Annotated in this window: 51 protein-coding genes, 4 tRNA genes, 1 other RNA gene and 4 pseudogenes (1 of these 60 cut by a window edge); 29 read left to right on the top strand and 31 right to left on the bottom strand. The window is 73.0% G+C overall.

Features of this window, described 5'->3' with window-relative positions; translation table 11 throughout:
* From ACFRAC_RS07830 to ACFRAC_RS07810, 5 genes and pseudogenes are all read left to right on the top strand, one after another.
* Positions 1–731: pseudogene (locus ACFRAC_RS07830) on the top strand (bifunctional MaoC family dehydratase N-terminal/OB-fold nucleic acid binding domain-containing protein) (its annotated part extends 157 nt beyond the left edge of the window); the annotation flags it as partial.
* On the top strand, positions 711–1,169 hold the full coding sequence (locus ACFRAC_RS07825) for a MaoC/PaaZ C-terminal domain-containing protein (RefSeq protein ID WP_382922694.1): 459 nt from the start codon (positions 711–713) through the stop codon (positions 1,167–1,169). The pseudogene ACFRAC_RS07830 and the gene ACFRAC_RS07825, both read left to right, overlap by 21 nt.
* Positions 1,166–2,332, top strand: coding sequence for a lipid-transfer protein (locus ACFRAC_RS07820; RefSeq protein ID WP_382922225.1), 1,167 nt, complete (start codon positions 1,166–1,168; stop codon positions 2,330–2,332). The genes ACFRAC_RS07825 and ACFRAC_RS07820 overlap by 4 nt, the downstream gene beginning before the upstream one ends.
* Before the next feature lie 157 nt (positions 2,333–2,489).
* The gene (locus tag ACFRAC_RS07815) at positions 2,490–3,050 is read left to right on the top strand and encodes a SigE family RNA polymerase sigma factor (RefSeq protein WP_382922223.1); all 561 of its coding nucleotides are present in this window, start codon (positions 2,490–2,492) and stop codon (positions 3,048–3,050) included.
* A gap of 188 nt (positions 3,051–3,238) precedes the next feature.
* Positions 3,239–4,882 (top strand): long-chain fatty acid--CoA ligase, encoded by a 1,644-nt coding sequence (locus ACFRAC_RS07810; RefSeq protein WP_382922691.1) that lies wholly within the window; start codon positions 3,239–3,241, stop codon positions 4,880–4,882.
* A gap of 201 nt (positions 4,883–5,083) precedes the next feature.
* Here the strand turns inward: ACFRAC_RS07810 and ACFRAC_RS07805 are convergent, their stop codons facing one another.
* Together ACFRAC_RS07805 and ACFRAC_RS07800 are read right to left on the bottom strand one after the other, a co-directional pair.
* Positions 5,084–9,136 carry a PAS domain-containing protein gene (locus tag ACFRAC_RS07805; protein ID WP_382922221.1) on the bottom strand — a complete coding sequence of 1,351 codons (4,053 nt, stop codon included), beginning with the start codon at positions 9,134–9,136 and terminating at the stop codon, positions 5,084–5,086.
* A gap of 281 nt (positions 9,137–9,417) precedes the next feature.
* Positions 9,418–9,891 carry an SSI family serine proteinase inhibitor gene (locus ACFRAC_RS07800; RefSeq protein WP_382922220.1) on the bottom strand — a complete coding sequence of 158 codons (474 nt, stop codon included), beginning with the start codon at positions 9,889–9,891 and terminating at the stop codon, positions 9,418–9,420.
* A 167-nt stretch (positions 9,892–10,058) separates the two neighbouring features.
* Here ACFRAC_RS07800 and ACFRAC_RS07795 point away from each other — a divergent pair.
* Together ACFRAC_RS07795 and ACFRAC_RS07790 are read left to right on the top strand one after the other, a co-directional pair.
* Positions 10,059–10,149 (top strand) — tRNA-Ser (locus ACFRAC_RS07795).
* A 207-nt stretch (positions 10,150–10,356) separates the two neighbouring features.
* Positions 10,357–10,429: transfer RNA gene (locus tag ACFRAC_RS07790), tRNA-Arg, on the top strand.
* Positions 10,430–10,492: 63 nt separating this feature from the next.
* Here the strand turns inward: ACFRAC_RS07790 and xerC are convergent.
* A pseudogene (gene xerC / locus ACFRAC_RS07785) lies at positions 10,493–11,119 on the bottom strand (tyrosine recombinase XerC); the annotation flags it as partial.
* A 110-nt stretch (positions 11,120–11,229) separates the two neighbouring features.
* Between xerC and lepB the strand changes: the two are divergent.
* From lepB to ACFRAC_RS07770, 3 genes and pseudogenes are all read left to right on the top strand, one after another.
* Positions 11,230–11,937: pseudogene (gene lepB / locus ACFRAC_RS07780) on the top strand (signal peptidase I); the annotation flags it as partial.
* 308 nt (positions 11,938–12,245) lie between these two features.
* Positions 12,246–12,752 (top strand): SMI1/KNR4 family protein, encoded by a 507-nt coding sequence (locus tag ACFRAC_RS07775; protein WP_382922218.1) that lies wholly within the window; start codon positions 12,246–12,248, stop codon positions 12,750–12,752.
* Positions 12,753–13,218: 466 nt separating this feature from the next.
* Positions 13,219–13,887: a Type 1 glutamine amidotransferase-like domain-containing protein gene (locus ACFRAC_RS07770; protein ID WP_361347995.1), complete on the top strand. Its 669-nt coding sequence runs from the start codon at positions 13,219–13,221 to the stop codon at positions 13,885–13,887.
* A gap of 74 nt (positions 13,888–13,961) precedes the next feature.
* Here the strand turns inward: ACFRAC_RS07770 and ACFRAC_RS07765 are convergent, their stop codons facing one another.
* The gene (locus ACFRAC_RS07765) at positions 13,962–15,173 is read right to left on the bottom strand and encodes an MFS transporter (RefSeq protein ID WP_382922215.1); all 1,212 of its coding nucleotides are present in this window, start codon (positions 15,171–15,173) and stop codon (positions 13,962–13,964) included.
* Positions 15,174–15,264: 91 nt separating this feature from the next.
* Here ACFRAC_RS07765 and ACFRAC_RS07760 point away from each other — a divergent pair, with 91 nt between their 5' ends.
* Positions 15,265–16,026: a DeoR/GlpR family DNA-binding transcription regulator gene (locus tag ACFRAC_RS07760; RefSeq protein ID WP_382922213.1), complete on the top strand. Its 762-nt coding sequence runs from the start codon at positions 15,265–15,267 to the stop codon at positions 16,024–16,026.
* A gap of 39 nt (positions 16,027–16,065) precedes the next feature.
* Here ACFRAC_RS07760 and ACFRAC_RS07755 read toward each other — a convergent pair whose 3' ends face one another.
* On the bottom strand, positions 16,066–16,578 hold the full coding sequence (locus tag ACFRAC_RS07755) for a hypothetical protein (RefSeq protein WP_382922211.1): 513 nt from the start codon (positions 16,576–16,578) through the stop codon (positions 16,066–16,068).
* A gap of 101 nt (positions 16,579–16,679) precedes the next feature.
* Complete coding sequence (locus ACFRAC_RS07750) at positions 16,680–17,162, bottom strand: MarR family transcriptional regulator (protein ID WP_382922209.1); 483 nt, start codon at positions 17,160–17,162, stop codon at positions 16,680–16,682.
* A 139-nt stretch (positions 17,163–17,301) separates the two neighbouring features.
* Here ACFRAC_RS07750 and ACFRAC_RS07745 point away from each other — a divergent pair, with 139 nt between their 5' ends.
* From ACFRAC_RS07745 to ACFRAC_RS07725, 5 genes and pseudogenes are all read left to right on the top strand, one after another.
* Positions 17,302–17,673 carry an HGxxPAAW family protein gene (locus ACFRAC_RS07745; protein ID WP_382922207.1) on the top strand — a complete coding sequence of 124 codons (372 nt, stop codon included), beginning with the start codon at positions 17,302–17,304 and terminating at the stop codon, positions 17,671–17,673.
* 61 nt (positions 17,674–17,734) lie between these two features.
* The gene (locus ACFRAC_RS07740; protein ID WP_382922205.1) at positions 17,735–18,613 is read left to right on the top strand and encodes a DUF2797 domain-containing protein; all 879 of its coding nucleotides are present in this window, start codon (positions 17,735–17,737) and stop codon (positions 18,611–18,613) included.
* A gap of 281 nt (positions 18,614–18,894) precedes the next feature.
* Positions 18,895–19,635, top strand: a complete 741-nt coding sequence (locus tag ACFRAC_RS07735) for a response regulator transcription factor (protein WP_382922203.1) — start codon at positions 18,895–18,897, stop codon at positions 19,633–19,635.
* Positions 19,632–20,606: pseudogene (locus tag ACFRAC_RS07730) on the top strand (histidine kinase dimerization/phospho-acceptor domain-containing protein); the annotation flags it as partial. The gene ACFRAC_RS07735 and the pseudogene ACFRAC_RS07730, both read left to right, overlap by 4 nt.
* Positions 20,606–20,788 (top strand): hypothetical protein, encoded by a 183-nt coding sequence (locus ACFRAC_RS07725; protein ID WP_382922201.1) that lies wholly within the window; start codon positions 20,606–20,608, stop codon positions 20,786–20,788. The pseudogene ACFRAC_RS07730 and the gene ACFRAC_RS07725, both read left to right, overlap by 1 nt.
* A 3-nt stretch (positions 20,789–20,791) precedes the next feature.
* On the opposite strand, the gene ACFRAC_RS07720 is transcribed toward ACFRAC_RS07725, so the two are convergent.
* The 4 genes from ACFRAC_RS07720 to ACFRAC_RS07705 form a co-directional block, all read right to left on the bottom strand.
* The gene (locus tag ACFRAC_RS07720; RefSeq protein ID WP_361928463.1) at positions 20,792–21,262 is read right to left on the bottom strand and encodes a PPOX class F420-dependent oxidoreductase; all 471 of its coding nucleotides are present in this window, start codon (positions 21,260–21,262) and stop codon (positions 20,792–20,794) included.
* Positions 21,263–21,310: 48 nt separating this feature from the next.
* Positions 21,311–22,135, bottom strand: a complete 825-nt coding sequence (locus ACFRAC_RS07715; protein WP_382922199.1) for a YceI family protein — start codon at positions 22,133–22,135, stop codon at positions 21,311–21,313.
* A gap of 93 nt (positions 22,136–22,228) precedes the next feature.
* Positions 22,229–24,736: an MFS transporter gene (locus tag ACFRAC_RS07710; RefSeq protein WP_382922197.1), complete on the bottom strand. Its 2,508-nt coding sequence runs from the start codon at positions 24,734–24,736 to the stop codon at positions 22,229–22,231.
* Between the two features lie 13 nt (positions 24,737–24,749).
* Complete coding sequence (locus tag ACFRAC_RS07705) at positions 24,750–25,199, bottom strand: MarR family winged helix-turn-helix transcriptional regulator (protein ID WP_382922195.1); 450 nt, start codon at positions 25,197–25,199, stop codon at positions 24,750–24,752.
* 205 nt (positions 25,200–25,404) lie between these two features.
* Between ACFRAC_RS07705 and ACFRAC_RS07700 the strand changes: the two genes are divergently transcribed.
* Entirely contained in the window at positions 25,405–25,599 is a 195-nt protein-coding gene (locus ACFRAC_RS07700) for a hypothetical protein (protein WP_382922193.1), read from the top strand.
* 61 nt (positions 25,600–25,660) lie between these two features.
* On the opposite strand, the gene ACFRAC_RS07695 is transcribed toward ACFRAC_RS07700, so the two are convergent.
* From ACFRAC_RS07695 to ACFRAC_RS07655, 9 genes are all read right to left on the bottom strand, one after another.
* Complete coding sequence (locus ACFRAC_RS07695) at positions 25,661–26,395, bottom strand: hypothetical protein (RefSeq protein ID WP_382922191.1); 735 nt, start codon at positions 26,393–26,395, stop codon at positions 25,661–25,663.
* 38 nt (positions 26,396–26,433) lie between these two features.
* Positions 26,434–27,339, bottom strand: a complete 906-nt coding sequence (locus tag ACFRAC_RS07690) for an RNA polymerase sigma factor SigF (protein WP_062665734.1) — start codon at positions 27,337–27,339, stop codon at positions 26,434–26,436.
* A 268-nt stretch (positions 27,340–27,607) separates the two neighbouring features.
* Entirely contained in the window at positions 27,608–28,459 is an 852-nt protein-coding gene (locus tag ACFRAC_RS07685) for an RNA polymerase sigma factor SigF (RefSeq protein ID WP_361348033.1), read from the bottom strand.
* Between the two features lie 164 nt (positions 28,460–28,623).
* Entirely contained in the window at positions 28,624–28,917 is a 294-nt protein-coding gene (locus ACFRAC_RS07680; protein ID WP_382922189.1) for a Dabb family protein, read from the bottom strand.
* Positions 28,914–29,093 carry a hypothetical protein gene (locus ACFRAC_RS07675; protein ID WP_055625257.1) on the bottom strand — a complete coding sequence of 60 codons (180 nt, stop codon included), beginning with the start codon at positions 29,091–29,093 and terminating at the stop codon, positions 28,914–28,916. The genes ACFRAC_RS07680 and ACFRAC_RS07675 overlap by 4 nt, the downstream gene beginning before the upstream one ends.
* Before the next feature lie 144 nt (positions 29,094–29,237).
* A tRNA-Ser gene (locus tag ACFRAC_RS07670) sits at positions 29,238–29,322 on the bottom strand.
* A 55-nt stretch (positions 29,323–29,377) separates the two neighbouring features.
* The gene (tadA, locus tag ACFRAC_RS07665) at positions 29,378–29,809 is read right to left on the bottom strand and encodes a tRNA adenosine(34) deaminase TadA (protein WP_382922186.1); all 432 of its coding nucleotides are present in this window, start codon (positions 29,807–29,809) and stop codon (positions 29,378–29,380) included.
* Positions 29,810–29,847: 38 nt separating this feature from the next.
* Positions 29,848–30,375, bottom strand: coding sequence for a hypothetical protein (locus ACFRAC_RS07660; protein ID WP_382922184.1), 528 nt, complete (start codon positions 30,373–30,375; stop codon positions 29,848–29,850).
* Positions 30,376–30,687: 312 nt separating this feature from the next.
* Entirely contained in the window at positions 30,688–30,882 is a 195-nt protein-coding gene (locus ACFRAC_RS07655) for a hypothetical protein (RefSeq protein WP_382922182.1), read from the bottom strand.
* Positions 30,883–31,021: 139 nt separating this feature from the next.
* Between ACFRAC_RS07655 and upp the strand changes: the two genes are divergently transcribed.
* Positions 31,022–31,657: a uracil phosphoribosyltransferase gene (upp, locus tag ACFRAC_RS07650; protein WP_382922180.1), complete on the top strand. Its 636-nt coding sequence runs from the start codon at positions 31,022–31,024 to the stop codon at positions 31,655–31,657.
* A 15-nt stretch (positions 31,658–31,672) separates the two neighbouring features.
* Here the strand turns inward: upp and ACFRAC_RS07645 are convergent, their stop codons facing one another.
* Together ACFRAC_RS07645 and ACFRAC_RS07640 are read right to left on the bottom strand one after the other, a co-directional pair.
* The gene (locus ACFRAC_RS07645) at positions 31,673–32,320 is read right to left on the bottom strand and encodes a LytR C-terminal domain-containing protein (RefSeq protein WP_382922177.1); all 648 of its coding nucleotides are present in this window, start codon (positions 32,318–32,320) and stop codon (positions 31,673–31,675) included.
* A 111-nt stretch (positions 32,321–32,431) separates the two neighbouring features.
* Positions 32,432–32,728: a type II toxin-antitoxin system VapB family antitoxin gene (locus ACFRAC_RS07640; protein ID WP_030420160.1), complete on the bottom strand. Its 297-nt coding sequence runs from the start codon at positions 32,726–32,728 to the stop codon at positions 32,432–32,434.
* Between the two features lie 114 nt (positions 32,729–32,842).
* Between ACFRAC_RS07640 and ACFRAC_RS07635 the strand changes: the two genes are divergently transcribed.
* Positions 32,843–34,543 carry a helicase HerA-like domain-containing protein gene (locus ACFRAC_RS07635; RefSeq protein WP_382922175.1) on the top strand — a complete coding sequence of 567 codons (1,701 nt, stop codon included), beginning with the start codon at positions 32,843–32,845 and terminating at the stop codon, positions 34,541–34,543.
* Positions 34,544–34,574: 31 nt separating this feature from the next.
* On the opposite strand, the gene ACFRAC_RS07630 is transcribed toward ACFRAC_RS07635, so the two are convergent.
* From ACFRAC_RS07630 to ACFRAC_RS07615, 4 genes are all read right to left on the bottom strand, one after another.
* Positions 34,575–34,700, bottom strand: a complete 126-nt coding sequence (locus ACFRAC_RS07630; RefSeq protein WP_382922173.1) for a hypothetical protein — start codon at positions 34,698–34,700, stop codon at positions 34,575–34,577.
* A gap of 47 nt (positions 34,701–34,747) precedes the next feature.
* Entirely contained in the window at positions 34,748–35,080 is a 333-nt protein-coding gene (locus ACFRAC_RS07625) for a hypothetical protein (protein ID WP_382922171.1), read from the bottom strand.
* A 75-nt stretch (positions 35,081–35,155) separates the two neighbouring features.
* Positions 35,156–35,749 (bottom strand): HhH-GPD-type base excision DNA repair protein, encoded by a 594-nt coding sequence (locus ACFRAC_RS07620; RefSeq protein ID WP_382922169.1) that lies wholly within the window; start codon positions 35,747–35,749, stop codon positions 35,156–35,158.
* 55 nt (positions 35,750–35,804) lie between these two features.
* Positions 35,805–36,524, bottom strand: a complete 720-nt coding sequence (locus ACFRAC_RS07615) for a siderophore-interacting protein (RefSeq protein ID WP_382922167.1) — start codon at positions 36,522–36,524, stop codon at positions 35,805–35,807.
* Between the two features lie 77 nt (positions 36,525–36,601).
* Here ACFRAC_RS07615 and ACFRAC_RS07610 point away from each other — a divergent pair, with 77 nt between their 5' ends.
* The 8 genes from ACFRAC_RS07610 (at position 36,602) to ACFRAC_RS07575 (ending at position 47,447) form a co-directional block, all read left to right on the top strand.
* Positions 36,602–38,710: a penicillin acylase family protein gene (locus tag ACFRAC_RS07610; protein WP_382922165.1), complete on the top strand. Its 2,109-nt coding sequence runs from the start codon at positions 36,602–36,604 to the stop codon at positions 38,708–38,710.
* Entirely contained in the window at positions 38,703–39,320 is a 618-nt protein-coding gene (locus tag ACFRAC_RS07605) for a GNAT family N-acetyltransferase (protein ID WP_382922163.1), read from the top strand. The genes ACFRAC_RS07610 and ACFRAC_RS07605 overlap by 8 nt, the downstream gene beginning before the upstream one ends.
* A complete protein-coding gene (locus ACFRAC_RS07600; protein ID WP_382922161.1) occupies positions 39,317–39,790 on the top strand; it encodes a cupin domain-containing protein in 474 nt (157 codons plus the stop codon). The genes ACFRAC_RS07605 and ACFRAC_RS07600 overlap by 4 nt, the downstream gene beginning before the upstream one ends.
* The gene (locus ACFRAC_RS07595) at positions 39,787–40,545 is read left to right on the top strand and encodes an SDR family NAD(P)-dependent oxidoreductase (RefSeq protein WP_382922159.1); all 759 of its coding nucleotides are present in this window, start codon (positions 39,787–39,789) and stop codon (positions 40,543–40,545) included. The genes ACFRAC_RS07600 and ACFRAC_RS07595 overlap by 4 nt, the downstream gene beginning before the upstream one ends.
* A gap of 63 nt (positions 40,546–40,608) precedes the next feature.
* A complete protein-coding gene (locus tag ACFRAC_RS07590) occupies positions 40,609–42,462 on the top strand; it encodes a copper resistance CopC/CopD family protein (protein ID WP_382922157.1) in 1,854 nt (617 codons plus the stop codon).
* An 80-nt stretch (positions 42,463–42,542) separates the two neighbouring features.
* Positions 42,543–43,355, top strand: coding sequence for an Fpg/Nei family DNA glycosylase (locus tag ACFRAC_RS07585; protein WP_382922155.1), 813 nt, complete (start codon positions 42,543–42,545; stop codon positions 43,353–43,355).
* An 86-nt stretch (positions 43,356–43,441) separates the two neighbouring features.
* Positions 43,442–45,922 carry a SpoIIE family protein phosphatase gene (locus ACFRAC_RS07580; protein ID WP_382922153.1) on the top strand — a complete coding sequence of 827 codons (2,481 nt, stop codon included), beginning with the start codon at positions 43,442–43,444 and terminating at the stop codon, positions 45,920–45,922.
* A 235-nt stretch (positions 45,923–46,157) separates the two neighbouring features.
* Positions 46,158–47,447 carry a phosphatase PAP2 family protein gene (locus tag ACFRAC_RS07575; RefSeq protein ID WP_382922689.1) on the top strand — a complete coding sequence of 430 codons (1,290 nt, stop codon included), beginning with the start codon at positions 46,158–46,160 and terminating at the stop codon, positions 47,445–47,447.
* 124 nt (positions 47,448–47,571) lie between these two features.
* On the opposite strand, the gene ACFRAC_RS07570 is transcribed toward ACFRAC_RS07575, so the two are convergent.
* From ACFRAC_RS07570 to ACFRAC_RS07545, 6 genes are all read right to left on the bottom strand, one after another.
* A complete protein-coding gene (locus tag ACFRAC_RS07570; protein ID WP_382922151.1) occupies positions 47,572–48,147 on the bottom strand; it encodes a DUF6529 family protein in 576 nt (191 codons plus the stop codon).
* A gap of 196 nt (positions 48,148–48,343) precedes the next feature.
* Complete coding sequence (locus ACFRAC_RS07565; RefSeq protein ID WP_382922149.1) at positions 48,344–50,689, bottom strand: helicase C-terminal domain-containing protein; 2,346 nt, start codon at positions 50,687–50,689, stop codon at positions 48,344–48,346.
* A gap of 254 nt (positions 50,690–50,943) precedes the next feature.
* Entirely contained in the window at positions 50,944–51,369 is a 426-nt protein-coding gene (locus ACFRAC_RS07560; protein WP_382922147.1) for a hypothetical protein, read from the bottom strand.
* A complete protein-coding gene (locus ACFRAC_RS07555; protein ID WP_382922145.1) occupies positions 51,366–51,644 on the bottom strand; it encodes a CopG family transcriptional regulator in 279 nt (92 codons plus the stop codon). Before ACFRAC_RS07555 ends, ACFRAC_RS07560 begins: the two co-directional genes overlap by 4 nt.
* A 200-nt stretch (positions 51,645–51,844) precedes the next feature.
* Positions 51,845–52,738 carry a phosphorothioated DNA-binding restriction endonuclease gene (locus tag ACFRAC_RS07550; protein ID WP_382922687.1) on the bottom strand — a complete coding sequence of 298 codons (894 nt, stop codon included), beginning with the start codon at positions 52,736–52,738 and terminating at the stop codon, positions 51,845–51,847.
* A gap of 334 nt (positions 52,739–53,072) precedes the next feature.
* Positions 53,073–53,160, bottom strand: a tRNA-Ser gene (locus ACFRAC_RS07545).
* A 73-nt stretch (positions 53,161–53,233) separates the two neighbouring features.
* Between ACFRAC_RS07545 and ffs the strand changes: the two genes are divergently transcribed.
* Both ffs and ACFRAC_RS07535 read left to right on the top strand, forming a co-directional pair.
* An RNA gene (gene ffs, locus ACFRAC_RS07540) (signal recognition particle sRNA small type) lies at positions 53,234–53,328 on the top strand.
* 51 nt (positions 53,329–53,379) lie between these two features.
* Positions 53,380–54,736: DNA polymerase III subunit gamma and tau (locus tag ACFRAC_RS07535; RefSeq protein WP_382922143.1), on the top strand; the 1,357-nt coding region annotated here is incomplete at its 3' end.

Here is a 54,736-nt window from a genome sequence, read left to right as displayed (position 1 = left end):
CCCCGCCCACCATGCTCCAGGTGTGGACCATGGGCGGCCTCTCCGGCCACGGCGGCCGTGCGCACGCCTACGACGAACTGCTCGCCCTGCTCGACGAGTCGGGCTGCACCTCGGTCGTCGCCACCGACTGCGAGCAGGAGTACCTGCGCCCCCTGCGGCCCGGCGACGAGATCACCTACGACTCGGTGATCGAGTCCGTGTCGGAGCGCAAGACGACCCGGCTCGGCACCGGGTACTTCGTGACGACCCGCACGGACGTCCGCGCCGGCGGCGCCCTCGCCGGCACCCACCGCTTCCGCATCCTCAAGTACGCGCCCGCGCCGTCCGGGGGCGGGACGGGACGAGGCACCCGTCCACGGCCCGTCGTCAACCGCGACAACGCCGGGTTCTGGGAGGGCGTACGCCGGCACACCCTGCTCATCCAGCGCTGCACCGGCTGCGGCATCCTGCGCCACCCCTGGCTGCCCGGCTGCAACGCCTGCGGCTGCCTGGACTGGGACACCGTCGAGGCGTCCGGCGAGGGCACGGTCCACTCGTACGTCGTGGTGCACCACCCGCCCTTCCCCGCCTTCGACCCTCCCTACGCGGTCGGGCTCATCGAGCTGGCCGAGGGCGTGCGGATGATCGGCGGCGTCGTGGGCGTGCCGTACGACAAGGTACGCATCGGGCTTCCCGTACGGCTCGGATTCCGCACGTACGAGCAGGAGTTGGTGCTGCCGGTCTGGCGGGCGCGGGGAAGCGTCCCGGCGCCCGCGGAACCCGAGGAACCCGCGGACGCGCCGGAGAACGCCCTGCCACCGCTGGAGATCCCGGTCACCCGCACGCTGATCGTCGCCGGTGCCCTCGCCTCGCGGGACTACCAGGACGTCCACCACGATCCCGAGCTGGCCCGCCGCCGCGGCTCGCCCGACATCTTCATGAACATCCTGACGACCAACGGCCTGGTCGGCCGCTACGTCACCGACCACTTCGGCCCCACGGCGGTGCTGCGCGGGGTCGCCATCCGGCTCGGCGCGCCCAGCCACCCCGGCGACACCCTGGTGCTGACGGGCACGGTCGAGTCCGTCGACGGCGACACGGCGACCGTCCGCGTGGTCGGTACGAACGGCGCCGGCCGGCATGTGACCGGCGCGGTGACGGTCACCGTCCCCGGGGAGGACCCGGCATGAGCGTGCGCGGAAGGGACCTGCTGTCCGGGCGGGCGGCCGTCGCCGGGATCGGGGCCACCGAGTTCTCCAAGGACTCGGGGCGCAGCGAGCTCCGGCTCGCCGTGGAGGCCGTACGGACCGCCCTCGACGACGCGGGCCTGACGCCGGGGGACGTCGACGGGCTGGTGACGTTCACGATGGACACCAGCCCGGAGATCACGGTGGCCCAGGCGTGCGGGATGGGCGAGTTGTCCTTCTTCTCCCGCGTCCACTACGGCGGCGGCGCGGCCTGCGCCACCGTCCAGCAGGCGGCGCTCGCGGTGGCGACGGGGGTCGCGGAGGTGGTCGTCTGCTACCGGGCGTTCAACGAGCGGTCGGGACGGCGCTTCGGCGCGGGAGTCCAGCACCGCGAACCGACGGCGGAGGGCGCGGCCCTCGGCTGGGCGCTGCCCTTCGGGCTGCTCACCCCGGCGTCCTGGGTGGCGATGGCCGCCCAGCGCTATCTGCACCGGTACGGGCTGACACCGGAGGCGTTCGGGCATGTCGCCGTGGCCGGCCGCCGGTACGCGGCCACCAATCCGGCCGCCCACTTCCACGGCCGGCCCCTCACCCTCGCCGACCACGCGGCCTCGCGCTGGATCGTCGAACCGCTGCGCCTGCTGGACTGCTGCCAGGAGACGGACGGCGGCCAGGCCCTCGTCGTCACATCCGTGGAGCGCGCCCGGGACCTGCCGCACCCGCCGGCCGTCGTCGCGGCGGCCGCCCAGGGGGCCGGCCGGGGGCAGGAGCAGATGACGAGCTTCTACCGGGACAACCTCGGCGGCCTGCCCGAGGCGGGCGTCGTGGCGCGCCGGCTGTGGCGGACGTCCGGGCTCCGCCCGGGGGACGTCGACGTGGGCATCCTCTACGACCACTTCACGCCCTTCGTGCTGACGCAGCTGGAGGAGTTCGGCTTCTGCGGCCGGGGGGAGGCCCCGGACTTCGTCGCGGAGGAGCACCTGCCCCTCAACACCCACGGGGGCCAGCTCGGCGAGGCGTACCTGCACGGGATGAACGGCATCGCGGAAGGCGTACGGCAGGTGCGGGGCACCTCGGTGAACCAGGTGCCGGGGGCGTCGCGGGTGCTTGTGACGGCCGGGACGGGGGTGCCGACCTCGGGGCTCGTCCTCACGGCCGACGGGTGACCGGCGGGGTGGCCATGGGGGACATCCCGCAGTGGAGGGCGGGCGTCCGTCCACCTTCAGGAGGTGGAGCAGGCCCCACCCCTACAACCTGAGGCGGACGCCGCTTCGGCACCTGCGGCCGATCCGCCGGAGCGGGGTCCGCTCATAGCGTGGAGCCATGACCCCACCCGTCTGCACCAGCGCCTCGGACGCCGCGACGCGGTCCCTGCCGAACGCGACGTACCCCTCCTTCTCGTCGTACGTACGGGCCCGCCAGCCGGTGCTGCTGCGTACCGCCCGCTCGCTCACCGCGAACCCGAGCGACGCCGAGGACCTGCTGCAGACGGCGCTGACCAAGACGTACGTGGCCTGGGAGCGCATCGAGGACCACCGGGCGCTCGACGGCTATGTGCGCCGGGCGCTGCTGAACACGCGCACCTCGCAGTGGCGCAAGCGCAAGGTCGACGAGTTCGCCTGCGACGAGCTGCCCGAGCCGGAGCCCCGGCCCGGCCACAACGACGACCCGGCGGAGCGGCAGGCGCTGCGCGACGCCATGTGGCGCGCGATCATGCGGCTCCCGGCCCGGCAGCGGGCGATGGTCGTCCTGCGGTACTACGAGGACCTCAGCGAGGTCCAGACGGCGGAGGTGCTCGGGGTCTCGGTCGGCACGGTGAAGTCGGCGGTGTCGCGGGCGCTCGGCAAGCTGCGCGAGGACCCGGAGCTGGTGCCGGTCCGGTGACCGTCCGAAGGCCCCGGCACCGCTGAGGCCCTCCCCCTCGCCCGTAGCCGCAGAGCCCCGTGAACGCAACGTGACATGATCGATCACCCGGTCCTAGTGACATACCGCGCGGTATGCGCGCAGAATCTCCGCAACCCTTACCACCGCGTAGGCAATGTCGCCCCCGGGAGGACGCCGTGCTGAGCACCATGCAGGACGTACCGCTGCTGATCTCGAGGATCCTGGCCCACGGGTCGACGATCCACGGCACATCACAGGTCATCAGCTGGACAGGCGAGGCCGAACCGCACCGCCGCTCCTTCGCCGAGGTCGGAGCCCGCGCCGCCCAGTTGGCGCACGCCCTCCGCGACGACCTGGGCGTGACCGACGACGAGCGGGTCGCGACCCTCATGTGGAACAACGCCGAGCACGTCGAGGCGTACTTCGCGATCCCCTCCATGGGCGCGGTCCTGCACACCCTGAACCTGCGCCTGCCGGCCGAGCAGCTGGCCTGGATCGTCAACCACGCGGCCGACCGGGTGATCATCGCCAACGGTTCGCTCCTCCCCCTGCTCGCCCCGCTGCTGCCGCACCTGAAGACGGTCAAGCACGTCGTGGTGTCGGGCCCCGGCGACCGTTCCGCCCTCGCGGACGCCTCCGTCCAGGTGCACGACTACGAGGAGCTGATCGCCGGCAAGCCGACGGCGTACGACTGGCCCGAGCTGGACGAGACCCAGGCCGCCGCCATGTGCTACACCTCCGGCACCACGGGCGACCCCAAGGGCGTCGTCTACTCGCACCGCTCGATCTACCTGCACTCCATGCAGGTCAACATGACCCAGTCGATGGGGCTGACCGACCAGGACACCTCGCTGGTCGTGGTCCCCCAGTTCCACGTCAACGCCTGGGGCCTGCCGCACGCCACCTTCATGACGGGCGTCAACATGCTGATGCCGGACCGCTTCCTGCAGCCCGTGCCCCTCGCCGAGATGATCGAGCGGGTGAAGCCGACGCACGCGGCGGCCGTACCCACCATCTGGCAGGGCCTGCTCGCCGAGCTGACGGCAGAGCCCCGGGACGTCTCCTCCCTGACCCAGGTCACCATCGGCGGCTCGGCCTGCCCGCCCTCGCTCATGGAGGCGTTCGACAAGCTGGGCATGCGGGTCTGCCACGCCTGGGGCATGACGGAGACCTCGCCGCTCGGCACGGTCGCCCGTCCCCCGGCCCACGCCGTCGGCACCGACGAGGAGCTCGCCTACCGGCTCACCCAGGGCCGCTTCCCGGCGGGCGTCGAGGCCCGGCTCACCGGCCCCGGCGGCGAGCGCCTTCCCTGGGACGGCGAGTCGGCGGGCGAGCTGGAGGTGCGCGGCCCGTGGATCGCGGGCGCCTACTACAACGGCCCGGACGCTGAGCCGCTGCGCCCCGCCGACAAGTTCAGCGAGGACGGCTGGCTGAAGACCGGCGACGTCGGCACCATCTCCCCCGACGGCTTCCTCACCCTCACCGACCGCGCCAAGGACGTCATCAAGTCCGGCGGCGAGTGGATCTCCTCGGTCGACCTGGAGAACGCGCTGATGTCCCACCCGGACGTCGCCGAGGCCGCCGTGGTCGCCGTCCCCGACGACAAGTGGGGCGAGCGCCCGCTGGCCACGGTCGTCCTCAAGGAGGGCGCCACCGCCGACTTCACCACCCTGCGCGCCTTCCTCGCCGAGGAGGGCCGGATCGCCAAGTGGCAGCTCCCGGAGCGCTGGACGGTCATCGCGGCGGTGCCGAAGACGAGCGTGGGCAAGTTCGACAAGAAGGTGCTGCGCCGGCAGTACGCGGAGGGCGGCCTGGACGTCACCCAGCTCTGACGGGGCGTCCTGGCGGGGGACCGCCGTCGGCCGGCCGCGAGTGGGTGGTAGCCGGTCGCGCGGTTCCCCGCGTCCCATTGGCCGGCACGGATGTCGTCCGGCTCTGCTGGGGCACCTCTGTGGCGGGGGACTGCCGTGGGCCGGCCGCGGGTGGGTGCCGGCCGGTCGCGCGGTTCCCCGCGCCCCTTTCGGGGCGCCGCGTCAGTTGGTGCCGATCCGGGACAGCAGGTCCACGATCCGATCCTGGACCTCGGGGCTCGTGGACCGCTCCGCCAGGAACAGCACCGTCTCGCCCGACGCCAGACCCGGCAGGTCGGCCTGGTCGACGGCGGCCGTGTAGACGACCAGCGGCGTGCGGTTGAGCTGCCCGTTGGCGCGCAGCCAGTCCACGATCCCGGCCCGGCGCCGGTGCACCTGCAGCAGGTCCATCACGACCAGGTTCGGCCGGAAGTCCCCGGCCAGCGCCACCGCGTCGGCGTCGCTCGCCGCACGGGCCACCTGCATGCCCCGCCGCTCCAGCGTCGCCGTCAGCGCCAGCGCGATCTCCGCGTGCTCCTCGATCAGCAGCACCCGCGGCGGATGCTGCTCGCTGTCCCGGGGCGCCAGCGCCTTGAGCAGGACGGCGGGGTCGGCGCCGTACGCGGCCTCCCGCGACGCCTGCCCGAGCCCCGCGGTCACCATCACCGGCACGGACGCGGCGACCGCCGCCTGCCGCAGCGACTGGAGCGCGGTCCGGGTGATCGGGCCGGTCAGCGGGTCGACGAACAGCGCGGCCGGGAACGCCGCGATCTGCGCGTCCACCTCCTCGCGCGAGTGCACCACCACCGGCCGGTAGCCGCGGTCGCTCAGCGCCTGCTGGGTCGTCACGTCCGGCGCGGGCCACACCAGCAGCCGCCGCGGGTTGTCCAGCGGCTCCGGGGGCAGCTCGTCGTCCATGGGCTGCGGGCGCGGGGGATCGGCGACCTCGACGGCGCCGCCCGGCCCGTCCAGCGGCTCGGGCCCCTCGGCGGCGTTCTCGTCCGGGGCGCCTATGGCGTACGACCGGCCGGCCGCCTCCGCCACCGGCGCGAGCCGTGTCTGCCCGGCCCCCGACGGCGCGGAGGGCTGCGGCTGAGGCGCGGCGGGCGCCGCCTGCTCGGCCTGCGGATGCGGGCGCGCGGGCTGCTCGGCGGCCGCACCGCCCCGGGTGGCGGGGTCGGGCGGCGTACCCAGCTTGCGGCGCCGACCGCCGTTCGTCTGGTGCGGCGGCGGCGTGGCCGGCGAGGGCTGCTGGACCTGCGCCGCCTGCCGGGTGAACGGCACTCCCTGCCCCAGCGTGCGCACGCTGATCGCGCGCCCCTGGGTCGAGTTGGGGTCGACGGGGGCGCCGGGCGCCTCGGCGGGCAACGGCTGCGCGGCCCGCTGCTGCCGCCCGGCCGCCGTCTCCGGCGGCAGCGGCGTCCCGGGCGCGGGGGTGCCCTGCGGCACCTGTGGCTGCGCGGGGCCCGGAGCGGCCTGCGGCGGGACGCCCTGCGCGGAGGTGGCGTGCGCCGGAGTGCCGTGCGCAGGGGTGCCCTGGCCCGGGGGCGCCTCGGCCGGGAGCGGACCGCCGGGAACGGCGGCGGGGGGCACGGGCTGGGCGGGGACCGCCTGGGCGGCCGGGGCGGTGACGGGCGCGGGGGCGGCGGCCGGGACGGGCCGCGCCTGCGGCACGCCCTGCTGCGCCGGAACGGGGGCGGCCACCGGAACCCCCGGTGCGGCCCCCTCCGGCGGGCGGGCCACGGCACGCCGGCGCCGTCCGGTCGGCGCGGTCGTGGGGTGCGGCTGCGGCGGGGTGTGGTCCTCGGCCGGGTCGTGCGCGACGGCGTCGTGCCGGCCCTCGTCGGCGGCGGCGTCCGGTACGGCGGCCTGCGCGGCGGCGACCGGTTGCGCACCGGTGCCGGGCGCGCGGTCCGCGTCGGCCGGCGGCAGCGCGAACACCTGGCGGGGTCCGGCCTCCTGGGCCTGCGCGGCGGCGGCCCGTTCGGCCGCGGCGGCCAGCGCCCGCCGGCGCCGCCCGGTCGGCTGAGAGGTGTCACCGGCCGCGGAGGCGTCCGGCCCCGCGGGCTGCTGGGCAGGGTCACCGGCCGCCGGAAGCGCGGGCGCGGGGGCCAGCGCCTGCGGCTGCCCGCCGTCGGGCCGGGCGCGGCGTCCGCCGGACGCCGGCACGCCCTGCGGCGGCACGGTCCCGCCCAGGTTGTTCCCGGCGGCGGCGGTGCCCGCGGCCTGCTCGCCGGCCATGACGACGGCGCCCTCGGAGACCCCGTCCGCGCCGGCCTCGGCCGGGCGTCCACGGCGCCGTCCGGTACCGCCGGAGACCTCGGGCGCGTTCGCCGCCGCGGCGGCCTGGGGCAGCGCGGGCGCGGCGGCCCGCCTGCGCCGCCGGCCGGTCGGCGCGGCATCTTCCACGCCGCCGGCGGCCTCGGCCTCGGCGCCGGGGGCGTCGCTCTCCAGGAAGGCGTCGACGGAGGGCCGCCGGGCCCGGCGCCGACCGCCGCCACCCGTCTGCCCGGTGTCGTCGGAGCCGGCCGTTTCCTCGGCGGGGACCTCCGCGGGAGCGGCGGGGACGGCTCCCGCACCGCCCCCGATCGGCACCTCGAGGACGAACGCGCTGCCGCTCATCCCCGGCACCTCGTGCGTCTGCAGGACACCGCCGTGCGCGCGGACGATCCCGCGCACGATCGGCTCGTGCACCGGGTCTCCCCCGGTGTACGGCCCGCGCACCTCGATGCGTACGACCTCGCCGCGCTGCGCCGCCGCGACGACGACCGTGTTGTCCAGGTAACCGCCCGCCGACACCGGTGAGTTGCCGGTGGCGTCCACCCCGGCCACATCCGCGACGAGATGCGCGAGCGCGGTCGCCAGGCGCTGCGGGTCGACCTCGGCCTCGATGGGCGGCGCGTGCACGGCGAACTGCACCCGCCCCGGCCCGATCAGCTCGACGGCCCCGTCGACGCCCGCCGCGACGACCGCGTCGAGCATCACCTTCGTCCGCTGGATCTGTTCGGCCCCGGCGTCGAGCCGCTGGTAGCCGAGGACGTTGTCGATCAGGGTCGTGATCCGCGAGTAGCCCGCCGACAGGTGGTGCAGCACCTGGTTGGCCTCGGGCCACAACTGCCCCGCGTCGTCGGCCGCCAGGGCCGCCAGCTCGCGGCGCAGCTCGTCCAGCGGGCCGCGCAGGGAACCGCCGAGCAGCGTCAGGAGCTGCTCGTGCCGCATGGTCAGCGCCTCGAGCCGGTCCTTCTCGCGCTCACCGAGGGCGGCGTACCGCTCCTCGCCGGCGGCGAGTTCCTCCGCGTGCCGCTCCTCCAGTTCCTCGATCTCGGCGACGTGCTTCTGGCGCAGCGCGGTCAGCTCGGAGGCGTGCTCCTCGGCGAGGCGCTCCAGCTCCTCCTCGTGCTGCCGCTGCGCGGCCGACTTCTCCTCGGCGAGGGCGTCGTAGGACCGCCGGTCGGTGAAGGTCATCACGGCGCCGACGAGCTGGTCGCCGTCGCGTACGGGTGCCGTCGTCAGGTCGACGGACACCTGGGCGCCGCTCTTGGACCACAGCACCTGCCCGCGCACCCGGTGCTTGCGCCCGGAGCGCAGGGTGTCGGCGAGCGGGGACTCCTGGTACGGGAAGGGGGAGCCGTCGGCCCGGGAGTGCGCCACGAGGGTGTGCAGCTCGCGCCCGCCGAGGTCGCTGGCCCGGTACCCCAGGATCTGGGCGGCGGCCGGGTTGACGAGGACGATCCGCCCGTCGGTGTCGGTGCCAACGACGCCCTCGGAGGCCGCGCGCAGGATCATCTCCGTCTGCCGCTGCGAACGCGCCAGCTCGGCCTCGGTGTCGACGGTGCCGGTCAGGTCCCGCACGACGAGCATGAGCAGCTCGTCGCCGCTGTAGCCGTAGCCGTCGTAGGCCTGCTGGCCGTTCTCCAGATTCGCGGACGTGACCTCGACCGGGAACTCGGTGCCGTCGGTGCGGCGGGCCGTCATCCGGGTCGGCTTGGTCCGGCCCTGCGGATCCATGTGGTCGGGCCGGCGCATCGAGCCGGGGATCAGCTTGGAGTCGAACTGCGGCAGCAGGTCGAGCAGCCCGCGCCCCACCAGCGCGGTGCCCGGCGCCTCGAAGGCCTCCAGGGCGATGGTGTTGGCGTTGACGACGGTCCCATTGGCGTTGACCAGCACCAACGCATCGGGAAGCGCGTCGAGTATGGCTGCGAGGCGAGCAGCGCCTCGGGATGGCCTGCTGCTCACGAGACGCTTCCTCCCTGTTACCGCACCTAGCCGACCGCTCCGGCCATCTTGCCAATCGGTCCGCAGCGTGTCACGCGAGGGAGTCTAAGGGCTGGGGTTGCGCTCGCGACGCCGGATGAGAGCGAGGTCGCACCAGGCGGTGACGTAGAACGTATGACCGCCCGGCCCGATGCCCCTCCGGCCTGCGTCCCTTGGCCTGCCGGGCTTCGCGACACCTTCGCGGGACCTTTACGGACCCGGTGCTTCCGGTATGCCGAGGCCGGGCGGGACGCACGGCCGCTCTACGTCCCCAGCCCCTGCGCCCGCACATCGGGCAGGAGCGGCACGAACCGGTTCCATCGGGCGATCGCGCAGCCGTCGCCCCGGTCGAACCGGGCGTCGACCGGACGCCCGGCCCACGTCCCGGTGACACGCGCGGTGGCCGGCCCGCCGTACTGCATGGTGCACAGGCCGCCGGGCGCGTCGGGGGTGAAGACGTCCCGGCCCCACCGGGTCCCGCCGTCGAGCGCGGCGCAGGCTTCGGCGGCGTCGGGGTGATCGCCGCCGGCCGGGTGGCAGGTCAGCTCGTGGGTGCCGTCGCCGGCACCGGTGCCGCGGACCGTGACGGTGAGGTGATCGCCGAAAGGGGCGCGCTCGGTGATGGCCGGGGCCTGGGCCTGTGCGGCGGCGGGCACGACGGTCCCGGACGCGACGGCGACGAGGGAGCCGGCCGCGAGGAGCAGCCGGGCGGAGACGGAACGGTTGACCTGCGACATGCCCTGCCTAACGCCGCACCCCGCCGGACGTTGCGCGCGCAGCACGCCGGGGAAGAGCTTTGCCCTGCGGGCTCTCCGCCTAGTACCGTGGAGGTCGATTGGTGACAGCACGCTCGACTGTGTCATCATCTGCACGCACCGAACGCGCTCGCGCGAGCGGTTGTGCTGGAGGCGTCGCCTAGTCCGGTCTATGGCGCCGCACTGCTAATGCGGTTTGGGCCTTAAAGCCCATCGAGGGTTCAAATCCCTCCGCCTCCGCCCTCCGACAGGGAGCCCGGCTGATCTCAGCCAGGCTCCCTGTCCGCGTTCGGAGCCCCTTGCGTCCACAGCACCCGCCTCAGAGCGTTTCCGCAGCTCACAAGGGGTGCGGCAAACGGATTTCACATGGCGGCGGCAGTCATGTAATGTTCTTCCTGTCGCCGCGAGCGGGCCGGAAGGGCCGGGAGCGGCGAAAAAACAGAACAAGCACTCGTAGCTTAACGGATAGAGCATCTGACTACGGATCAGAAGGTTGCAGGTTCGAATCCTGCCGAGTGCACACAGGTAAGAGGCCCCGGAGAGATCCGGGGCCTCTTGCGTTCCAGGGGCGTACAGCACCGAAAAGGGGGATCACCCGCAGCCCGGCGCGACGAGCCCGCAGGGCGAACATCCGGGTCATGTTGCCCGGCTCGATCGGGGTGCCGTACCTCGTGGTGAAGACGAGATCGTGACTGTTCTGCCAGAGCTCCCCGGCAGCCTTGTGGTCCGCGATCTGCTGAGCACGGCGCATCCGGAGTGCCTTGAGGCAGAGCGCCGGCAGAGGAAGGAAGTCGTCGGAGTCCTCGGTCTTGGTCTCGCGATGCAGGATCTGACGACCGGCCCGCTGGATCTGGTGATCCACATACAGCTCGCCCCGCTCGAAGTCGACAGACTTCCACGTCAGGCCCAGGACCTCACCACGGCGCAGGCCGAGGCAGAGCACCAGGACCCAGGCGGCGAAGAGGTGATCATCTCGCGCGGCCGCATCGGTGAGGAACGTGCCCGCCTCAGCGACTGACCACGGCTTGATGCGACGCCGCCGAGGCTTGGGCACCTTCACCAGCGAGGCGACGCTCTTGCTGATCTCTTCCTCGGTGACGGCGTGCGTGAGCGCAGCCCGCAGCGCGTCACGGGCGGCCTGGATCACGCGGCGGGAGGGGTGACGCTTCGAGTCCTTGCCCTGCGCGCAGCACTGACAGACGCTGGCCACTGGCAGCCCGGGAACTCTCGTTCGTTGTGACGGTGGTAGGCCCGGTGCTGTGCACACGGGGGGCTCAATGGGGACACGGTGCGCTCGGATCCGAGCGCAGGAGTGGGGGCGTGGTGGTGAAGGGTCTTGCCGCTGGCGCAGGGTCGATATCCGGGGACGACGATACCGACGGCGACGAGACGGGCGAGGGCCAGCGGAAGGGGCGCTCCTTCTGGAAGGAGTTGCCGATCCTCGTCGGCATCGCGCTGGTGCTCGCGTTGGTCATCAAGACGTTCTTCGTGCAGGCATTCTCGATTCCGTCTGAGTCGATGCAGAACACGTTGCAGGTTGGCGACCGGGTGTTGGTCGACAAGCTGACGCCGTGGTTCGGGTCCAAGCCGCAGCGCGGGGAGGTCGTGGTCTTCCACGACCCGGGTGGCTGGCTCCCTGAGAAGGCGAAGGAACCGAACGCGGTGCAGAAGGTCCTGAGCTTCGTCGGCCTGATGCCGTCGGCGAACGAGAAAGACCTGATCAAGCGGGTGATCGCGGTAGGAGGCGACACCGTGGAGTGCTCAGGGAACGGCCCTGTGAAGGTCAACGGGAAGGCACTGGACGATCCGTTCATCTACCCCGGCAACACCCCTTGCGGTGACCAGCCATTCGGGCCGATCAAGGTGCCCAAGGGGAGGATCTGGGTGATGGGTGACCACCGCCAGGCCTCTTCGGACTCCCGGTACCACCAGGACCGGCCCGGCGGTGGCACTATCGCCGAGGACCAAGTCATCGGCCGGGCCTTCGTCGTCGCATGGCCGGTCACCCGCTGGGCGACGCTGCCGGTGTCACGGTAGCGAGCCACGTCGAGTGTTCGGACTCCTCGCAGGGCGGCAGCGGATCGTAGCTTCTGGGGGAACACGCGACACAACCTCAGCTCACCAGGTCGAGACGCCGGAGTGAGTTGACATCAGCGGCTGACATCAACAGGCGCGAACAGCGACGGCCGATCCCAGATCTCAGCGGTGCCCGACCGAAGCGCCGGGGCGGTTGGTCACTGTCGTGAGTCACCTGTCATTGACCTGATAGGGATGAGGCCAGATCCCAAAACTCCTGGGCCGTCGACAAATGATGTAGTGCCGCCGAGTATCTGCATGTGACTGATGATGATCTCGTAGGCGCCGTCCGCGCGTACGCGGCTGACCAGGAACTGCCTGTCCCGGCCTCTCCGGAGGACGCCGCCGCGTTCGAACGGATAGTGGGGCACCCGATGCCCGAACTGCTGAAAAGGATCTACCTCGAAGTCTCCAATGGCGGCTTCGGACCAGCAGAGGTCGTGTCCCTCACAGACACGGGAGACTGGTTCAGTGACTGCGAGGACATCGCGATGGCGTACCGCGAGCTCGCCGATCCTGAGCGCGGGATCCCACCAGGGATCGTGCCGCTCATGGACCGAGGCTGCGGCATGTGGGCACTCATCGACTTCAAGACGGCGGACGGGCAGATGTGGGACTGGGACCCCAACCTTGGCTGCAAGGAGCACGCTCTGGCCCCGCTGGGGCAGTCACTGGCCGGGTGGCTGACCGCCTGGTTGCACGGCACCATGCCTGATGGGTCCTACCCGCATCACGAGTTGTCAGCCAGGAACTGCTCCGTCGGATGAACCGAATCGCATCAGGCCACACTCCAGCCGCTCTTGCGGCTCGGTGACGTACAGCAGGGAAGTACCGCAACCCTAGCGACCGATCATGTTCGCAGGTGTCTCAAAGGGGACGCGAAGCAGCCGGTACGGACGTTACCGACCGTTCCGCATAGAGCTCCGGATCAGAAGGTTGCAGGTTCGAATCCTGCCGAGTGCACACAGACAAGAGGCCCCGGATCACTCCGGGGCCTCTTGCGTTTCACGGGCGCACCGTTCTGCGGGCCGGTGCCAGGAGCCGTGATCACTGTTCGGTTGTCACGCCCGGTATCCCGACCCCGGGTCACGGATAATGAAGGAGTCCATGCCGTACGCCTGGGCACGTGAGTGACTTGGGCCGGCGCCTGCGGCTGCACTTGGGGACGTACGGTCCTGCGTCGGCGGTCGGTGTTCGTTGCCCCGGTCGGGGGCGTCGTGTTTGGCTCGCGTGATGAGATGTCTGTTGACGGCCGGTGGCCTGCGGAACGAGACGTTGCGGGATGCCCTGCGGGACATGCTGGGCAAGCCTTTCGAGGCGGCGAACGTCGTGTACGTCCCCACGGCGTCGGTCGCCGAGTCCGGGGACCACGGGTGGCTCCTCGCCGACATGAACCGGGTGCACGCCCTCGGCTGGCGGGAGTTCGACGTCCTGGAGCTGAACGGTCTGCCTCCGCGGATGGTGCTCGACCGGCTGCTCCACGCCGACGTCGTCCACGTCGGGGGCGGCAACCACTACCACCTCGCGCGCAGCATCACCGGCAACGGGCTGGCCGACGGCTTCCTTGAGGCGCTGGAGAGCCGGGTGTACGTGGGGTTCAGCGCCGGGTCGATGATCTTCAGCCGGCATCTGGACGAGCACTCGGCCGACGTCATCGGGGACACCGCGGATCTCCGTGTGCTCGGGGCGACCACCCTGGAGCCGCCGTTCGGGCTCTTCGACTGGTACCTCAAGCCCCACCTGTACTCACCGGACTTCCCCGAGCGGGACGACGCCTGGGCCGACCGCATCGCCGCGCGGGCGGACTTCCCGGTCTACTTCATCGACGACGACACGGCCGTGCGCGTCAGGGACGGAGAGGTGGACGTCGTCTCCGAGGGGCGGTGGCGGTTCCATCCGTGACGCCGCCTTGGCCGGCGGGTCCGGACGTCGGCGGCTTGTGCGGCACGGGGGTCAGGACCGTGCCGCACAAGCGGTCAGTGGCCGGTGCCCGCCATCTCGGACCGGGGGGTGGGGGTGGAGTCCGTACGCAGGACCCCGGCGCCCACGGCCGTCGTCACGCACAGCAGGGTCAGCACGACGAAGGCGTGGTTCAGGGCGACGAGGTGGGTCAGCCAGCCGATGACGGCGGGACCGGCGAGCATGCCGACATAGCCGAGCCCGGCGACACGGGACACGTTCGCGCCGGCCGCCGCCGGGTCGGCGTGGCCGGCCGCGCTGAACAGCTGCGGGACACAGCCGGACAGGCCCAGACCGAACAGGGCCCAGCCCGTGAACGCGGTCCACAGCCACGGCCCGAAGGCCACGAGCGTGATGCCGACGGCGGCCACGGCCGCGCCGTGCCGCAGGATCGCCATGGAGCCGAACCGGGCGCCGAGCCGGTCGGCCAGCAGCCGGCCGGTGGTCATGGCCGCCGCGAACGTGCCGTAGGCGAAGGCGGCCGTACTGGTGGACGCGCCGAGGACGTCCTTCAGGTGCAGGGCGCTCCAGTCGTTGGCGGCGCCCTCGCACAGCATGACCATCAGCGCCAGGACGGCGAGGAGCCAGACGCGCCCCGCGGTGCTCCGGCGCCCGGCGGCCGGTGACGACTCCCGCGCGGCCTCCCCGGCGCCCGTCTCCCCGGCGGCGGGGCCGGCCGGCATCAGGACGCGCGCCGAGGCCAGGGCGATCACGATGCTCACCGCTCCGACACCGGCCAGGGTCACGACCGGCCCGGCACCGGCGGCGGTCGCCCCCGCCGCCACGAGCGCGGCGAGCACCCCGCCGACGGAGAACGTGGCGTGGAAGCCCGACATCACGGGGCGGCCGTACGCCTTCTCCACATGCACGGCGTGGGCGTTCATGCTCACGTCCAGACCGCCGTTGCAGAACCCGAAGACCAGCAGGGCGCCCGCCAGCGTCCACGGATCGTTGGCGAGAGCAGGCAGCACCAGGGCAGCGCCGCACAGCACGCCGGTGGCGGGCACGACGACGCGCGCGCCGAGGCGGTCGGTCAGCGGTCCGGCCACCTGCATCCCGGCGAAGGCACCGAGTCCGAGCAGCACCAGCAGGCCGCCCAGCGTCGCGTGGCTGACGCCCACCCGCTCCTCGACGACGGGGATGTGCACCACCCAGGCGCCCATCAGCGTGCCGCAGAGGACGAAGTAGACATAGGTCGCCACACGGGCGCCGAGAAGCGAGCGTTCCATGGCTCGCCACGGTAACGAACAAGTCTGTTGTTTGAAAGGGTGACCAACGAACACATTGCGTGTGCGTTTTGGGGTGGTGTTCAATCCCGGTATGAGCAACGCAGACCGGCACGGGCTGATCGCGAAAGCCGTCAGGGACTCCGGCGGTGCCACGGTCCAGGAGCTCGCCGAGCTGACCGGCGCCTCGGAGATGACCATCCGGCGCGACCTCGACACCCTGGCCGCGCAGGGCGTCCTCGAACGGGTCCGCGGCGGCGCCCGCACCCTGCTGCTCCGGGGCGAGGAGCCGCCGTTCGCACTGCGCGCCCACGAGGCGGTCGACGCCAAGCGCCGGATCGCCGCCGAGGTCTCCGCCCTCGTCGCCGACGGCGAGAGCGTCGTGCTGGACAGCGGCACCACCTGTCTGGAGGTCGCCCGGCTCCTGCGCGAGCGGCCCGTCACCGTGATGCCCCTGTCCCTCCAGGCCATCCACCTGTTCGGCGAGGCGCCCGGCCCGGCCACGCTGGTGGTGCCCGGCGGGCAGCCCCGTGCCGCAGAGGGAGCCCTCACCGGCCCCCTCACCCTCGCATCCCTGGCGGCCCTGCGCTTCGACACCGCCGTCATCGGCTGCTGCGGGCTGAGCGCGGCCGACGGCCTGACCGCCTACGACCTCGACGACGCCGCGGTGAAGAAGGCGGGCATCGCCTCCGCCCGCCGCGTCGTCGTCGCCTCGGACGGCGGCAAGCTCGGCCGCACCGCCTACGCCTACGTCGGCCCCTCCACCGTCCTGCACACCCTCGTGACCGACGGCACCGCACCCGCCGACGAGGTGGCCGCGCTCGAAAGCGCCGGCACCGTCGTCAGGACCGTCTGACCGGGCCGGGGCGGCCGGCGTGCGGCGGCCTCCGTCCCGTCAGGCGTACTTCCAGCGCCACGCGTTCCCGCTGTACACGCATCTGATCCGGGTGCCACTCGCGGTCGTCGTCGTGGCGCCGTGGTCGCTGTTGCGACAGAACTGGCCCGCCGAGTAGCAGTTGCCCGAGTTGGAGACGATCGAGCAGGTGCCGGTGCTGTTCCCACCGCCGCTGTTCCCGCCGCCGCTGCTGCCGTTGTCCGTGCCGACCGCCGCCACGGTGGCCGTCCTCGTGACCGTGACCGTGGGGGCGGGCTTGGCCTTGGCCTTGACCGTCTCGGTGACCGTCGGACCGGGCTCGGGCGTGGTCGTCACGGTCGCCGTGACGGTCGGCGCCGCCTTCACCTTCGTCTGGACGGGCTGCTGTTCGTCGCCGTTCCCCGGGGCGGCGACCAGGAGGCCCGCCAGGAACAGGCCCGATCCGCCGAGCCAGACGCGCTTGCGCCGGCGGAGGGGGCGGGTGTCCGGCGGGCGGGGTGCCGGTGGCGTCGGTGCGTGGTACGGGTTGGCCATCTCGTCCCCCCCAGAGCGATACGGATGGGGTGACGGTAAGGCTCCGCGAGCCGGGGCGTGAAGAGGATATGAAGGGTGTGACTGTCTTGTGATGGGCGCGCTCAGGCCTCGTCGCGCTCCCGGAGTTCGTCGATGTACGTCTGTGCGAGCCCGGTGGCCCGGGTGAACCAGTCGGTGAGGACGGCGATCTCGTCCGCCGAGTAGGAGGCGAACAGCTCGATGAGGCGGACGTAGTAGGGGCCGTAGAGCTCCTCGACCCGGGTGAGCGCGTCGGGGACGGCGGCCACCCTGACGCGGCGCCGGTCGCCCGGGTCCGGTCGGCGGGTGACGAAGCCGGCGCGCTCCAGGCGGTTGAGGATGCCGGTCATCGCTCCGGTCGTGACATGTACCTGCTCCGCGAGGGTCCCCGCGCCGAGCAGGTCGTCGCCCGCCTTCACCACGAAGCCGAAGCAGAGCAGATCGGTGATGTTCAGCCCGAGCCGCTGGGCCATCTCCTGCTGCCCGAGCAGGTGCGACGCGATGAGCGAGTCCATCGCCTCCAGGGCTTGGGCGGGGCTGGCGGTGGGGCGTGGCGCGGCTGACATCTTCCCTTTTACCTTAGCTCGTGAGAGATTTAGCTACTGAAATCCTCGCGTCGTAAGGGATTCGGGGTCCCTCGACGTGCCGGGTTCCGCTGCCCTCGGACGGAGTGGGAGTGGAGGAAGAGCAGAAGGAGCGGGCGGCATGAGCCAGTATGACGAGGGGCACACGTTCGCCGGATGGATCGGGGTCGCCGTCGCCACCGCCGGATGTTCGGTGCTGGGCGCGGGGATCTGTGTCGCGTCGGCCCGGCTGATCGTGGGAGGGCTCGCCGGCACGGTGGCGAGCGTCCTCGTGACCTGGGTTCTCCACTTGACCGGCTGGGGCAAGCCGTCGGGGATCCGGCCGCGTGACCAGTGGGGGATGCGCGCGCGTGACCTGAGCGCGCGCGGAGGGCACCCCGAGTGCTGGGGATGCCGGCTGGCCGGGCGCGGACGGCGTACGGCCGGGTCGTCGGCGCCGGTGGGCGGGGCAGCCGTGGAACGGGAGCCCGTCGCCGTCGGGGCCGAGCGGTAGGACCCCGAGGGCTCCCTCGGTCCGGCCGCCTTGTCGGTGGTGCCCCCTACTCTCGACGGTGATGGCACAGGCATGGAGATGCTCGGGACTGCGGTGGTCGACGGACGGGCCCGAGCTGGTCTGGGACGGCGGCCGGCGGTCCACGCTGACCTGGGGGAAACGGGTGGCGTTCGCGGTCGCGGACGGGGGAGTGCGGAGATGTGTGGGAGCCCGGCGGCATCCCTGTCCGACACGCGCCCCCGTGCCGGGGCGCGGCACGGGGGCACGGTGCGAGGAGTGCGCGCGGCTGGACCGGGCGCACTCGGTCGCCGCGGACACCCTGGCCGACGACCCGCGGCCGTACCGCGTCTATCTGGCCTGGTTCGGGCCCGGCCTGACCAAGGTCGGCATCACCGCCGTCGAGCGGGGCCCGGCGCGTCTGCTGGAGCAGGGGGCGGTCTGCTTCAGCTGGCTGGGCGCCGGCCCGCTGATGGCGGCCCGGCGCACCGAGGAGCTGCTGCGGGCGGCCCTGGGCGTGCCGGACCGCGTCCCGTACGCCGCCAAGCGGGTCGTGCGCTCCGGGCTGCCCCGGTCGGCGGCCGAGCGGGCGGCCGAGGTGGCGGAACTGCACGCCCGGGCGGTGGCGCTCGACGGCTGGCCGGAGTCGCTGTCCCCCGAGCCGTGCCGGCCCGTCGACCACGTGGGGGTGTTCGGGCTCGCCGGGCTGCCGTCCGCGGTCGGCGCGGTGGGCGAACTCGTCGCGGGCGGGGCGGTGAGCGGGGAGCTGGTGGCGGCCGCGGGTCCGGACCTGCATCTGCGCACGGGCCGCGGGGTGGTGGTCGTCGACACACGGCTGATGACGGGGTGGGAGCTGGTGGCCGCGGACGCGGAAGCAGAACTGACGGTCCCAGTGGTGGAGTTCGGGGAGCACGAGGGGAGCGTGCAGGACGGGCTGTTCTGACGGGTCGTTCTGAGGGCTCGTCCTGACGGGGCGTTCTGACGGGTCGTTCTGAGGGGACCACGGCCCCACACGTGCCCGCCGCGCCGCCCACCCGTGCTCAGCTCGTGCCCACCGCCCGGCCCGACTCAAGCCCAGCACGTGCCCGCCGCCCGGCGCGTCCCGGCTCAGGGCCCGGTCGCGGTCCGCACCCAGATGCCGCCTGAGAGGAACCTGTGCGTTTTTCAGGTGATTCACAGGTGGGGAAAAGCGTCTTCTCAGGGGCCGTCGACAGGGTGTGCCCCATGACCACGACCTCGCCCCAGGGGCGTTCCGAACTGCTGAGGCCGGACGGGAGCCCCGTCCGCGTGCTGGTGGTGGACGACGAGCAGCCGATCACCGAACTGCTGTCCATGGCCCTGCGCTACGAGGGCTGGCGGATCCGCAGCGCCGGGGACGGCGCGGGCGCCCTGCGGGCCGCGCGCGAGGTGCGGCCCGACGCGGTCGTCCTCGACATGATGCTGCCGGACATGGACGGGCTGACCCTCCTCGGGCGGCTGCGCCGGGAACTGCCGGACGTGCCGGTGCTCTTCCTGACCGCGAGGGACGCCGTCGAGGACCGGATCGCCGGGCTCACGGCGGGCGGGGACGACTACGTCACCAAGCCGTTCAGCCTGGAGGAGGTCGTCGCCCGGCTGCGGGGGCTCATCCGGCGCTCCGGCGCGGCCGGCCGGCGGGCCGAGTCGGTGCTGGTCGTCGGCGACCTCACCCTCGACGAGGACAGCCACGAGGTCACGCGGGCGGGGCAGAGCATCCACCTGACCGCGACCGAGTTCGAGCTGCTGCGCTTCCTGATGCGCAACCCGCGGCGCGTGCTCAGCAAGGCGCAGATCCTCGACCGCGTGTGGTCGTACGACTTCGGCGGCCAGGCCAACGTCGTCGAGCTCTACATCTCCTACCTGCGCCGGAAGATCGACGCCGGGCGGGAGCCGATGATCCACACGCGGCGCGGCGCCGGGTACCTGATCAAGCCGGCCGGGTCGTGACGGGGCGGCGACGGTCGCGGACGCGGCGGGTGGGCGGGCTGGCCGGCCGCGCACGCTGCCGTCCCGGCTCGTCGTCGCCTGTGTGACGCTGATCGCCGTGGTGTGCGCGGTGATCGGCACGGTCACCGCGCTCGCCCTGCGCGGGCACCTGGGCGACCAGCTGGACGGGCAGGTCGAGGACGCCGGCAAACGGCTGTCCGGGCCGTTCAAGCCGGGCGGCGGGGACCTTGCGGCGATCGACGACCGGATCGAGGGCTTCGTCACCAAGGGACCGGTGCAGACGAGCACCGTCGCCGCCGAGTCCGGCACCGGCCCCCGGGTCACCCGGGCCGTCATGGCCGAGCGCCGGCCGGACGAGTCCACGGGCTTCGAGGGCCGGGCCGTCGAACTGGGCGACGCCGTGAAGGACGCGCTCTCCGGCGTCCCCGACGACGGGCGCCCCCACACCGTGACCCTGCCCGGCCTCGGCGAGTACCGGCCCCCGCACGTCCACCGTCCGGACGGCGGCTACTGCGTGGCCCTGCCGACCGCGAGGGTCACCGGCACCCCGCGGACCCTCGTCCTCATCGAGGCCACCGTCACCGCCGCCGCCCTCGTGGCCGCCGGACTCGCGGGCACCGCCATCGTCGGCGTGGCCACCCGTCCCCTGCGCCGGGTCGCCGCCACGGCCACCCGGGTCTCCGAACTCCCCCTGCACGCGGGCGAGGTCACCCTCAGCGAACGCGTCCCCGCGTCCGAGACCGACCCGCACACCGAGGTCGGCCGGGTCGGCGCGGCCCTCGACCGGATGCTGGACCACGTCCACGGCACCCCTGCACTCCCGCCAGTAGAGCGAGACGCGGGTACGGCAGTTCGTCGCCGACGCCGGGCACGAGCTGCGCACCCCGCTCGCCTCCATCCGGGGGTACGCCGAGCTCACCCGGCGCGGACGCGAGGAGATCGGCACCGACACCCGGCACCCGCTCAGCCGATGAGCTCGGTGACCGGCTCCGCCGGGCCCGCCGACATCGTCCGGGACTCCGCCGAGCTCATGGGGGCGCGGGGCGGCGACACGGTCGAGGAGACGGGGGAGCGGGACTTCGAGTTCGCCCTCGACCTGCTGGTGGCCGGCGTCGAGGCGATGGTCGACCGGGCCCGCCCGGGAACACGCTGAGGGTCAGTCGCCCTCGACCAGCCGCGCCGGGAAGCCGCCCGTCGCCACCGGGCCCCACCGCTCGGGGGTGACCCGGATGATCGACTTGCCCTGCTTCACCATCGCCGCCCGGTACTCGTCCCAGTCCGGGTGCTCCCCGGCGATGTTCCGGTAGTACTCGACGAGCGGTTCCACGGAGTCGGGCGCGTCGACGACCTCCGCGGTCCCGTCGATCTGCACCCAGGGCCCGTTCCAGTCGTCGCTGAGCACGACCAGGCTCACCCGCGGGTCCCGCTTGGCGTTGCGCGTCTTGGCGCGCTCCGGGTACGTGGAGACCACGATCCGTCCCGAGTCGTCCACCCCGCAGGTCAGTGGACTGGCCTGCGGGCCGCCGTCGGACCGGCGGGTCAGCAGCAGCGCCCGGTGCCGGGGCCGTACGAAATCGAGCAACTCTTCGAGGGAGACGCGGGTGTTGGTCGCGATGTTCGGTGCCATGCGACGAGCCTAGGGGGCTTCGGCCCGTTGGGCCTGTCCCTGCCGCGGTCAGGCTTCCGGGAGTGTCTCGCCCTGGACGGCCTGGACGTCGAGCTCCACCTTCAGCGTCGTGCCGATCGCGGCGATGCCCGCCTGCACGACCTGGTTGTAGTTCATGGCGAAGTCGTCCCGGCGCAGTTCGGCCGTCGCCCGGAACGCGGCGCGGGTGCCGCCCCACGGGTCGGCGCCGGTGCCGAGGTAGGCCAGGTCCAGGTCCACGGGACGTACGACCCCGCGCATCTCCAGCTCGCCGTGCACGGTCCAGCGGTCGGTGCCGGTGGCCGCCGTGACGCCCGTCGAGCGGTAGACGATCCGCGGGTGCCGCTCGACGTCCAGGAAGTCCGGCGACCGCAGGTGCCCGTCGCGCATGCCGTTGCCGGTGTCGATCGAGGCGGCCTCGATCACCGCCTCCACTCGGGACTTGGTGACGTCGTCCGGCGCGATCTCGACGGCGCCGGAGAACCGGGTGAACCGGCCGTGCACGCTGGAGATCCCCAGGTGCTGCGCGACCGCGGCGACCGTGGAGTGCGCCGGGTCGACGGTCCACGGACCGGGCGGAGGCAGTTCCGTGCCGCCCTGGCGGGCCAGCGTGACCGTGCCGACCTCGGCCCGACCGCTCGCGGTCACGAGCGCGCTCGCGGCGGCCGGCGCGTAGCCGACGGCGGTGACGATGACGGTGTACGCCCCCGGCGCCAGCGGGTTCGCGTCGCGGACCGCGCCCTCCGGGTCGGCCTCCAGCCGCAGCACCTGCGCCCCGGTCATGTCCGTCACCGTGACGACCGCGTGCGGCACGGCCCATCCGTCCCGCGTGCGGACCCTCGCGGTCAGTCCCATCTCACGTACTCCTCAGAGGTGTCGAAGAGAACCGGCCCGTGGCGGCGGCACGCCTCCGCTCGGAGCGTGCGCGCCACCACGGGCCGGGAGCGGTCACTCGCCGGGGTGGGCGAGCTCGATGTCGTGATCGTCGGTGCCGCGGCCGGTGACCGTCAGCGCCGTCGCGACCGGCGGGTAGCCCGTCGCGATGACCGTGTACTCGCCGCCGTCCAGGTCGCTGAAGGCGTACGCCCCGTCCGCCCCGGTCGTCGCCGTGCCGACGACGTTGCCGGCCGCGTCGACCAGCGTGACGCGGGCGTCGGCCAGCGGGCCGTGCGGCGCCCGGACGACGCCCTGGACCTGGGCACCGGCCTCCAGCTCGACCTCGATCCGGGTGACCCCGGTGCCGGCGACCTCGACGGGCAGGGCGCGCGGCCGGTAGCCGTCGGCGTTGACCGCGACGGTCACGGCCCCGGGCACCAGCTCGGAGAAGCCGAACTCGCCCTGCTCACCGGTGGTGGCGGTGGCCAGCAGGTCCCCGCGCACATCGGTCACGATCACCATGGCGCCGGTGACCGGCTCCGCGCCCTGCGCGGCGCGCACGACACCGCTCAGGCCGCTGGTCCCGCTGAGCAGGATGTCGTAGGCCACCGGCCCGTCGCCGTCGACGACGATCGTGGAGGCCTGCGGCTGGAAGCCGTCGGCGGAGGCGATCAGGACGTACGAGCCCGCGCCCGGCGCGTCCACCGCGTAGGCGCCGTCGGCCTGCGCGACCGAACGGCCCAGCTGCCGGCCGGCCAGGGAGATCAGCGTGACGGCGGCCTGCGGGACGGGCGCGCTCTCGGCGCCGCGGACGAAGCCGCGCACCGGGACCCCGCCGGAGGCGGCGCCCCCGTTCGCCTCGGCGTCGGCCACGGTGGCCACGGCCGCGAGGGCCTGGGTGGCGGTGGGGGCCGTCTCGGCCTGCGCGGTGACCGCGGGCCGCTCCGGGGCGGTCTCGGCGGTGACAGCGGCGACCGGGGTCTCGGCCGGGGCCGGGTTCTCGTCCTCGGCGGCCTGGGCCAGAGCTCCCTTGGTCTTGAGGGGGACCTCCTTGATGAACACGGCGAACAGGAGGGCGAGCAGGGCGATCGGCGCCGAGTACAGGAAGACGTCGGCGACACCGTGGCCGTACGCGCCCTCGACGACCGCGCGGACCGGCGCGGGCAGGGAGTCCAGGTCGGGGATCTCACCGTGGCCGGAGGAGGAGCCCCGCACACCGAGCTCGGTCAGACCGTCCTGGACGTAGTGGGTGATCCGGTGGCTGAGGACCGCGCCGAGCGCCGAGACGCCCATGGCACCGCCGAGGGACCGGAAGAAGTTCACGACGGAGCTCGCGGCGCCCAGGTCGCTCGGGTCGACCTGGTTCTGCGTGGCGAGGACCAGGTTCTGCATCATCATGCCGACGCCGAGACCCAGCAGCGCCATGAAGATCGCGACGTGCCAGTACGCGGTGTCGTAGCGGATGGTGCCGAGCAGTCCGAGGCCCGCCGTGACCAGCACACCGCCGGCCAGCAGCCAGGCCTTCCAGCGGCCGGTGCGGGTGATGACCTGGCCGGAGACGGTCGAGGAGACGAACAGGCCGAGGATCATCGGGATGGTCAGGATGCCCGACATGGTCGGCGACTCGCCCCGGGCCAGCTGGAAGTACTGGCTGAAGAAGATCGTGCCCGCGAACATCGCGACACCGACGAACATCGAGGCCAGCGACGCGAGGGTGATGGTGCGGTTGCGGAACAGCCGCAGCGGGACGATCGGCTCGCTCGCCCTGGACTCGACGAACACGAAGATCAGCAGCAGCACGAGCGCGCCACCGGTCATCGCGCCGGTCTGCCAGGACATCCAGTCGTACTTGTCACCGGCGAAGGTCACCCAGATGAGCAGCAGGCAGACCGCGGCGGTGATGAAGAGCGCGCCGGCCCAGTCGACCTTGACCTTCCGCCTGACGACGGGCAGGTGCAGCGTGCGCTGCAGCACGATCAGGGCGACGACGGCGAAGGGCACGCCGACGTAGAAGCACCAGCGCCAGCCGAGCCAGTCGGTGTCGGTGATGACACCGCCGATCAGCGGGCCGCCGACCATCGCGGTGGCGAAGGTGGCACCGAGGTAGCCGTTGTACCGGCCGCGCTCGCGCGGCGAGATCATCGCCGCGAGGATGATCTGGGCCAGCGAGGACAGACCGCCCATGCCGATGCCCTGGACCACGCGGAACGTGATCAGCATGGCCGGGTTCTGCGACAGGCCGGCCAGCGCGGAGCCGGCCACGAAGACCACCAGGGCCAGCTGTATCAGCAGCTTCTTGGAGAACAGGTCGGCGAGCTTGCCCCACAGCGGTGTGGACGCGGTCATCGCCAGCAGCGACGCGGTCACCACCCAGGTGTAGGCGCTCTGACCGCCGCCGAGGTCCTTGATGATGTCGGGCAGGGCGTTGGAGACGATCGTCGACGACAGGATCGCGACGAACATGCCGAGCAGCAGCCCGGTCAGGGCCTCCAGGATCTGCCGGTGGGACATGGGAGCGTCGGTCGGGGCTCCCGAATGCCTGGCGTGGGCCCGCACACCGGCTGGTGTGGTCGTTGCCATGAACTTCCTTCTCCTACTGGGTGATCGCGGGTGTACGGCAGTCGTCGAAGCTGGCCCTCAGCCGGGCCATGAGCCGGATGAGCGCGGCGATGTCGTCGTCGGACCAGTCGCTCAGGCGCTCCTCGAGCAGCCGGGTGGTCCGGCGGGACATGTCCCGCACCCGTTCCTCGCCGCTGGGGGTGAGACGCAGGATGCGGCTTCGCTTGTCCGCCGGGTCGGGGGAGCGCTCGATCCAGCCGCGCTCGGCCACGTGGGCGACATGCCGGCTCGTGACCGACATGTCCACGGCGAGCAGCTCGGCGAGCTTGCTCATGCGCATCTCTCCGTGACGGACCAGCAACGTGAGTACGGCGGCGGACCCGGAGGGGCAGTCGGACGGCAGGGTGCGTCCCAACTCCCTCTTCACGGCTCCGAAGGCACTGAACTGGCGGGCCAGCTCTTCGTACTGTGCCGTTTCGGCCATCACACCTCCCGCATTCGTTGCTCTGGGCAACTATAGACAGTGCTTGGTTGCTGCAGGCAAACAAATCGTGGGTGGGGCCGCAAAAAGTTGGCAAAGGCAAGTATTGCGACCGTAAATGTGCAGGTGGAGTCGGGTGTGTGGACCTGTGTACGGAGCGGTGTCCCCCACTTGGGCCTCACCGGCACATTCGCTAGGGTCTCGGGCCATGGCTAACACCCAGGGCCCCCAGGGCCCCCACGACCCCGCAGGCAGCACCCAGATGTTCCGCGCGTTCGTCGACGAGGGTCCACAGGGCGGCGGACGGCAGCAGGCCTCCTCCGGCCCCCGTGTCGGTCTGATCGTCGGCGTGATCGCAGCCGTCGTGATCGTCGCCGCGGTGGCCTGGCTCGCGCTGAAGTAGTCCCGCCAGCCGGAGAAGCACCGAGGGCCGAAGGAGTACTCCGGGCCGAAGGCGTACCGCCCTACTTCCACCGGACGGAGACGTCACGCGTCTCGACGTGCATGCCGAGCGGCACCCGCCAGGCGTCGACGCACACTGTCCAGGTCCGCTCGGTGCGCGTACCGGCCCCGATCGGCACCGGGAGGCCGTGCGTCGACTCCAGGGTGGACCAGTCGACGCCGAGCACCCCGATGACATGGCTGCCGAAGGTGACGGTGCCCGACCGCACGGCCTCGCCGCCCGCGTTGTGGAGGGCGAGGGTCACCTTCTCGCACCAGCGCCGGTCCGCCGGCTCGCGCACCGGATCGCCCACGACGAGCCGCGCCGGCGAGGTGGGAACCGGGGGCGCGGAGCCCGCCGGTGCGCTCGCCGAGGGGGTCGCGGGGCCCGACGTCCCGGACGGCACCGAACCCTGACCGTCCGTCGCGCGCGCCCTCGCGTCCGTCGTGGCGCCCACGGCCGCCTGATCCACGCTCGCGGACGGGACGCGCCCCCGACCCGGCCGCCGCCCGGCAGGTCCGCCCTCCGCGCCGCTCGCCCGCCCGGAGGGCAGCGGCACCAGTGTCACCGCGCCGGTCGGTCCGGCCGCCGGGGCGTGGGACGGGCCGCCCGCGGGCCCCGTCGCGACGAACCCCTCACCGCCCGGACCGCCCCCGCACGAGGCCAGGACGGCCCCGAGACAGACGACGGCCGCCGACGCGCCCAACAGGGCGCACCGACGGCCGGGTGTCGAGGTCGTCCACGTCGCGCGGAGCATCGGGCCATGGTGGCTGACACTCCGTCAGATGTGAAGGGTCAGTCGGAGATGAGACCCTCGCGCAGCTGGGCCAGGGTCCGGGTCAGCAGCCGGGAGACGTGCATCTGGGAGATGCCGACCTCCTCGCCGATCTGCGACTGGGTCATGTTGGCGAAGAAGCGCAGCATGATGATGCGCCGCTCGCGGGGCGGCAGCTTGGCCAGCAGCGGCTTCAGCGACTCCCGGTACTCGACGCCCTCCAGCGCGGTGTCCTCGTAGCCGAGCCGGTCGGCGAGCGAGCCCTCCCCGCCGTCGTCCTCCGGGGCCGGCGAGTCCAGCGAGGAGGCGGTGTAGGCGTTGCCCACCGCGAGGCCGTCGACGACGTCCTCCTCGGACACGCCCAGCACGGCGGCGAGTTCGGTGACCGTCGGCGAGCGGTCCAGTTTCTGGGACAGCTCGTCGCTGGCCTTGGTCAGCGCCAGGCGCAGCTCCTGGAGGCGGCGCGGGACGCGCACCGACCAGGACGTGTCGCGGAAGAACCGCTTGATCTCCCCGACCACCGTCGGCATCGCGAAGGTCGGGAACTCCACGCCCCGCTCGCAGTCGAAGCGGTCGATCGCCTTGATCAGGCCGATGGTGCCGACCTGGACGATGTCCTCCATCGGCTCGTTGCGCGAGCGGAAGCGGGCCGCCGCGTAGCGCACGAGTGGGAGGTTCAGTTCGATCAGGGTGTCCCGGACGTACGCGCGCTCGGGGCTGTTCTCGTCCAGCGCGGCGAGCCGCAGGAACAGGGAGCGGGACAGGGTGCGGGTGTCGATGTCCGCCGAAGCCGGGACGGCTGTGATGTCGGATGCCGGAAGAGCCGGGGCCGGAACGGCCTCGAGAGCCGAAACGTCGAGTGCGGCGTCGGGCGACTCGCTCTTCATGAGCGTGAGCACCTTCGAGCTGCCCTGATCTGCGGACATGCCACCCCCTCTGGGTCGCGGGACGGTCGTGGCGAACGCTCCGAACGAGGAACGCCAGCCTTCACCTGAATACCGGAGCCGAAGCCGCGGCAAACGCGCTAGCGGAAGAATGTCACATGTCGGCAACACGCTGTAGTGACATGTCGACATGTGAGATCCGAATCAGCCCTGCGTACAGGGGGTCTGACGGCATTTCGGGGCTCAACTGTCGGCATCCCCCCTGGTGAGCGATTCGCTCGCGCGGGTTATGGCTCGCTCGTGCTTGCGGTTATGCGTCGATCCGGTTCGCCGAGCGGAGCCGCTGGAAGCTACGCGCGAGTAGCCTCGAGACGTGCATCTGGGAAACCCCGAGTTCCGCACTGATCTGCGACTGGGTGAGATTGCTGTAGTAGCGCAGCAGCAGGATTCTCTGTTCGCGCTCCGGCAGTTGCACGAGGAGATGGCGGACCAGGTCCCGGTGCTCCACGCCGTCCAGGGCGGGGTCCTCGTAGCCGAGCCGGTCCAGGAGCCCGGGCAGCCCGTCGCCCTCCTGGGCGGCCTCCAGCGAGGTGGCGTGGTACGACCGCCCGGCCTCGATGCAGGACAGGACCTCGTCCTCGGTGATGCGCAGCCGCTCGGCGATCTCGGCGGTGGTGGGGGTGCGCCCGAAGGCGGTCGTGAGGTCCTCGGTGGCGCTGTTGACCTGGACCCACAGCTCGTGCAGCCGGCGCGGCACATGGACCGTGCGCACGTTGTCACGGAAGTACCGCTTGATCTCGCCGACCACCGTCGGCATCGCGAAGGTGGGGAACTGCACCCCCCGGTCGGGGTCGAAGCGGTCGATGGCGTTGATGAGGCCGATGGTGCCGACCTGGATCACGTCCTCCATCGGCTCGTTGCGGGAGCGGAAGCGGGCGGCCGCGTAGCGCACGAGCGGCAGGTTCGCCTCGATGAGCGCCGCGCGCACGCGGTTGTGCTCCGGCGTGCCCGGCTGGAGCTCCTTCAGCTCCCCGAAGAGGACCTGGGTGAGCGCCCGGGTGTCGGCGCCACGGCTGCGCGGCGGGGACGCGGGGGTTTCCTCCTGCGTCGGGGCTTGAGGCGCAGTACTGGCCGGCACGGTCAACTCCACCTCGTGATCCATCAACTCATCCGTCAAAAGCGGTCATAGCATCACAAGACAGTTCATTGTGTTCAAGTACCGCATAATCCCGTGTTGAGGGCCCATCACCGCGGCGGACACGCCAAAGCCCCCCGCCGGGGGGCGGAGGGCTCGGGAGGGGAGGGGGCGCCCGGGGGTGCCGCGCCTCAGAATTCGTAGTCGGCGATCACCCAGGTGCTGAACTCCCGCCACAGGGCGACGCCCGCCTGGTGCTCGGGGTGGTCCACATAGGTGCGCAGGGCGGCCGGGTCCTCGAAGGCGGAGTTGATGGCGAAGTCGTAGGCGATGGGGCGGTCGCTGAGGTTCCAGCCGAGCTCCCAGTGCCGGATCTCGGGGATCTTGCCCTCCAACGAGCGGAAGGCCGCGACGCCCTCCACCACGCGAGGGTCGTCGCGCTCGACGCCCTCGTCGAGCTTGAACAGGACGAGATGGCGGATCATGAGTCTCCTCCGTTGGCGATCCAGGTCATGAACTCCCCAACGGCCTGGGCGGCGTCCGAGATGCCCTCGAACCCGACCTGGACGTAGTCGGCGGCCTTCGCCGGATCGGTGATGATCACATAGAGCGCGAACACCACGACCAGGTAGACGGCGATCTTCTTGCCATTCACCGCCATCGCGGCCTCCCCTGTGGCTGCTGTGCCCAGCGCGTCGAAAGAGCCGAAAAGAGCCCCGTGTTTCCGGCGGTGAGTGTAGCCGCCACGCCTCCACGGAGATCAACAGCACGAAGGGCCCCGTCTCGCGACGAGGCCCTTGCAGAGCGGTAGCGGAGGGATTTGAACCCTCGGTGACTTGCGCCACACTCGCTTTCGAGGCGAGCTCCTTCGGCCGCTCGGACACGCTACCGAGGGAGACCTTACAGCACGCCGGGCCGTGCTCCGAAATCGATATACGACCCGGTTCACCGGGCCCGGAAGAACTCCGTGAGCAGGCGCGCGCACTCCTCGGCGAGGACGCCCTCGATGACCTCGGGCCGGTGGTTGAGCCGCCGGTCGCGGACGACGTCCCACAGGGAGCCCGCCGCGCCGGCCTTGTCGTCGCGGGCGCCGTACACGACCCGGTCCACCCGGGACTGCACGAGGGCGCCCGCGCACATCGTGCACGGCTCCAGGGTGACCACCAGCGTGCACCCGGTCAGCCGCCACTCGCCCAGCTCCGCGGCGGCCCGCCGGATGGCCAGCACCTCGGCGTGCGCGGTCGGATCCCCGGTCGCCTCCCGCTCGTTGTACCCGGCGCCGAGCACCCGGGTCCCGTCGGCGGACAGCACGACGGCGCCGACGGGGACGTCCCCGCCCCGGACGGCCTCCTCGGCCTCCTCCAGGGCGAGCCTCATCGCCGCCCGCCAGCGGTCGCGTACGGGGTCGGGCGAGGTCAGCGGACGGTCTCCAGGACCTCCGAGGCACCCAGCGCCTCGGCGATCGCGCCGAGGGCGTCCTCGGCGTCCAGGGACTTCAGCTCCTTCTCGCCGACGCCCAGGTCGTCGAGGATCTCGCTGTCGCCGACCGGGCTGTGCGGGACCGCGTCACCGCCCCCGCTCTCCTCGTCGTCGGAGTCGCCGTCGGGCTCCTCCGTGCCGTCGAGGTCGAGGGAGTCCAGGTCGGCGACGTCGTCGCCGGGCTCCCTGCCGAGCACTTCGTCGGTGAGCAGGATCTCGCCGTAGCTGCTGCGGGCGGCCGCGGCGGCGTCGGACACGTAGATGCGAGGGTCCTCCTCGCCGTCGACGCGGACGACGCCGAACCAGGCGTCCTCCTGCTCGATGAGGACCAGCACCGTGTCGTCGTCGGGCGAGGCTTCACGGGCCAGGTCGGCCAGATCCGACAGGGTCTCCACATCGTCGAGCTCTGTGTCGCTCGCTTCCCACCCGTCTTCGGTGCGCGCGAGCAGTGCGGCGAAGTACACCGTGACTCTCCCACTGGTCTGAGGCGTGCCGGTTGGGGGTCCCCCCGGCGGAGGTTACGGGCGGGACGGCTCGGGGGTCCGAGCCCCACCCACTCGGAATCGTGGCAGAAACAAGGCGTCAGGGGGACGTCTTCGGCTCCCTGTGTCCGGTTGTTTTGATCGCCGTGGCCCGAGGGGGCCGCGACCGCGTCCGCGAAGGACTCACCAGCGCACTCGTTGCCGCCACCTGCGGATCGTACGCGGATTTCCCCGGGTGTTCCGGCACGCCCCGACGCCAACTGCACCCGACGCGGCCGGTGTCCCGGCGCCGAACTACCAGCGGAACGTGCGCATACGCATGGCGTGGCGCAGCCGGGCCGCCTTGGCCCGGCGCGGCTGGACCCGGTCGCGCAGCGCGCGGGCCTCGGCGAGTTCCCGCAGGAACTGGGCGCGCCGCCGGCGTCGGGCGGCGTCGCTCGTCTCCGGCGCGTCCTGCGCGCGGTCCGCCGGCGACTCGGCGTTCGGCATCGGCTCACCACCCCCGGGTTGCGTCCCTCCCACTTTCCCTCCGACGGGCGGTTTGATGCCAGCGCGGGAGTGAACGGCGGGTCGAGGGCTTGCCGTGTGCGGGGGCGCCGGGCATACCGGGCCCGGTTACTGTGGGGGCATGCGTCTCCACGTCGTCGACCACCCCCTGGTCGCCCACAAGCTCACCACGCTGCGCGACCGGCGCACCGACTCCGCGACCTTCCGGCGGCTCGCCGACGAACTGGTCACCCTGCTCGCCTACGAGGCCACGCGGGACGTGCGGACCGAAGCGGTCGACATCTCGACCCCCGTCACCGACACCACCGGTGTGAAGCTCTCCCACCCGCGCCCGCTGGTGGTGCCGATCCTGCGGGCCGGACTCGGCATGCTGGACGGCATGGTCCGGCTGCTGCCGACCGCCGAGGTCGGCTTCCTGGGCATGATCCGCGACGAGGAGACGCTCCAGGCGTCCACGTACGCCTCGCGGATGCCCGAGGACCTCTCCGGGCGTCAGGTGTACGTCCTGGACCCGATGCTGGCCACCGGCGGCACCCTGGTCGCCGCGATCCAGGAGCTGATCAAGCGCGGCGCCGACGACGTGACCGCCGTGGTGCTCCTCGCCGCGCCCGAGGGCGTGGAGCTGATGGAGCGCGAGCTGGCGGGCACCCCGGTGACCGTGGTGACGGCCGCCGTGGACGACCACCTGAACGCGAGCGGGTACATCGTGCCCGGACTGGGCGACGCGGGCGACCGCCTGTACGGCGCCGCCGAGTAGGCGCTGCGGCGCCCCTCAGCACCCCTTCCTCGACGAGGCGGGCGTCGGCTCGGGCTCGGCCACCGCGGCCAGGGCCTTGTCGGCGTCCGTCTTCTTCGTCAGTTCCTCGAACTTGTCGCCGATGATCAGGTCCACGGCGGTGCCCTTGCGGGCCGCGTCGGTGCGGCGCTCGGCGGCGGTCAGCTGGCTCGCGAGGACCGGCAGCGAGGTGTCCAGCGAGGAGGCCGGGCCGAGCAGCAGCCCGATGCCCTTGACCTTCTTGTCGTACTCCTTGCTCGCGTTGCCCACGTCGCCGATCTTGAAGCCGCGCTTCTTCAGCTCGTCCGCGGTCTTCTTCGCCAGGCCGCTGCGCGTGGTGGCGTTGAGGACGTTGACGGTGATCGCGCCCGGCTTCGGCGGCTTCGGCGGCTTCGGCGCGGCGGACGGCGAGGCCGTCGCCTTCGTCGCGCAGCCGCTCACGCCGGCCGCGGAGGCCTTGCCGCCGCCGCCCGTGAAGACGTCGACGAGCTGGAGCGTGCCCCAGCCGACCAGGCCGAGGCCGGCGAGCGAGGCCACGCCGAGCAGGACGAGCCTGCCGCGCGCCCGACGACGCCGCATCCGTGGGTACTTGCCCCCCTTGATCCGGTACTGGCCACCCATGCCGGGGGGAGTCAGCATGCTCATGGGCGCAGCGTAGTGCGCCCGGGCGGCAATGCCTACTAGATGATCATTCGCAGCCGCGCGGTCCAACCCGAAAGGGTCAATGGGACGAGGCCCGGCCGCGTCAGCCCGGACTCAGTCCAGTTCCAGCACTCTCGCGTGCAGCACCTGGCGCTGCTGGAGTGCCGCGCGGACCGCGCGGTGCAGGCCGTCCTCGAGATACAGGTCGCCCTGCCACTTCACGACGTGCGCGAAGAGGTCGCCGTAGAACGTGGAGTCCTCGGCGAGCAGGGTCTCCAGGTCGAGTTGGCCCTTGGTCGTCACGAGCTGATCGAGGCGGATCGGGCGCGGAGCGACGTCCGCCCACTGCCGGGTGCTCTCCCGGCCGTGGTCGGGGTACGGCCGGCCGTTTCCGATGCGCTTGAAGATCACACGGAAAGCCTACCGGTCGAGACGTTCCGGGCGCAGCCATGGCGGCGGAGTGCGACGGTGGAAAAGAGCGGGCAGAACATGACGAATCGGCGAAGGTTGTAGGGGAGAGCGGACATGAGCGACCGCGAGACCACTCCCGGGACCGGGGCCGCGCCCCCGGTGCCGGGGTCCCGGACCGGCGCCCCCGCGCTTCCTCAGGAGGCCCTGGAGATCGCCGCCGGATACGCCTTTCCCGGCCCCGCCCTCGACCTCGGCGCCCTGCTGTGGGACGGGACCTGTCTGCCGGACGCCCGGATCAGGGTGCCGTTGCCCATGCTCAACCGGCACGGCCTGGTCGCGGGCGCCACCGGCACCGGCAAGACCAAGACCCTCCAGCTGATCGCCGAACAACTGTCCGCGCAGGGCGTCCCCGTCTTCCTCGCCGACGTCAAGGGCGACCTGTCCGGGATCGCAGAGCCGGGGCAGCGCAACGACAAGGTGCGCTCCCGGGCCGCCGAGGTGCACCAGCCGTGGACGGGCACCGGCTTCCCCGCCGAGTTCCTCGCGCTGGGCGGCATCGGGCACGGCGTGCCGGTGCGCGCCACGATCACCAGCTTCGGTCCGGTGCTGCTGTCCAAGGTCCTCCAGCTCAACCAGACCCAGGAGCAGTCGCTCGGCCTGATCTTCCACTACGCCGACACCAAGGGCCTGGAGCTGGTCGACCTCAAGGACCTGCGGGCGGTCGTCGCCTTTCTCACCTCCGACGAGGGCAAGGCGGAACTGAAGAACATCGGCGGTCTGTCGACCGCCACCGCCGGGGTGATCCTGCGCTCCTTGACCGCCTTCGAGGCGGAGGGCATGGGCGACTTCTTCGGGGAGCCGGAGTTCGACACGGCCGAGCTGCTGCGGACGGCGCCGGACGGGCGGGGCCTGGTGTCGGTCCTCGAACTGTCCGCCGTCCAGGACCGGCCCCGGTTGTTCTCGACCTTCTTGATGTGGCTGCTCGCCGACCTCTTCCACGACCTGCCCGAGGTCGGGGACGCCGACCGGCCGAAGCTGGTGTTCTTCTTCGACGAGGCGCACCTGCTGTTCGACGGGGCGTCCAAGGCGTTCCTGGACGCCATCACCCGGACCGTGCGGCTCATTCGCTCGAAAGGAGTCGGGGTCTTCTTCGTGACCCAGACCCCGAAGGACGTACCGGCCGAGGTGCTCGGGCAGCTCGGCAACCGCGTCCAGCACGCGCTGCGGGCCTTCACCCCCGACGATCAGAAGGCGCTCGGGGCCACGGTGAGGACGTTCCCCGACTCGCCGTACGACCTGGAGGAACTGCTCACCGGCCTGGGCACCGGGGAGGCCGTGGTGACCGTCCTGAGCGAGAAGGGCGCCCCGACCCCCGTCGCCGCGACCCGGCTGTGGGCCCCCGAGTCGCTGATGGGCCCGATCGGGGCGGAGGCGCTGGACCGGGCCGTGGCGGAGTCCGCGCTGCACGAGCGGTATGCACAGGCTGTGGACAGGGAGTCCGCGTACGAGAGGCTCCAGGAGCCCCGGGGCGGCAAGGGGCCGGACGAGATCACCGGGGAGCCCCGGCGTGGCAAGGGCCCCGATGAGATCACGAGGGAGCGGCGGCCGGGGAAGGGCCCGGACGAGATCACCAGGGCGGGCACGGGCGGGCGCGGCACCTCGTCCCGCGGCAAGGCGGAGGAGGGCGAGGAGCCCTCGGTCGTCGAGCAGGTCGTCGGCAGCGGCATGTTCAAGTCCCTGGCCCGGTCGGTCGGCACCCAGATCGGCCGGGAGATCACCCGGTCCCTCTTCGGGACGGCGCGGCGGAGGCGGTGACCCGGAGAAGCCCGCCCCCGCCGCGCCGGTCTCAGCCGCGCTTCCGTTCCTCGCGGGGACGCGGCGGCTCCTTCTTCCGGTCTCCGGGCTTCCGGGCGGTGCGCGCCGCCTCCGCGCGCAGCAGGGCGCGCAGGACGGCGTAGGGGTCGGCGGGCATGGCTGTGCTCCTCCTGTCGTGCTGACGGGCCTCCTTACGGGGGCGGGTCAGCAGCGCAGGACGACGGTGCGCAGCAGGGGCGGGACGCTCGGGGCGGCGGCCGGACGGTCCGCCCGGCGGGTGACGGGGGCGGGGGCCAGCTGACGTCGCGGGCCCGCGCAGGGCCGTACCGCGAGGCGGGTGCCCGCGCGGCGTCCGGAGCGGGCCGCCGGCCGTACGGCGGCGTCGAGGACGTCGTGCTCGACGGCCTCGGCCCCTGCCGTCACGGCCACCGGCAGGGCGTGTGCCTGGGCGTGCGCTCCCGGCACCAGCAGCGCGAGCAGCAGCACGACGACCCGCAGCCAGACCCGGCTGCGCGATCCCCTGCGTGCGGTGCTCACGCAAGATCATGTCCCCCGGAGCCGTCCGGTCTTCATCGCGCCCGCGCCAGAACCCCCCGCACGGGCTAGTTGGCGTCAGGCACGGGACGCCTTGGCCGCCTTCGCCGCCGCCTTCATCTCCTGCTTGTGCGCCCGCACCTTGGCCAGTGACTCCGGCCCGGTGATGTCGGCGACGGACCGGAAGGACTCGGTCTCGCCGTAGGCGCCGGCGGCCTCCCGCCACCCCTGCGGCCGCACGCCGAGCTGCTTGCCGAGCAGGGCGAGGAAGATCTGCGCCTTCTGCTTGCCGAACCCGGGCAGCTCCTGGAGCCGGCGCAGCAGTTCACGGCCGTCGTCGACGCCCTTCCAGACGAGCTCGGCCTCGCCGTCGTAGTGCTCCACCAGGTACTGGGACAGCTGCTGGATCCGCTTGGCCATGGAGCCCGGGTAGCGGTGCACGGCCGGCTTCTCGGAGAGCAGGGCCACGAACGCCTCGGGGTCCTGGGCGGCGATGTCGTGCGCGTCGAGGTCGTCCGCGCCGAGCCGGTCCGCGATCGTGCGCGGCCCCTTGAACGCCCACTCCATCGGCACCTGCTGGTCCAGCAACATGCCGACCAGCGCGGCGAGCGGGCTGCGGCCGAGGAGCGCGTCGGCCTCCGGGTCCTGGGCGAGATGCAGGGTGACGTCCATGCCCCGATCATGCCGCGCGGGCCGCCGGGCCGCGCGCGGGGGCGGGGCCGACCGGTCAGGGGCGCCAGTAACCCAGCGCGTTCACACGCTGCTTGGGCAGCCCGAGCTCCTTGCGGACGTACGCGGTCAGGGCGCGGGTCGTCGCCGTGTCGCAGGCGATCCAGACGTACGGGTCCGGGGTGTCCCGGAGCAGTCCGGGCAGGGCCTCCTTCACCGCGGAGACGAGGTCGGCGCCCGCGGCGCGCCTCGGCAGGGCCCGTACGTCGTGGCGGGCCGGGTCCGTGCGGAAGGGCAGGCCGTCGCGCTCGCCCTCGAACCACACGGTGGCAGGCGCCCCGCCGAGCGTGCCGACGAGGGAGTTGAGGGCCGGCAGGGAGGCGGCGTCGGCGACGGCGAAGAGGTGCGAGGGCGCCGGGTCGGGGTCGGTGAAGCCGGTGCCGTGCACGGTCGCCTCAACGGTGTCACCCGGCTCGGCGCCGCGGGCCCAGTCGCCGGCGACGCCCTCGTGCAGGGCGAACTCCAGGCTGAAGGTGCCGGCCGCCGGGTCCGGGTCGACCAGGGTGTAGGCGCGCTGATGCGGCTTGCCCGCGTCGTCGAACCACAGCCGGACCCACATGGTGGGGTGGACGCCGGTCGCCGCGAGCATGCCGCCGTCCGTGAGACGCACCCGGCGGTAGTGGGCGGTGACGTCCTCGGCGCCCGTCACCGTGCACATGAAGTCCTTGGCGCGCAGCAGCTTCAGGACCGCGCCCTCCCAGCCGTGCCCCTGCCCCATGTCCCGCTCCCCGGTCCCGTACTATTCCGGCACTGACGACTTAGGCAAGGCTAACCTTAAATAAGGGAGGGGTGCAGGTGGCCGGCGAGATCTTCCGTGACGCCTGGGGCATTCCGCATCTGCGGGCGGACGGGGTGGACGAACTCGCCCGCACCCAGGGCCGGGTCACCGCCCTCGACCGGGCCTGGCAGCTCGAGGTGGAACGGCACCGGGCGCGCGGCACCTCCGCGTCCTTCCTCGGCGCCGAGTCCCTCTCCTGGGACGTCCTGGTGAGACGCGTCCGCCTCGACGACACGGCCAGACGCTGCTTCGCCGCACTGGAGCGACGGGACCCCGGGACCGCGCGCTGGGTACGGGCGTACGTCGACGGGGTGAACGAGGGGCTCGCCGAAGGCGCCCGCCGGACACCGGAGTTCGCGAGGACCGGGGCGGCCCCCGGGCGCTGGGAGCCCTGGACGCCGTTCGGGATCTGGCTGGGCGTCCACCTGCTGTTCGCGGGCTTCCCCGCCAAGCTCTGGCGCGAGCGGGTCCGGCGGCACCTCGGCGCCGGAGCGGTCGGCCTGTTCGCCACGGACGGCCCGGGCACCTCCGGCAGCAACGGCTGGCTCGTGAGCGGCGAACGCACCCTGACCGGGCAGGCCATCATCGCCGGCGACCCGCACCGCTTCATCGAGGAGCCCGGCGTCTACCAGCAGATCCACCTGTCCTGCCCCGAGTTCGACGTCGTCGGCCTCGCCGTCCCCGGCGTCCCCGGCATCGCCCACTTCGGGCACACCGGCTCCGTCGCCTGGGCCATCACCAACGCCATGGCCGACTACCAGGACCTGTACCGCGAACGGCTGCGGCGGACCGGGGCGGGCGTCGAGGCGCTGGACCCGGACGGCGTGTGGCGGCGCGCCACCCGGCACACCGAGACCGTCGAGGTCGCGGGGGAGGACCCGGTCGAGGTCGAGGTGATCGAGACCGCCCGGGGACCGGTGATCGTCGGCGGCCCGGAGGGGCTGCCCGACGGGACCACGGACCCGGCCGGTGACGCGGAGGACCCGCCCCTCGCCCTCGCCCTGCGCCACCCGCCCCGCGTCACCGGCGACCTCGGCTTCGGCGCCCTCCTTCCCCTGCTGCGGGCCCGCGGGGTCGCCGACGTCGACCGCGCCCTCGACGCGTGGACGGAACCCGTCAACGTGGTCCAGGCCGCCGACACCGAGGGCGGCCTGCTGCACCGCGTCGCCGGCAAGGTGCCCGTGCGCTCCACGGCCAACCGCCTCCACCCGGTGCCCGCCTGGGAACCCGGACACGAGTGGCGGGGCTGGCACGAGACACCCCGCGGCGGCCTCACCGACGGCGTCGCCGCCATGGCCAACCAGCGCGGCCTCGCCACGCCCCTCGGCGTCGAGTTCGCCGCGCCCCACCGCGCCGACCGCATCACGGCCCTGCTGGCGGAGAAGGAGCACTGGTCGGCCGCCGACATGCCGGCGATCCACATGGACACCCAGCTGGCTTCGGCGGCCCCCCTCCTGTACCTCCTGGCCGGCCTCGGCCCCCTCGGCCCCGCCGCCGAGCGCGTCCGCCGCACACTCCTCGACTGGGACCGCCGGATGGACGCGGACAGCGCGGACGCCGCCCTCTACGCCCGGGTCCGCGGGGCCGTCGTCCGCCGGCTCGCCGCGCACCCCGCCTTCGCCGCGCTGACCGTCCCGCCCGCCTACCCCGACGTCCTGCTCCCCTGGCTGGCCCTGCTCCCCCGCGTCGCCTTCGCTCTCGAACACCTGCTGCGCGCCGACGACCTGTACGGCGTCGACCGCGCCGAGCTGGTGCGGGCGGCCGTCGAGGAGGTCGCCGAGGACGCCGCCGCGACCGCGCCCACGTGGGGCGACACCCACTGGCTCGCCCCCTGGCGGGCCCTGCCCGACCCGGCGTCCGGGGAACCCGGCCTGTCCGGCGACCACGACTGCGTGCTGTGCACGTCCGCCGTGCCCGGACTCACCGACCTGAGCGCGCGCGGCCCCGCCGCTCGCTACGTCTGGGACCTGGCCGACCGCGAGGCCGGCCGCTGGGTCGTCCCGCTGGGGGCGTCCGGTGTCCCCGGCTCGCCCCACCACCGCGACCAGCTCCCGCTGTGGCTGCGCGGAGAGCTGGTCCCGGTCGTCACCGACTTCACCGCGTTCGAGAAGGAGACCGATGTCTGACCGGCCCACCGCCGCCCCCCTCCACGAGCAGACCGTCGGCGGCTTCGGCACCGTCACCGTCCGCCCCCTCGACCCGCACGCCGACGCCGCGACCGTGCACACCTGGGCGAGCGAGGAACGCGCCGTCTTCTGGGGCATGAACGGCCTGACACGGGACCAGGTGGCCGGCATCTACGCCCACATGGCCACCCTCGACACCCACCACGCCTTCCTCATGGAGCGCGACGGCGACCCGGTCGCGCTGCTCCAGACCTACGAGCCCGGCGCCGACCGGGTCGGCGAGTGCTACGACGTCCGGCCCGGCGACATCGGCCTGCACCTGCTGCTCGCCCCCGCCGGTCCGGGCGGCGAGCGGCCCGGCTGGACCTCCGCGCTGCTCACTGTCGTCGCGGCGTACCTCTTCCGCACCCCGGGCCGCTCGCGGGTGGTCGTCGACCCTGACGTGCGCAACGAGAAGGCCGTGGCCCGCTTCCTCAAGCAGGGCTTCACCGCCGGACCGGCCGTCGTGCTGCCCGAGGTGGACCTGCCGGACGTGTACCTCCCGCGCAAGGAGGCCCAACTCGCCTTCCTCACCCGGGAGGTAGCCCGGGAGGTAGCTTGTGGGGAATGACGCCCGAGGAACTCGTCGCGCACTACCGCCTGGAGCCGATCCCGCGTGAGGGCGGGCTGTTCCGCCGTACCTGGGCCGGACCCGAACGGCCCGACGGGCGGCCGCAGGGCACCGCGATCGTCGCCCTGCTCACCGCGGACGACTACTCGGCCCTGCACCGCCTGCCGTCCGACGAGGTCTGGCACTTCTACCTCGGGGACCCCCTGGAGATGCTGCTCCTCGCCCCCGACGGCACGTCCCGCACCGCCGTCCTGGGCCACGGCGTGGCGCGCGGCCAGCACCTCCAGCTCACCGTGCCGGCCGGCACCTGGATGGGGGCCCGGGTGGCGGCCGAGGGCTCCTGGGCCTTCTTCGGCTGCACCATGGCCCCCGGCTTCACCTACGCGGACTACGAGCACGGCGACCTGGCGGACCTCACGGCGCGCTATCCCCACGAGGCCGCCCGGATCGCGGAACTGTGCCGTCCATGAGCCGACTCCTCGACGGACAGGTCGCCCTCGTGACGGGCGCCGGCGGCGGCATCGGACAGGGCATCGCGGCCCGGTTCGCCGAGGAGGGCGCGGCGGTCGCCCTGCACTGCCGCACCGCGCGGGAGGCGGCGGACCGGCTCGCCGGGCGTGTCCGGGAGGCGGGCGGCCGGGCCGTCGTCCTGACGGCCGACCTGACGGACGAGGACGCGTGCCGGCGGCTGGTCGCCGAGGCCGCCGAATGGGGCGGCGGCCTGACCGCCCTCGTGAACAACGCGGGCGTGCAGCCCACCCGGGACCTGCCGGCGATGACCGCGGCCGACTGGCGGGCGGTGGTGGACACCAACCTGTCCGGCGTCTTCGCCTGCACCCGGGCCGCGGCGGAGGTCATGGGGCCCGGCGGCGGTTCGGTCACCCACGTCGCCTCCGTCGAGGCGACCCGCCCGGCCCCGCTGCACGCCCACTACGGCGCCTCGAAGGCGGCGGTGGTGGCCCACGCCCGCACGGCCGCCCAGGAGTACGGCCCGCACGGCGTCCGTGTCAACACGGTCTCGCCCGGCCTCGTGCATCGGGAGGGCCTGGAGGAGGCGTGGCCGGACGGGGTGGCACGATGGCGGGCGGCGGCGCCCCTGGGACGGCTCGGGCGGCCGCGGGACGTGGGGGACGCCTGCGTGTTCCTGGCCTCGGACCTGGCGTCCTGGATCACCGGGCACGACCTCGTGGTGGACGGCGGGGTGACCGCGCGGCCCGGCTGGTGAGCACGGAGCCCGCCGCGTCCGTATGTACCCGGAGGCGATGCGGACCGAAGACGGAGATGCGGCGTGAGGTGTGCGGACGGACGACCGGGACGCCGGGGGCTGCGGCGGCTGCTCCTGCTGGGCCCGCTGCTGGTCCTGCTCCTCCTCGGCGGCACGGGGCCCGCGTCCGCGCACGCCGCGCTGCGCGGCAGCGACCCCGACGACGGCGCCGTCCTGAAGTCGGCACCCCGGCGACTCACCCTGACCTTCACCGAGTCCGTCGCCCTGCTCGACGACTCCTTCCGCGTCCTCGACCCGGAGGGCCGCCGGCTGCGCACGGGTGAGCCGGGGCACGGCCCGGACGGCGCCGACACCGCCCAGGTGACCCTCCCCGCCGGGCTGGCGCAGGGCACCTACACGGTGGCCTGGCGGGTGGTGTCGGCCGACAGCCACCCGGTGTCCGGCGCGTTCACCTTCTCCGTCGGCAAGGCCACCGTCACCACGGCCGCGGCCGTGGTCACCGGCCCCACCGAGGACCCGGTGACCAAGGCCCTGCACACCATCGCCCGCTACCTCGCCTACCTCTCCGTCGCCCTGCTCATCGGCACCGCCGCCTTCGTCGCGATCTGCCGTCCGCCCCACGTCCCGGTCCACGACCGGCTGTTGCGGACGTCCTGGTGGACGCTCCTCGCGGCCACGCTCGTCCTGCTGGTGCTGCGCGCCCCGTACGAGACGGGCGAGGGCCCGCTCGGGGCGTTCGACGCCGACGCCGCGGGCCGCACCCTCACCGGCCGGCCCGGCATCGTCCTGCTGACCCGGCTGGCCCTCCTCCTGGCCGTCGGCGCCTACCTGCTGCGCGTGTCCCGCCGGCGCCGGCGGTACGGCTGGACCGGCGCCGCCCTCGCGGCCGGTCTCGCGGCGACCTGGGCGGCCGGGGAGCACGCCTCCGCCGGCCTCCAGGTGCCGGTGGCCATGACCTCCTCGGCGCTGCACCTGCTCGCCACGGCCGTCTGGCTGGGCGGTCTGGCGGCCCTGCTCGGCGCCCTTTACCGGGCCGCCCTGTCCGCGGAGGCGGTGCGCCGCTTCTCCCGCGTGGCGTTCGCGTCCGTCACCGTCCTCGTCGTGACCGGCGTCTACCAGTCCTGGCGCGGCCTCGGCGGCTGGGACGCGCTCACCGACACCACGTACGGCAGGCTCCTGGCCATCAAGCTGATGGCGGTCGTCGTGCTCCTCGCCGCGGCGGCCGTGTCCCGCCGCTGGACGGCCCTGCAGACGGCGCCCGCCGTGGCGGAGCCGTCCGGTGACGGACCCGCCGACCGGGCGGAGGCGCCGGCCCCCGCCGCGGCGGCCGTGCGCACGAAGGTGGCGGCGGCCGTGGGCGGACCGCCGGCCGGTGCACCGCCCTCCCCGCCGCAGCCGACCGGCTCGCACCCCTCCGCCGCGGAGGAGCCCGATCCCGCGCACCGCCGGGCGCTGCGCCGCTCCGTGCTCACCGAGGTCGCCGTCGGCGCGGCCGTGCTGGCCGTCACCACGCTCCTGACCAGCACACTTCCGGGCCGGGCCGAGGCGGAGGCGGCCACCGCGGCGCCCGCGGTCGTCGGCGCCTCCGTCACCGACGTGCCCTTCGACGTCGGTACGCCCGGCGGACGCGGCACGGCACAGATCACCATCGACCCCGCCCGCGTCGGCGACAACTCGATCGAGGCGGTCGTCTACGGCCCCGACGGCGGCATCTCCGCCGTCCCCGAACTGCGCATCACCTTCACCCACCCCGGCCAGGACATCGGCCCGCTCGACGCCGGGCTCACCGACAAGGGCGGCTACTGGGGCAACAGCTTCCTCAACCTGCCCGTCGCCGGGACCTGGGAGATGAGGGTGACCGTGCGCACCTCGGACGTGGACCAGATCACCGAGACGCGGACGGTGACCGTCCACTAGGCACGGCCCGAAGGTGAGAGGCCACAGGAAACGGGCACACCGTAAGAAGTACGGCATCCAGCCGAGGAAGGCCGTTCGTCATGCCCGAACTGCCGGACGTCGAGGGTTTCCGGGGCGTGCTCCGGGCCTGCGCGCAGGACCGGACCGTGCGCCGGATCGAGGTGCGCGACCCCGGCGTGCTGCACGGTGTGAGCGCGCGGCGGCTGAGCGAGGCGCTGGAGGGGCGGCGGATCACCCGGGCCGAGCGGCACGGCAAGTGGCTGCTCGCCCGCACCGGCGGCCCCACCCTGGCCCTGCACTTCGGCATGACCGGCTCCCTCGTGTGCGCCGGGCCGGACGACCCGGTGGCCCCCCACGACCGCGTGCTGTTCACCCTGTCCGGCGACCGGAGCCTCCGCTACCGCGACCAGCGCAAGCTCCGGGGCCTGTGGCTCGCCGAGGACGACTCCGCCGTCGCACGCCTGCTGGCCCGGCAGGGCCCCGACGCGCTGGACGTGGACCGCGAGCGGTTCGAGGAGGCCCTGCGCGGGCGCCGGGGCGCCGTCAAGGGCGTGCTGCTCGACCAGTCCGCGGTGGCCGGTCTCGGCAACCTGCTGGCCGACGAGATCCTGTGGCGGGCCCGGCTGAGCCCCGCCCGCCCGGCGAGCGACCTGACCGACGCCGACCGCCGGGGTCTCTACCGCCAGATGCGGCGCACCCTGCGCTCCGCGGTCCCCACCGGACGGGTCCCGCCGCGCCCCTCCTGGCTGACGGGCCGCCGGGACACCCCCGACCCGCACTGCCCGCGCTGCCACGCCCCGCTGCGCCGGGCCCGCGTGGCCGGCCGGACGACCGTGTGGTGCCCCGGCTGCCAGACCGCCGCTCCCGGCGCCACCACGGGAGCGCGCCGATGACGAGGCACAGCGCGCCGAGGGCGGCGGAGCGCGGGGCGGCGAGGTGCGGGCCGGCCGCGATCCCTCCGAGAGCGAGATGAGCGATCATGCACGAGCCCGCCGCCGGCGCCCGGGCCACGGCCGACCTCGACGACCTGGTCGGCGCGGACCTCACCGCCCGGGTCACCGTCGACGAACACGGCACCGTCACCGGCTGGAACGCGGGCGCCGAGCGGCTCCTCGGGCACCCGGCCCGCGAGGTCGTGGGCCGTCCGGCGGCCGGTCTGCTGGCCGAGCCGCCGAGCGGGTGGGACCTGCCCCCGTTCCCCCGGCTGCGGCGCTGGCACGGCACGGTCGGCCTCCGGCACCGTGACGGCCGCACGCTCGCCGTCAAGGTCCTGGCGCACCACCGGACCCGGGAGAACGGGCGGCGCGAGTGGTTCTGCGTCTGCGCCCTGACCGCCCGCCAGCCACCGCCCGAGCGGCGCGACGAGCCGTTCGTGAGCTGGAGCTTCGCCCAGTCCCCCTGCTGCGCCACGGCCCTGTACGACACCCGGCTGCGGCTGCGCCGGGCCAACCGGGCCATGGAACGGGCCGTCGCCCTCACCGAGGCCGACATGCTGGGGCTGCGCGTCGAGGAGATCGTGGACGGACCGGCCGGCCGGCGCGCGGAGGAGAGCATGGCCCGGGCGCTGCGCACCGGGGAGGCCCAGGCCGACGAGGACTTCCTGCCCGCCGCGGACGAGACCCGGGCAGACGCCTGGTCGCTGCTGATGTCCCCGCTGCGGGACGCCGCCGGAACCGTCCGGGGCGTCTGCCTCACCGCCCACGACATGACCGCACAGCACTGGGCCCGCAAGCGGCTCCAGCTGATCGCCGAGGCGGGCCGGCGCATCGGCACCACCCTCGACGTGATGCGCACCGCCCAGGAACTGGCCGACGTCGCCGTCCCCGAGCTGGCCGACTTCGCCTCCGTCGACCTGCTGACCGCCGTCGACGACCCGCCGGACACGTCCCGGCGCGGCGGCCCGCCGCCCGGCCCGCTCGAACTGCTCCGGGCCGCCCACCAGTCGGTGACCCCGGGCGTACCGGAGGCGGTCCCCGCCCTGGGCGCCCTGGACCGGTACACCGAGGGCTCCGCACAGGTCGAGACGCTGCGCTCCGGCCGGTCCTCGGTGTACGAGATGACCCGTCCGGCGATCACCGCGCTCGTGGCGCACGACCCGGTCCGGGCCGCCCGTGTCCGGGAGTTCGGCATCCACTCGGTGATGACGGTGCCGCTGACGGCGCGCGGCACCACCCTGGGTGTCGCCCTCCTCGCCCGCCACCGGCACCCCGAGATCTTCCAGCAGGACGATGTGGTGCTGGCCGAGGAACTGGCGGCCCGGGCGGCCGTCTGCATGGACAACGCCCGCCGCTACGCCCGCGAACGCGACCGGTCGGTCGCCCTGCAGCGCAGCCTGCTGCCGCAGCGGCTGCCGGAGCAGGCGGCGGTGGAGGTCGCCACCCGCTACCTCCCGGCGGGCGCGCACACCGGGGTCGGCGGCGACTGGTTCGACGTGATCCCGCTGTCCGGGGCGCGGGTGGCCCTGGTCGTCGGGGACGTCGTCGGGCACGGCATCCACGCCTCCGCCACCATGGGCCGGTTGCGGACGGCGGTGCGCACCCTCGCCGACATCGACCTGGCCCCGGACGAACTGCTCACCCACCTCGACGACCTGGTCTCCCGGCTGTCCACCGAACGGGAGGGCGGCCGCACGCGCGAGCGCTGCCCCGAGTGCGAGGGAGAGGTCGGCGCGACCTGCCTGTACGCCGTGTACGACCCGATCTCCCGGCACTGTTCCCTGGCCCGCGCCGGGCATCCGTCGCCGGTGGTGGTCGCTCCCGGAGGCGCCGCCGAGCGTGTCGACCTGCCGCCCGGACCACCGCTGGGCGTGGGCGGCCTGCCCTTCGAGGGCGCCGAGATCGAGCTGCCCGAGGGCAGCCTTCTCGCCCTCTACACCGACGGCCTGATCACACCCGGCGGCCGGTCCTCTCCCGGGGACGCGGAGGCGGGCGTCAGCCGGCTGAGCCGTCTGCTGACCGGCGCCGAACCCACCCTGGACGCCCTGTGCGACCGGATCCTCACCGACCTGCTGCCGCCCAGGCCGCCCGACGACGTCGCCCTGCTCGTCGCCCGCACGCGCGCGCTGGACGCCTCCCAGGTCGCCACGTGGCAGGTTCCCTCCACCCCGTCCGCCGTGGCCCAGACCCGCAAGGACACGCTCGCCCAGCTCGACGCGTGGGGCCTGGAGGACGCCGCGTTCGTCACGGAACTGGTCGTCAGCGAACTGGTCACCAACGCCATCCGGCACGCCCAGCCGCCCGTCCAGCTGCGCCTGATCCATCTGGCCCACGAGGACTCCCTCATCTGCGAGGTGTCCGACGGAGGCAGCACGGTGCCCCACCTGCGCCGGGCCCGCACCTACGACGAGGGCGGCCGGGGGCTGCTGCTGGTGGCACAGCTCACCCGGCGCTGGGGCACCCGTCAGGCCGCCAAGGGCAAGACGATCTGGGCGGAACAGCCGCTGGAGGCCGTCCAGCCATGACCGCTGACGCGGCGCCTTCGGGTGACTTCGGGCAGCGGGCGGCAACGTGCCGGCCGTCTTTCGCGTCTTCGTCGGCGGGGGGTTCGCGCAGCGCAATAATCCCCCTTGCCCCGCTCCGATACCATGCTCGAACTTACGAACGAGTGCTGACGACCGCCCCTTTACACATCGGCCGAGACCATTGATATCCGAGACATCGCAGACGTTCGCGCGAACAGGCAGCCGGCAGCGGGCGCTGGTGTGGTCCGCCGTGGGCGTGGTCGCCCTCGGCTTCCTGATCGCCCTGGAGGTGGCCGCCCGCCACTACGGTGAGCCGGGCCCCCTCACCAACCAGGTCCGCGAGATCGCGTTCCCGCCGAAATCCGGCTTCCTGCTGTACGCCGGCATGGGCCTGATGATGGTCGTCCTCACCCGGCGGGAACGCCTCGTCGCGGCCGGCGCCGCCCTCGGCATCGACCTCGTGGTCCTCGCCGTGCGCTGGGCCACCGGCACACTGCCGGCCCTCGGTGAGGGGCACCCCTTCGGCAACGGCGCGCTCTGCGTCGTCCTGGGCTGCGCGGTCGTCGCCGTCACCCGCCGCACCGGCGCCGAACGCCTCCTGCTCCTCAAGGGCGTCGGACTGGCCCTGCTCCTGGTGGCCGGCCGCAAGACCGGCGACACCTGGCTGCTGATCACGTCGAAGACCCAGCCGCAGGTCCTCGACCAGTACGTGGCCACCGCCGACAAGGCGCTCGGCAACCCCTCCTGGGTCGTCGGCCGACTCGTCGACGCCACCGGGCCGGTCGGCGCCCAAGTGCTCGACTACGTCTACGTCCAGCTCGCGGTCGCGGCGGTCCTCGTCGCGCTCTACCAGCTGCGCCATGTGGCGGCCGAGCGCCGTTTCCCGAGCCACCACCTGGTGCGCACGTTCCTCGTGATCGGCCTGCTCGGCCCCGGCATCTACATGATCTTCCCCGTGGTCGGCCCGGTCTTCGCCTACGGCGCGGACGGCGGCCACTGGGCGACGGCCGACATCTGGCCCGGGACGGCACCGGCGCTCGCCGCCCCGCTTCCGATGCCGTTCGACGGGATCACCCCGCGCAACTGCATGCCCAGCCTGCACACGGCATGGGCCACCGCGATCTTCGTCCACTCCCGCCAGGGACCGCGCCTTCTGCGCTACGCGGGCACGTTCTGGCTGGTCGCCACCCTCGGCGCGACCCTCGGCTTCGGCTACCACTACGGCGTCGACCTCGTGGCCGGAGTGGTCTTCACCCTCACCATCGAGGGGGCCCTGCGCGCGATGTCCCGCGGCTGGGACCGGGCGGGCGCCCGCCTGGTCGTCCACGGCGCCCTGGTGTTCACCGCCCTGCTGTTGTCGTACCGCTTCCTGCCGCTGGAGATGGCACGCCACCCCTGGCTGTACGGCCCGCTCGTGCTCGCGGCGATGGGCTCGGTGATCTACGGCTACCTCCGGACGACCCGCACCTGGGACCCGAAGCCCACCCCGGCCCTGCGTCCGGAACCGCAGCCCGGGATGGCCTGACACGACGGCCACGGCAACGGCCCGGAGCGCTCGCCGTCGCTGTGGCCGGCCGCCGCTGAAGGCGGACGGCAAGAAGATCACCGAGAAGCCTTCGTCCCGGGACGGCGGCTGCTGACCGCCGGCGTCACGTCAGCCCCGGCGCCCGGAACCCGTTGAGCTGCCACAGCGCGGCGGTGTACCAGAGCAGGGCGATCGCGCAGAAGAGCAGGCCGCCGACGAGCGGCAGCGTCCATCCCGGGAACCGGTGGCTGCGCACCACGACGACCTTCGCGGCGAACGCGCCGTACAGGACGCAGCCGGTGATGGAGTGGATCGCCACCCGCGGCGACGTCAGCTCGACGCCGTAGGCGCTCAGGCACTGGTAGGCGATGGGCACCGAGAGCAGGAAGGCGAGCAGTCCGGTCACCCGGTGGACGGTGGACACCGCGCGCGGGGCCGGTCTCGACCCGGGCAGCAGGCCGTACATCCGGGCGGCGAGCAGGAGCTGGACGAGCGCGAGCCCCAGGAGGGCGGTCCCCAGCCGGGCCTTGAGCTCCATGGCGTCGTCGTACCGGGCCCCGAACAGGCTGCTCTCCGGATCGGGCGTCAGGCCCCGCCCCACGAACCAGACGCCGAGGCCCACGGCCACGGGGATCAGCAGCAGGGCCGCGGCACGCCCCGTGCCCGCCGCGCCGCGGGAAGGGCCGGGTTGCTGTTCCACGAGGGCTCCGTACGCAGGCGACGACCGAAACCCTCACCATGACGCGGGCCCCGCCCGCCGCCCCGCCGACGACCCCGCCAGCCCACCGGGAATCACCCGATGGACGGCCCGCGTGTGACCGACGCCACCCCGGACACAGGGGCGCCCGGACAACGTCGAAGGGCCCCACCGCGAGACCAGAACCGGGACCACGCGGCTACTCGGGCATGACGCCGTGAATGCGGGAGAGGGTGAAAACACGCTCGTCGCTGCGCAGGTGGCACCAGGCGTACAGGTAGGGCGGGTCGAGATCGAGCTCGCTGAGGGTCCGTATGGTGCGGCTGCCCGAGGCGGCGACGTAATCGATGGTGACCGGCCGGCCTTCGTCGACGGCGTGGGCCAGCTGACGAACGTCGGCGAGGGACAGCTGACGGGCGTACCCGGCGACGACTTCCTCGGTGTCGCTGTCGAACGGGACGCCGTTGCCCGGGTCGGGCTGCGGCGAGGCCGGTGGCGCGGTCTTCAGCCGGGTGGCCAGGGCACGCAGGTCGGCCGTCGCCGGAGCCTTCTCCGGCCGACCGTCGGTCTTTCGGCGGCGGGAGGTGCCGCCGGACGGACGCGGGGACGGAACCGGGGCGACGGCACGGCGGCGCCGCGCCTTCTCTACTCGCACCGCCCCGTCGGCGGTCTCGGCGACTGGGGCGTAGCCCGCGGTCCGGAGCGCGGCGAGGGTCTTCTCGAGCGAGGTCCGGCTTGTCAGGACAGTCGGCGCCAGGTGCCGCAGGCCGAGTTGGGTGAGCCCTCGGTGGGCGGCCAGCTCGGCCAGGAGCGCGGGCTCTTCGCTGTGGAGCACGCAGGCCGCGGGGGCGATGCGCACCCGGCCGTGACCGCGCGCGGTGTCGTGGATCAGGTAGGTCAGTGGCTGGGGGAGAGCCTCCACGGCGACGGCGGCCAGGTCGGCTTCGACGGCATCGGCAGTCCGGCCGGCGTCCAGGGCCCGACGGACGCTGCCGGGGCTGAACCGCCACACCGACGCCGTGCCGCCGGTTTCGCGGTCGGCGACCGAGTCCAGCAGCGTGGTGAGACGGGCGGCCGGCGTGCCGGTGACGACGGCCGTGAGGTCGGCGCCGAAGCGCGCGGTCGCGGTGGCGGCGGGAAGCAGCCGTCGGCAGGCGGCGGCCAGTGTCTCGGCGCTGTCGTCCGGCCGGGCGGACAGCAGAGCGGTCCCGATGGGGGACAGAGCGCCCCGCGCGAGAACGCCGAGCAGTTCCGCCTCGCGGATCACGGTGGCGAACGGCGTGGAGTCCTGAGGCAGCTGATCGGCGAGTGGTCGGTGCCACGCGACAAGCGGGCCCAGGTCCGCGTGATTCTTCACGCCCTGCCCCACCGGTAGCCGTGCCGCGGCGGTGAGGAGACCCTCCCGGGCCTGCAGACAACCGTCGCAGGGAGGTCTTCCGGCAAGCACGGGAAAAGACTTGCCGTCCTCGTCGCGGGCCTGACCGGGGGTGAGGTGCATGGCCCGCCACGCCTGGAGAAGCAACGCGAACTGTTCGGCCGGTTCCTGCTGCGCCCAGGCGTCGTAGCCTTCTGTCGCCGGAACCCTGTCGCCATCCCGGGCCAACAGCCCCGCCGCGTACGCAGTTTCGAGCACGATGCGCACCACGACGTCGTCACAGCGTGCCGCCTTGCCGACCCGGGAGAGTTCCCGTGCTCCGATCCCGCCGCTCTTCAGCCGGGCCGGCGGTGAGGCGGCGCACACCGTGAGAACCGAGGCGGCATGAGCACCGAACGCCATGGCCGCGGCCATGGCCTCGCGGTCCACCGCTGCCGGGGTGACGGGCAGGACGGGCACGTCGGGCGGGGCGGGCTCGAACGGAGCACGCCACCCGGGCCCGCGCAGTGCGAGCGCCACCTCGGCCGGCATGCGAGCCGGTCCGTACCCGCGACGGTCCTGGACCAGCAGTCCCCGCTCCAGCGCCCATCGCGCACCCGGCTCCGAGTCGATTCCCGGAACCCCGAACGCAATGAACTCAGACCGCTGCGGCGCGGTCCTCGCCCGGCGCTCGCACAGCTTGCGGGTGGCCACCGGAGCCTTTGCCACGAGTTCGGTGATCCGCTCCCGGTCACTGTGGTGTTCCACCAGGTCCGCCAGCCGCTGTTGCTTCGTGCCACCGGACTTGACCCCCAACGACACCAACATGCGGCGCAGTTCGTCGGAGGTGGTGTCCTCGAGCAGCTGCCGCAGCGGCGCGTCCAGTCCCAGCGGAGCCTCCCACGCCTGCCGCAGCGGCGCCACCACGCGCAGCAGTCCCGCACCGTCCGGCCAGACCAGCGCGTGATCGGCCAGCGACCCAAGGGCCGCATCCAGCCCGCGAGCTCGCTCCCCGTCCACCGCTCCCAACAGTTCCGCCAAGGCATCGCGGGTCGTGGGCGCCAGCGCCGCGAGCGCCTCGGCGACCTGCAGGTCCGGGAGCGGGAGCCGGGGCAGCACCTGTGCCACCGCCCCCGGCCGCTGAAGGCGGTCCGCCAGTTCACCGACCGACCTCGGCTCCGGAGGGGACACGGCATCAGGCCTTGTCGTAAGGACCCTCTCCAGCCGCTCTGCGTCAAGGCTGAGCAGCCAGGCGGCCAGTGTTGATCCGCTGGGCTTACTGATGGGGAACACCTCGCCGTCGAAGAGCACGATGGGTCCGCGAGGGAACCCGCACACACAGGATTCAAGGATGGCGTACGGGCAACGCCGGTGAGGTCACACGAAAGGGTGCTGCATGCACACCGCGGCGATGCCGGCCGACCTCGGCGGGTGTCCGCCGCGGGTCACACCTTCCTGACGACGACCGACTCCGGGACCAGACGCTCCAGGTCCTCCACGTCCGAGGTGAAGACGGTGACCTGCCCCTTCTGCTGTCGGGCGACGATGGCCAGGACCGCGTCGATGGCGTACTTGTGTCCGTGCAGCTTCGCGTCGGCCAGGAGCCGACGGGCCTGACGTGCCTCGTCCTTCCCGATCTCGGGAACCTTGAGGCGCGAGAGCACCCAGTCCCAGCGCTGCTCGGTGGTTCTGCCGTCGTATGCCTCGACCAGCGTCATCGGAGAGGTGACCACCTCGGCCTCGCCCCGCGCCGCGAGGTCCAGCCAGGCGATCATCTTCCGGTCACCCCGTACGGCGAGGGAGAGCGCTTCGCAGTCGAGCACGAAGACGCGCAGCCGCGACTGCCCGTGCTCACCCGCCCGCTTCTTCACGCGACGTCTCCGGCGTTGCGCTTGGCCGTGGTGTGGCGGCGCTCGTGCTCGGCGTCGAGGTCCGCCAGCGCCTCCAACGCCTCCGCGCGTTCGTCATCGGTGACCGGACCGTGTTCCTCCTGCAGCCAGTCCACGAACTCCCGCAGCCGGTCCCGGTCACGCTTGAAGCGCAGTGCCTCGGTGACGTACGCCGACAGGCCCCGCTCAGCTGCCTCCGCGCGGATCTCGTCAAGGAGATCCTCGGGGATGGTCACCGTCACTTTCCTGGTCGCCATACAAGCCACCATACTCCCGGTGCCGAATCCCTTACTGTGCTGCGGCTGCGGCTGCGGCTGCGGCTGCGGCTGCGGCAGGCTGCCGTACGACGTGCGCGCGTGGGCCGACCCATGACGCCCTGGGCTGGGGCTGAGAGGGCTGTCGACGGTCAGCTCATTCACTGCATGACCACTGACGAGGGCTGGAGCGGAGTCGGCGGTCAGGCGGCTGTGGCGGGCCGTGGGCTGCCGTGGAACACCTGCCTCGCGTGCCAGTCGCGATGGGCCGGCGCGATGGGGCGGATGCCCGGCTGTGGGCCGACGAGCGGACGGCCCGCGAGCGCTATGACGTGTTCGAGGGCGGCAGGGCTGTGGCCGACGAACCGTTGTGAGACCAGGATGCGGTGGCCGTCCCCGATACCGAGGACGCCCTTGTCGAAGAGCTTGTGGTGCAGCGAACAGAGACACAGTCCGTTGTCGACGTCGTCGGGGCCGCCGAACGCCCACCACCGCACATGCGCCGCCTCCAGCCCGACCGGGACGGGGCCGATCCGGCCGTCATAGCCGCAGAAGGCGCACCGGTACTCGTAGGCCGTCAGCACCAGCTCCCGCATCCGCGGGTCCCGGCGCCTCCGCACGGCCGAAACCTCGGCGGTCTCGGCCTGCTCCAGCTCCAGACCGACGGCTTCGCACAGCTCGTCGTGGAGTGAGGCGGGGAAGTTCAGGTCGAGCAGTACCCGCGCCATCCGGCCGAGCAGTGAGGGCTCACGCCGCAGCGCCGCCAGCAGCTCGGGCGCCAGGCGTCCTGCCGCTCCCGCGGCCCGCAGCTCTCGTACCCCGCTTCCGGGGCTGCCCGGTCCGCGATCGGTACGCACCTCCCACACCCCGTCACTGACCAGATGATGGAACGGGTAGGCGGGCGTCGTCTTGTTGGGCGGCCCGTACTCGGACAGCAGCCGCTGCAGGTCCTCTTCCACGGCGCTGTACCGCAGCTCGTCGTCGGCGTCCCGCTGGAACCGGCCGAGAGCGTACAGAAACAGCAGAGGCTTGTGTGGGGCGCGAGTCCCGCTCCTGGTCCACTGTCTCAGCGTCGCGGTGCGCTCCAGCCAGTCCATGCCGGCGATCGTAGTGGCGCCCTCGGACACCGTCCGGAAACACCTGACCTGGCTGATGACGCCGCGTGCGATCGTCATGGCGTGACCTGGTCCCGCTGGTCGCGGTGGTACGGCATCCTCACCTGCGCCAAGACCGACCGGGGCACCCGCCGGAACGGCGCTACCTGCATGTGACGAGAACCATATTCCGCAGGTGCGCGCAGCAAGTCGGAGACGCGCTCTGGGAGCCCCTGAGCGCGGCCGGAAAATCCAACTGAGACGGAAACTGAGACGGACAACGTCGAAGGGCCCCACCTTGCGGTGGGGCCCTTCGACATCGTGCCCGGTGAGGCACTGGCGGAGGATACGAGATTCGAACTCGTGAGGGGTTGCCCCCAACACGCTTTCCAAGCGTGCGCCCTAGGCCTCTAGGCGAATCCTCCGCCGGAAACATTACATGACCGAGAGGAGTGCTCGCGAACTCGTTCCGTCCCGCTGACATCGGGTACTCTCTGGGAAGCCCCTCACGCGGCGCTATCTGACTGAACTCCCCCAGGGCCGGAAGGCAGCAAGGGTAAGTTGGCTCTGGCGGGTGCGTGGGGGGCGTTCTCGTGCTCCGGGGGCGGGACCCGTTGTCAGCGGGCGCCTATAACCTCGTAGGCGTGTCGTCTCTCGCGCTGTACCGCCGCTATCGCCCGGAGTCGTTCGCCGAGGTCATCGGGCAGGAGCATGTCACCGACCCGTTGCAGCAGGCGCTGCGGAACAACCGGGTCAATCACGCGTACCTGTTCAGCGGCCCGCGCGGATGCGGCAAGACGACCAGTGCCCGGATCCTCGCCCGCTGTCTGAACTGCGAGCAGGGCCCCACCCCGACCCCCTGCGGCACGTGCCAGTCCTGCCAGGACCTCGCCCGCAACGGCCCGGGCTCCATCGACGTCATCGAGATCGACGCGGCCTCGCACGGTGGTGTGGACGACGCCCGTGAGCTGCGCGAGAAGGCCTTCTTCGGACCGGCCGCCAGCCGCTACAAGATCTACATCATCGACGAGGCCCACATGGTCACGTCGGCCGGCTTCAACGCCCTGCTGAAGGTCGTCGAGGAGCCGCCGGAGCACCTGAAGTTCATCTTCGCGACGACCGAGCCCGAGAAGGTCATCGGGACCATCCGCTCGCGGACCCACCACTACCCGTTCCGGCTCGTCCCGCCGGGCACCCTGCGGGAGTACCTCGGCGACGTCTGCCGCCGGGAGGACATCCCCGTCGAGGAGGGTGTTCTTCCGCTCGTCGTCCGCGCCGGCCAGGGGTCCGTACGTGACTCCATGTCCGTGATGGACCAGCTCCTCGCCGGGGCCCGGGAGGAGGGTGTGACGTATGCCATGGCCACCTCCCTCCTCGGGTACACCGACGGATCGCTGCTCGACTCCGTCGTGGAGGCCTTCGCGACCGGTGACGGCGCGGCCGCCTTCGAGGTCGTGGACCGTGTCATCGAGGGCGGCAACGACCCGCGGCGGTTCGTCGCCGACCTCCTGGAGCGGCTGCGGGACCTCGTGATCCTGGCCGCCGTGCCCGACGCCGCCGACAAGGGGCTCATCGACGCCCCGGCCGACGTCCTGGAGCGGATGCAGGCCCAGGCCGGCACCTTCGGCGCCGCCGAGCTCAGCCGCGCCGCCGACCTGGTCAACGAGGGGCTGACCGAGATGCGCGGCGCCACCTCGCCCCGGCTCCAGCTCGAGCTGATCTGCGCGCGCGTGCTGCTGCCCGCCACCTACGGCGACCAGCGGTCCGTCATGGCCCGGCTCGACCGGCTGGAGCGGGGCGTCGGCTTCTCCGCTGGCGCCGCCGCCCCCGCGACGGGATACGTCCCCGGCCCCGAGGCCCACGCCGCCCCCGCGCCCCCGCAGGCCGCCCCTCCGGTGCCGCCCGGCGGGGGGCTCGCCGCCGCCCGTGCCGCCGTACGGCCGGCCGGCGCCCCCGCCCCGGAGGCGCCGGCCGCGGAGAGCGCGCCCGCCGCCGCGGCTC

It is taken from the genome of Streptomyces sp. NPDC056628 (assembly GCF_042792555.1).
Classification (GTDB): domain Bacteria; phylum Actinomycetota; class Actinomycetes; order Streptomycetales; family Streptomycetaceae; genus Streptomyces.
The sequence above is the reverse complement of the archived record's forward strand: the minus strand, read 5'-3'. Positions and strand labels throughout refer to the sequence as shown.

Coding starts and splice junctions, on each gene's coding strand:
- ACFRAC_RS07820 (WP_382922225.1), top strand. CDS start 1,166: ATGAGCGTGCGCGGAAGGGACCTGCTGTCCGGGCGGGCGGCCGTCGCC.
- ACFRAC_RS07815 (WP_382922223.1), top strand. CDS start 2,490: ATGACCCCACCCGTCTGCACCAGCGCCTCGGACGCCGCGACGCGGTCC.
- ACFRAC_RS07810 (WP_382922691.1), top strand. CDS start 3,239: ATGCAGGACGTACCGCTGCTGATCTCGAGGATCCTGGCCCACGGGTCG.
- ACFRAC_RS07800 (WP_382922220.1), bottom strand. CDS start 9,891: ATGTCGCAGGTCAACCGTTCCGTCTCCGCCCGGCTGCTCCTCGCGGCC.
- ACFRAC_RS07770 (WP_361347995.1), top strand. CDS start 13,219: ATGAGATGTCTGTTGACGGCCGGTGGCCTGCGGAACGAGACGTTGCGG.
- ACFRAC_RS07765 (WP_382922215.1), bottom strand. CDS start 15,173: ATGGAACGCTCGCTTCTCGGCGCCCGTGTGGCGACCTATGTCTACTTC.
- ACFRAC_RS07760 (WP_382922213.1), top strand. CDS start 15,265: ATGAGCAACGCAGACCGGCACGGGCTGATCGCGAAAGCCGTCAGGGAC.
- ACFRAC_RS07755 (WP_382922211.1), bottom strand. CDS start 16,578: ATGGCCAACCCGTACCACGCACCGACGCCACCGGCACCCCGCCCGCCG.
- ACFRAC_RS07750 (WP_382922209.1), bottom strand. CDS start 17,162: ATGTCAGCCGCGCCACGCCCCACCGCCAGCCCCGCCCAAGCCCTGGAG.
- ACFRAC_RS07745 (WP_382922207.1), top strand. CDS start 17,302: ATGAGCCAGTATGACGAGGGGCACACGTTCGCCGGATGGATCGGGGTC.
- ACFRAC_RS07740 (WP_382922205.1), top strand. CDS start 17,735: ATGGCACAGGCATGGAGATGCTCGGGACTGCGGTGGTCGACGGACGGG.
- ACFRAC_RS07735 (WP_382922203.1), top strand. CDS start 18,895: ATGACCACGACCTCGCCCCAGGGGCGTTCCGAACTGCTGAGGCCGGAC.
- ACFRAC_RS07725 (WP_382922201.1), top strand. CDS start 20,606: ATGAGCTCGGTGACCGGCTCCGCCGGGCCCGCCGACATCGTCCGGGAC.
- ACFRAC_RS07720 (WP_361928463.1), bottom strand. CDS start 21,262: ATGGCACCGAACATCGCGACCAACACCCGCGTCTCCCTCGAAGAGTTG.
- ACFRAC_RS07715 (WP_382922199.1), bottom strand. CDS start 22,135: ATGGGACTGACCGCGAGGGTCCGCACGCGGGACGGATGGGCCGTGCCG.
- ACFRAC_RS07710 (WP_382922197.1), bottom strand. CDS start 24,736: ATGGCAACGACCACACCAGCCGGTGTGCGGGCCCACGCCAGGCATTCG.
- ACFRAC_RS07705 (WP_382922195.1), bottom strand. CDS start 25,199: ATGGCCGAAACGGCACAGTACGAAGAGCTGGCCCGCCAGTTCAGTGCC.
- ACFRAC_RS07700 (WP_382922193.1), top strand. CDS start 25,405: ATGGCTAACACCCAGGGCCCCCAGGGCCCCCACGACCCCGCAGGCAGC.
- ACFRAC_RS07695 (WP_382922191.1), bottom strand. CDS start 26,395: ATGCTCCGCGCGACGTGGACGACCTCGACACCCGGCCGTCGGTGCGCC.
- ACFRAC_RS07690 (WP_062665734.1), bottom strand. CDS start 27,339: ATGTCCGCAGATCAGGGCAGCTCGAAGGTGCTCACGCTCATGAAGAGC.
- ACFRAC_RS07685 (WP_361348033.1), bottom strand. CDS start 28,459: ATGGATCACGAGGTGGAGTTGACCGTGCCGGCCAGTACTGCGCCTCAA.
- ACFRAC_RS07680 (WP_382922189.1), bottom strand. CDS start 28,917: ATGATCCGCCATCTCGTCCTGTTCAAGCTCGACGAGGGCGTCGAGCGC.
- ACFRAC_RS07675 (WP_055625257.1), bottom strand. CDS start 29,093: ATGGCGGTGAATGGCAAGAAGATCGCCGTCTACCTGGTCGTGGTGTTC.
- tadA (WP_382922186.1), bottom strand. CDS start 29,809: ATGAGGCTCGCCCTGGAGGAGGCCGAGGAGGCCGTCCGGGGCGGGGAC.
- ACFRAC_RS07655 (WP_382922182.1), bottom strand. CDS start 30,882: ATGCCGAACGCCGAGTCGCCGGCGGACCGCGCGCAGGACGCGCCGGAG.
- upp (WP_382922180.1), top strand. CDS start 31,022: ATGCGTCTCCACGTCGTCGACCACCCCCTGGTCGCCCACAAGCTCACC.
- ACFRAC_RS07645 (WP_382922177.1), bottom strand. CDS start 32,320: ATGAGCATGCTGACTCCCCCCGGCATGGGTGGCCAGTACCGGATCAAG.
- ACFRAC_RS07635 (WP_382922175.1), top strand. CDS start 32,843: ATGAGCGACCGCGAGACCACTCCCGGGACCGGGGCCGCGCCCCCGGTG.
- ACFRAC_RS07630 (WP_382922173.1), bottom strand. CDS start 34,700: ATGCCCGCCGACCCCTACGCCGTCCTGCGCGCCCTGCTGCGCGCGGAG.
- ACFRAC_RS07620 (WP_382922169.1), bottom strand. CDS start 35,749: ATGGACGTCACCCTGCATCTCGCCCAGGACCCGGAGGCCGACGCGCTC.
- ACFRAC_RS07615 (WP_382922167.1), bottom strand. CDS start 36,524: ATGGGGCAGGGGCACGGCTGGGAGGGCGCGGTCCTGAAGCTGCTGCGC.
- ACFRAC_RS07605 (WP_382922163.1), top strand. CDS start 38,703: ATGTCTGACCGGCCCACCGCCGCCCCCCTCCACGAGCAGACCGTCGGC.
- ACFRAC_RS07600 (WP_382922161.1), top strand. CDS start 39,317: ATGACGCCCGAGGAACTCGTCGCGCACTACCGCCTGGAGCCGATCCCG.
- ACFRAC_RS07595 (WP_382922159.1), top strand. CDS start 39,787: ATGAGCCGACTCCTCGACGGACAGGTCGCCCTCGTGACGGGCGCCGGC.
- ACFRAC_RS07585 (WP_382922155.1), top strand. CDS start 42,543: ATGCCCGAACTGCCGGACGTCGAGGGTTTCCGGGGCGTGCTCCGGGCC.
- ACFRAC_RS07580 (WP_382922153.1), top strand. CDS start 43,442: ATGCACGAGCCCGCCGCCGGCGCCCGGGCCACGGCCGACCTCGACGAC.
- ACFRAC_RS07555 (WP_382922145.1), bottom strand. CDS start 51,644: ATGGCGACCAGGAAAGTGACGGTGACCATCCCCGAGGATCTCCTTGAC.
- ACFRAC_RS07550 (WP_382922687.1), bottom strand. CDS start 52,738: ATGGACTGGCTGGAGCGCACCGCGACGCTGAGACAGTGGACCAGGAGC.